The organism is Brachyspira hampsonii, assembly GCF_002214805.1.
GTDB lineage: Bacteria > Spirochaetota > Brachyspiria > Brachyspirales > Brachyspiraceae > Brachyspira > Brachyspira hampsonii.
Genome location: NZ_CP019914.1, coordinates 57672 through 115342, shown reverse-complemented (window position 1 = coordinate 115342; position 57671 = coordinate 57672). Strand labels below are relative to the sequence as shown.

Sequence of the window (57671 nt, the reverse complement as noted above, 5' to 3'; positions counted from 1 at the left end):
CAATTCCTCCTGCTTCCTGAGGAGTTAAATTATATTTTTTATTAGAAGTTTCTTTATTATCTAAAAATACATAAGCATCTTTTAAAGCTTCAAATTCCAATAAACCTCCGCCTATAGTTCCAATATCTTTTTCTTTATTATCTTCTCTATAAGCTATCATAAAAGCATCTAATGTTCTTGGAGCAGATCCTGATATTTTAAGTATTTTTATTAATTCTGTTTCTATATTATTATTTACAAGTTCCAAAGCCTTATCTAATATTTGCTTATTATTCATTTTCATTTCTCATTACAAATAGTTTCAGATAATATTATAATAAATTTTTTGTAATTTTTAAATAAAATTCTAAAAAAAAATTATATTTATATTGAATATTTTATTTTTTTGTATAAACTTCTAAATAATAATATTTTTTTTATTATATAAATTAGAATTACATTATGGAAAAGAAATATTTCAAATTAATTTCATTAAATATATCAAAAGATACAGGTACAATAAAAACTCCTGTAAAAAGCATAACTTTGGTAGAAGATAAAGGTGTTCTTAATGATGCCCATTTTAATAAGATAAAAGACAGACAAGTTTCTTTGCTTGCCATTGAAGATATAGAATACACAAATGATAAAATGCAATCCAATCTCAAACCGGGCGATTTTGCAGAAAATATAACAACAAAAGATATTGAGCTTTATAAACTGCCTATAGGAACAAAAATGTATATAGGAGATACTATAGTGGAAGTTTCTAAAATAGGAAAGGCTTGTCATCATGGATGCGATATAAAACAATTAGTGGGCGACTGCATTATGCCTAAAAAAGGTATATTTGTAAGAGTTGTTAAAGGCGGTGAAATAAAAGTTGAAGATACTTGTTATTACTGTGTCTGATAGAGCTTTCAAAGGCATATATGAAGATAAATCCGGTGCTGTCATAGTAAAAACTCTTGAAGATAATTTGAAAGATAAAATTACAAATATAAAAAAAATAATAGTTCCAGATGAATATGATATAATATTAAAAGCCTTAAATGAAAATAAAAATAACTTTGATATTATAATAACTACAGGAGGCACAGGCTTATCTCAAAGAGATGTAACTCCTGAAGCAACAGAGGCATTTTGTAAAAAAGAAGTAAGAGGAATATCTGATTATTTAAGACAAGAATCAATAAAAGACACAATATTTGCTGCTTTATCAAGAGGATATGCCGGTATTAATGATAATGTATTTGTAGTTAATTTTCCCGGAAGCAAAAAAGGTGCTGAATACTGCACTAATTTACTGATACCTTTACTAGAACATATCATTAGTATGATGAAAGGTGAAGGGCATTAAATATTTTTAATATAAAAAACAAAATTAAAGGTGTTGCTATGAAAAAAATAATATTTATAACTTTATTAATATCTTATTTATTTGTATCATGCGGTTCTTCAAATACTGCACAAACTAATACAGAAAATAAAGAGATATTGGTATTGGCTGCGGCAAGCTTAACTGATGTACTTACAGAATTAGCTGAAAATTATAAAACAGAAACAGGAACAACTGTTACATTCTCATTTGCTTCATCAGGAGCATTACAAACTCAAATAGAAGCAGGAGCACCGGCTGATATTTTCTTTTCGGCAGCACAAAAACAAATGGATGCCTTACAAGAAAAAGATTTAATTGATAAAAATACAATAAAAGATTTGCTTGAAAATAAAATTGTATTAATATCTCCAAGTAATTCAGCTTTAAATATAAAATCATTTACGGATATAACAAATGCCGATATTACTAAAGTAGGATTAGGAGAACCGAAAAGTGTGCCTGTAGGACAGTATTCTGAAGAAATATTAAGTAATTTATCCATATTAGATGATGTTAAGCAAAAGGCAGTTTACGGTTCTGATGTTAGAAATGTACTTTCTTGGGTGGAAACAGGAGAAGTTGACTGTGGTATAGTCTATGCTACTGATGCACAAATAGCAAAAAATATAAATATAATAGCAGAAGCTCCTGAAGGCACTCATAAAAAAGTTATTTACCCTATAGCTATAGTAAAATCTTCAGAGAATAAAGAAGAAGCTAAAAAGTTTATAGATTATATATCTAATGACAAAGCTATAGAAGCATTCAAAAAATACGGTTTTACTGTAATACAATAAATAAACATGGAATATTCTCCATTAATTTTATCTATAAAAACTGCATTATATTCCACAATAATAACTTTTTTTATAGGAATATACGCAGCTCTTATAGTAGTAAAAATTAAAAAATTTTCATCTCTTTTTGATATAATATTTACACTTCCGCTTGTGCTTCCTCCTACAGTTGTGGGATTTTTTCTATTATTATTGTTTGGAAGAAATTCTTTTATAGGAGGCATAGCTGCTAAATTAGGATTTCCTTTTGTATTTACATTAAGAGGTGCAGTATTAGCTTCATTTATAGTATCATTTCCTATAATGTATAGAACTTCAAAAGGTGCATTCGAGCAAATCGATAAAAACATAATAAATGCAGCAAGAACATTAGGAAAATCAGAAAATTGGATATTTTGGAGAGTAATACTTCCAAATACTTGGCATTCTATACTTGGGGGAACTATACTATCATTTACGAGGGCATTGGGAGAGTTTGGGGCTACTATAATGATAGCAGGAAATATACCAAAAAAAACACAGACTATGTCATTGGCCGTATATACAGCTGTTCAGGCTGGGGACAGAGAACTAGCTTTTAAATGGGTTATGATAATTGTGTCAATATCATTTATAAGTATAATGATTATGAATATTATACTGCCTATTTCTGATAGCATAAAAAAAAGATTATGAGGTTTTATATTGAGTTTAATAGTTGATATAAAAAAGAAGCTGTCTAATTTTGATTTAGATTTGCAGTTTGAAGTAAGAAGCGGAGTGTTTTCTATACTCGGAGCATCTGGAAGCGGTAAAAGTATGGCTTTAAAATGTATTGCAGGAATTGAAAAACCTGACAGCGGATATATAGAATTTAATGGAAATATTTTTTATGATTCTAAGAAACATATTAATATAAAACCTCAAAAAAGAAATGTTGGTTTTTTATTTCAAAATTATGCTTTATTTCCAAATATGACAGTTGAAGAAAATATTAAATGCGGTATAAGAGATAAAAAAAATAATATTGACATTAAAAGCATAATGAATAAATTTTTTATATATGATATTAAAAATAAAAAGCCGAGAGAAATATCAGGAGGAGAACAGCAAAGAACTGCATTAGCAAGAATATTTGTATCATCTCCTAGTATATTAATGCTTGATGAACCTTTGAGTGCTTTAGATTATCATATAAAATGGGAACTAGAAAAATTTATTTTATCAGCTATAAAAGAGTTTGACGGCACTACTTTATTTGTATCGCATAATAGAGACGAGGTTTACAGACTATCAGACAATATAGGAATAATAAATAAAGGAAAATTTGATATAATAGATTCTAAATATAATCTATTTGAAAATCCTAAAACATATTTCTCAGCACTTCTTACAGGATATAAAAATTTTTCAAGAATAAAAATATTAGAAAATAGCAAAGTAGAATGCATTGATTGGAATATTAATTTAACTATTGAAAATAATAATTTAAAAAATATAGAAAATGCTAATTATATAGGAATGCGTCCTTATTCTTTTTTTGATTACGATGATAATAAAAAAAATGATATATATATAAGATCCAAGATAATAAATATTACAGAGGATATGTTTTCATATATTATAACTTTAGTACCAATAAACAGCGAAAATCAAATAACTTGGAGGCTGGATAAAAATAAATATAAAAATGATTATAAACTTGGAAAAGAAATAAATTTAGGTTTTGAAAGTAATGACATAATATTTTTAAAATAAATAAAAGCAGCAGGATAAAAAATCCAGCCGCTTTTATAAAAATGCATCATCAATTAATCATCAAATTTTTGTCTCATAATCTGTCCGTTTCCTGTTACCATAAGCTCCATCATATTGTTTAATTTTAGTTTATAGTTTCCCCACTCTTTTTCTGCATCAATTATAGCAGCCTGAGGATATGCATTTCTTACAGCCTGTATAACAGCAGCAGGAAAAGCAGCATCTGGTATAGGAGCATATTCACTGTCTATATTATCCCAATCTCCATTACCTAAAAAGTCTATAGACACACCATTTGATAACTGCACATCAAATTTTCTTCCGTCTCTTTCAACTTTCCAAATTTGAGCTCCCGGAAATACTCTTTGTATAAATGCTGATGCTTGCTGAGGCAATGCTGAAGGCGGAACCACCATATCAGCAAAAAGACTTGAAGCTGATAAAATAAATAATGATGCTAAAAAGATAGATAATTTTTTCATGATTTACTCTCCTTAAATATTAATATATGTAAATTATCTTTACAATTATAAGTATAGCACTTTCAAGATATTTGTCAAGTTTCTTTACAATATTTTTACTATTTTTTTACAATATTTTCTATTTTTTTTATTAATTCTCTTAAATCTTTGGGTAAAGGTGCTTTTACTTTGATTATTTCATCAGTAATTGGGTGATTAAATTTAAGACTATAGGCATGTAGAGCCTGTCTATTGAAAAAACCTTCAGGAATAATACCTTTTTCTATGAAATCATCAAAAACTTTAGGACCATACTTTCCATATATTTTATCACCTATCATAAAAAACCCTTTAGAATATAAATGTACTCTTATCTGATGCATTCTTCCTGTATAAAGTCTTGCCATAACAACAGCATAGTCCCCTATTTTTTTTATGGTTTTGAAAGAAGTTTTTGAATATTTTGAACCTTCGATATTTTCTTTATGAAGTGTTTGAAATCTTCTGTAATATTCATGTCCGCTTTCAAGCATATAGCCTTCAACAGTAAATTTATCTTCTATATCTTTAGCATTTTCTATTACAGCAATATATGTTTTTTTTATTGAATTTCTTTTATACTGTTTTCCATTCACTTTTCTTCCGGCAAGCATAGCACAGAAATTCGATGCTGATTTGCTGCTTCTTGAAAGGACTACGCATCCGCTGGTTTCTCTGTCTATTCTATTAAGCATATTTATATTGCTATTGAGCATGTTTTTTACTATTGTATGAAGTGTATTATGATAATATTTACCCGAAGGTATAACCGGCAAATTAGCTGGCTTATTCGCTACAATTAAATCTCCGTCATCATATACTATGGATACATTTTTATTAACTTCAGGCTCTTTCATTCCTATAATATGATAAGCTATTTCATCTCCTTTTTTTACGGTTCTTGTATATTTTACTTTACTATTATTAAGAAGAACTAAACCCTGACCTATCAAATCCTGCCATTTATTTCTTGAATAATAAGAGAATCTATCTCCCATATATTTATCTAATCTTGTATTTTCTTCTATATCTTCTTCTATGCGGCATTTTCTTATTACAGATTTTTTATACAATTCTTCTATATTCTCATTTAATTTATTTTTTTTCTTTCTCATAGATATGATTATACTAATAGTATAAAAAATTGTCAAAATGTATAGTAAATATTTTTTATTTTTGATTAAGAACAATTTATTATTCAAGTATATATTTATCTGTATATGCCATTAGCATTAATATATAAACAGCACTGCTCATACGATTTAATAATTTTATGAGATCTTCTCTTTCATTCTTCAAAGCATTATAAGCTATTAATTCTGCTTCTCTAACCGCTGTTCTTATCAAATTAAGTTTTATAACAGTATACGGCATATTATAATTAACAAATATATGATCACATCCAAAATACTCTTTAGGGTGATGAGATATATTTCTTATCTCTTCTTCTTTCAAACCGAATATAGTATCAAATTCCAAACTTTTATTAGAAACCTCAGAATATAATATTGCATGAATAAGTTTATGATATTTTTCTAAATATTCTAATAATTTGTATTCATCTCTTTCTTTAAACTCAAATTGTATATCTATTATCAAAGCAAGAAGACTATCTAATTTTCCCCTAAATATTATCCTAGGATGATTTTTTTCTACTAATACATTATTATATAAATGAGTATAATTTTCAGGTTTAGTATCCAATCTCTTATTTGTCTCATAATCTATATAATATACAATATTTTCTATCCCGCTTATACCATAAGATTTAGGACTTGATGTAGAACTTCCAATATTAATATTATTAGATATTATTTTTAGTTTTATTTTTCTTGAAGCCAAATATTTTATAGCAGAAGGTGTAACAAAAACTCCTTCTGCTATAAAATATTCTGATATATCTTTATTGAGTATTTCATCTCTAATCATTTGTTCTGTCAAAACTTTCATAAATAATCCTTATATTGATTTTATAACAAAATAAAAATTATTTCCATTTATTAAAACATTTATTCATATAATCTATTACATTTATATCATAAATATCATTTAACAATCTTATATCAAAATTATCTATACTTCCGAAATATTTAGAACCGCCGTTTTTTAAAATTAATAATTTATCTGCAAAATTCAAAGCAGCATTTATATCATGAAGAACTGCTATAATACATCGTCTTTCATTTTTTACCCACTCTTTCAAATGATAAATTAATTCTATCTGACTATTTAAATCCAAATGATTAGTAGGTTCATCCATAAGTATTATACTAGGATTTTGTACAAAAGTTCTAGCCAAAAATATTCTCTGTAATTCACCGCCTGAAAGTTCTGTTATTAATTTATCTTTTAAATGCATTATCTTTAATTTTTCCATATAATAAATTACAAATTCTTTATCCGCTTTACTTGGTATTGATAATAATTTATCTTTATAGCTTGAATATCTTCCCATCATTATAGTATCATAAGCAGTATATCCAAAATATATAGCAGAAATCTGACTCATAATAGCTATAGTTTTATAACTATCTATTTTTTTTATATTTTCATTATTAATGAGTATCTCTCCTTTATCGATATCTATTATCTTACATAAAGATTTTAGCAAAGTGCTTTTTCCGCATCCATTAGGCCCTATAATACATAAACTTTCATTTGAATTAACATAAAAAGAAATATCTCTTAAGACTTCTTTTTTATTTGTATAACTTAAATATAAATTTTTTACTTCAAACATTTTATTTGTTATTTGCATATCATTCATAATAAATCACATTCCTTTCATATTGCTGCTGGATATAAATACATACAAAAAGAAAGGTGCACCTATAACTGCAGTAACAATACCTATAGGAATATTGGAGCCTTGAACTATAATTCTTGAAAATATATCAGAAACATTCAATATTAATGCCCCAATCAAAGCAGACATAGGAAGTACAATTATATGTTTTGCTCCAAATATTTTTCTTGTTATATGCGGAGATACTAAGTCTATAAAACCTATTATGCCGGTAAATGCTACCAAAACCGCTGTTATAAATGATGAAATTAATATAAAAAATATTCTCATGTTTTTAACATTTATACCAATAGCTAAACTTGTTTCATCTCCAAATGTCATTATGTCTAATACATTTGAGTATTTCATAAGCAGAAGTAATGATATCAAAGTAATAAATATTATTATTAAAATATCCAATTTATTTCTCACAAATAAACTTCCAAGCTGCCAAAGTATTATTTGATTTGAATATTTCGGAAACATATATGACAAAAAACTCATTAAAGAACTTAGAAATAATGATATAACAATTCCTGCAAGTATTATAGAATTATTGCTCATATATTTATCTATTCTGTTTGATATAAATAATATAAATAGTATGGTAATAAAGGCTAATAGCATTGATATGCCTATAAAAATATACTGATTAAAAGATATACCCATAATTATAATAAATGCTGCTCCAAGACCTGCACCTGATGATATTCCCAAATTATATGCAGAGGCTAATGGATTTCTTAGTATTGACTGTATAACAACGCCTGTTATGGATAGTGAAGCTCCTACAAATAATGATAATATAGAATGCTGAAGTCTAATACCTACAATATCAGAATTTATTTTATCTATATTCATAATCTCAAAATTAAAAAACTTATATAGTAATATTGCAAATATTTCCTTTGGATGTATGAATACGCTTCCTATACATATTGACAATACAGCAGAAATAATAACTAAAAGTAAAATTATTATAACTTTTTTAATCATTATATTAATTCCTAATTATTTCAATATCTTTGTATTCATTAGGATAAATATATTTAGCCATCATAATTAAGGCATTTACAATATTATGTGTAGGCAATGAAGCTGAATCTATATAGTACACATCTTTATTTTTTATAGCATTTATATTTTGCCAAGATTTACGGTTTAATATTTCTTCTGAAGGATTATCTATATAGTTAACGCTTGTAAATATTATATCAGGATTAGTAAATAATACATTTTCTTCAGCAGTAGTTATCCAAGAATTTTTATCAGAAAATATATTAGATGCACCTATAATATTTATCATATCGTCTAAATAAACATTAGTTCCGAACGAATATAAATTGGGTAAAGCGGCTATTTCAAAATAAACTTTCTTCTTATTTTCTATGCCTTCACCTATAGCTCTAATATTTTTTATATTTTTGTCCATAATACTTATAATATTAGAAGCTGCATCACTTTTATTCAAAACATTACCTAAAAAAGTTATATCATCTTCTATAGATTTTATAGTATCGCTGTTTGGTATGACGGCAACACATATATCCGAAGCCTTTATAGAATCTAATGAATTTTTTCCTGAAAATACACTAAAATTATTAACAAAAACAATATCAGGCTTCATAGCTATCATTTTTTCAGAATCAGGGTTAAGCATATCGAAAACTGTAATATTAGATGCATCTATATTATTAGTCTGTAAAATTTCTATTGAAGTGGAATCTGAAGCTGTTATTTTATCAGCAAGTCCTAATGCTAATATAACATCTGTAATCGAAGGAGATAAACATGCTATATTTTCTATTTTTTCAGGCAGAACTATATTATTTCCAGCCCTGTCTTTTATAGATAAGTTTTTATTATTTTTATCCGCATTACCGCATGAAAATAATAAAATACTAAAAAAAATAAAAAATATATTGATAGTTTTCATAAAAGACTTCTTTATAAAAAATATTTTAATTGTGGAAGTATAAACTAAAGGAGTGTTATTGTCAATTATTAATTTTTAGTTTAGTATTTAAATACATAGATATTGCAAACTTTAGAAAAAAGATAGTCGAAATTATATTAATATTAGAATATATTTGATTTTTATGCATTTATTTAAAATTCCCTCCCTTTACATTTACAGCTAATTTATAAATCATAATCTAATAATATTTTTTTGTTTTTATTTTAAATATAAAATCAGTCCTAAATCTTTATTAAATTTATAATATCTTTAATCCAAACTTATATAATTAATAAGCTATATATTCATGTATTAATACATGATAAATGCTATTAATTCTCTTGATTTTTTATTATATATATATATATAATAATTAATTATAAATTATATTATTCTCTATAATTAAATTATATGTATATTTTTATTTATGTTTTATTTAAATAAGGATTGTATCATGATAGTTGCTACTATACAAGGTAAAAAAGAAGGCGGTAAACATACAACTGTAATTAATGGAAAATTGGTTACAGGAGATGAGCAGCAGAATGCAATAGATGTATTGTATTCTAAAATATCAGGAATAAAGTTTGATGATAGAAGTTATGGAATAAAAAAGCTTAATTCTAATGAGTTTTTTTGTTATATGGAACATCCTGAAAAAGATATTGCTGGGAGAACTAGGAAAGTTTTAATAGTATTTGATAAAAACACAGAAGAAGAAATTATTAAAAAAACCATAGAAACTATGGAGCTTAATTATGATACATTTTTAAATATTTATAATTCATCTAATGTTAAAATTAATTATAATGTAATATTATTGTGTATAGGTTTATGTATAGGAGCTTTAGCAATAACTATTACATTAAAAAATAAATTATCAAGGAGGTAAAAATGGGATTTTTTAGTGATCTTTTTGAGTCTGAAGAGGATAGAAAAAAAAGGGAAAAAAAAGAGCAGCAGGAAGCTATAGCAACAATTGCTGGTGGAGCTGCATTATTAGGAGGTATTCTTTTTGGTGTAAAAGCATTGTCTGATAATCAAATCAGAGATAAAATATTAATTTTGGGAGAAACGCAAGCGGGTAAAGATACCTTATTTCATATATTGAATAATGAAGGATTTAAAAAAGATACTGTTGCTACAGCAGCTCATAAAGTTAATGATGTAAAATTAAAATCAGACTATAGAATTAATATTATAAATACTAGTGGAAGTGAAAGTACATATTCAGATACAGAAAAAGCTAAAGAATTAGATTTTAATATTTTATGCTATGTATTTAATGCTGAAAATTATAATAAAAATATGAATATTAAATATGGTTTACAAAATGCTATAGAAGAAGCTAAGTTTAAAGGTGCTGAGGCTTTTGCTATAGGTACTAGAGGAAAAAATATTAATAATATATCTGAAATTGAAAATGATATAAATAAATTGGGTATAAAATCTAAAATATTTGAATTGAGTGATAATCCTAGAGAGGAAATAATAAAGTTTTTATTTTCAGGTAAAAAAATATGATAGTTGTTACTATACAAGGTATAGAAGATGGAGGAAAACATATAACTGCTTATGATGGAAAAATAGTTATAGGTGAAGAACAACAAAAAATTATTGATGATCTCTATAAAAGGTTAAAATATTTCAATATAAATGCTGATAAAAAAATTCAAAGAAAGAAAAACTATAATTTCTTTACTATGGAGCATGAAATTAGAGATATAGCTGGCAGAAGAAGAAAAGCATTAATTTTTTGGGATCAATATGCTACAGATTCCATTATAAAAGATACATTTGATATTATCGGTCTAGATTATGAGCAAATTAAATTGAAAATTGAAGAGACTAAAAAATCTGAAGATATGAAGAATAAATTGATAATATCATCAGTTATTACTGGATTAACAAGTTTATTTTCTGGATTTTTATTATATAAAAAATTAATTATAATAAATCTAATATTTTAATTTTAGGAGGTTCAAAAGAATTACTTTTTAATTTTCTTAAAGAAAACAATAAAAAAATTATTGATTCAACTAATGTTAAAAGATTAATAGTTAAACACAATATGAATATTCTTAATTTATTAATTAATAAAACAGAAGATAATGTTAAAGATTTAAAAAATTATATATATACTAAAATATGTTATGTATTTAGTGCCAAAAATGATAATTTAGAGAATGTTTTTAATGATATTGATGAATTGTTGAAACATAATGTTCAATTATCATTTTTATGTATAACTGATAATTCTATAACTGAAGAATATAAGAAATTAATAGAAAGTAAAATTAATAATTATATATTATGTGAATTAAATGAAGATTATAAAATAAAAATATTAGACTTTTTAATAAAATAATTAGGAGATTAAAATGATTGAAAAAGATGGTATATTATTATTGGACGGTCAAACAAAATATAATATAGACCATAATCCAAATAAAACTAGAGAAATTATAAATGGTTTTTCTATGTATAATTTTGGAGATGATATACTTAAAGGTTTAAAGTTAAAATTAGATGCTAAAGAGCCTATGGATTTGTTTCAATATAGAAATGATAAAGCCGTATATTTAGTGAATAGTAAAATATATAATAATGTATATTATACTATAGAATCATTTAATACAAATTATAAGAAGGATTTTAGGAATTTAATTATAAGAATTGCTAGAAAAATGGGTGCAAAACTTATTACTGTGGTTTTTAGCGATGAAGAAGATTATAATTCATCTAATAAATATAATGTTGATGCAGGTGTAAATATTGCAGATTTACCAATCAATTTGGAAACTAATATAAAAGGTGATAGTTCTGAGTATAAAAATCTAAAACGTCATTCTAAATATACAATAATAGATAATGATGCTGAAGGAGTTTCTAAAGAGGATTTTCAAAAATTTTTAGTTGAAGAAAATATTAACAAGCATGCTTTAGATTTCTTAGAATCAGATATAGAAAACTACTTATATAAAGGAAAAGCTAGTGGAACTATAAAATTTACTGATGTATCATTGGGCCATAGTATAAAAACATTCAATAGATATAAATCTTTGATAGCAGGTATAAATAATCTTCCTAATTTTATAAAATTATCTTTTGATATTGAGGTAAATACTTCTGGAAAATATGAATTAAAATGGGCAGATAAGTTTAAGGTAGATATAGAATTTTAATTTATAAATAATATTAATCATTATGAAGTAAATAAATTTTTTAATTAAAATATGTTATAGTTTCTTGAACTATTTTTTATTTATATAATAGTATCATGTATGCTGTATATTTTATAAAAATAATTATTTAATTGATTATTGTTATAATTGTTATATTTATATTTAATGACTTATTTTGTTTTAAATTTCAGTATTCAGCTATATATAGAGACATTTTATTTTTACAGTTTTTATTATGAAAAGTCTTATTAATATTTAATATAATAAAACCTTTTTTTATATAGAATTTATGTTATAATAGTTTAACTTTTTTATTTTTTATTGAGGATAGATTAATGGCTAACAATTCTATAGAAATAAGAGGAGCTAAAGAGCATAACCTTAAAAATATATCACTGTCAATACCGCATAAAACACTAACCACTCTGACAGGAGTATCAGGAAGCGGAAAAAGTTCTCTGGCATTCGACACTATTTTTAAAGAGGGACAGAGAAGATATTTAGAATCATTATCAGCCTATGCAAGACAGTTTTTAGGCGTTATGGCTAAGGCGGATGTTGAACATATAGAAGGACTATCCCCTACTATTTCTATAGACCAAAAAAGCGTTAATAAAAATCCCCGCTCTACTGTAGGTACTGTTACAGAGATTTATGACTTTTTTAGATTATTATTCGCAAGGCTTGGTGTTCCTTACTGCTCTAAATGCGGACATAAAATTTCAAAGCAAAGCGAAGATCAAATAGCTCATAGTGTGTTAAGAGAGTTCGCAGAGAAAAGAATTTTAGTTCTAGCTCCTATTGTAAGGGATAGAAAGGGGGAGTATAGAAAAGAAATTGAGGAAGTAAAACTTGCAGGATATCCTAGAATAAGAATTGATAATATAGTTTATAAATTCGATGAAGATGAAATACCAGAACTTAAAAGATATGAGAAGCATACTTTAGAAATAGTTATTGATAGGATAAAAGTTGAAGATAAATATTTGTCAAGAATCACTGATGATATCGAGAGGGCTATAAGAATAACAAAGGGATTAGTAGCATTTTATGAAGAGCATGAAAAAAGTGAGGAAGTATTAGAAACAGACACTCCAGAAAATGCTGAAGAAGATACAAAAACTAAAAAGAAAAAAATAAAAATGAGTAAGCAGTTTGAAATAGATAAATATTATAAACTCTATACTACAGAAAGGTCTTGTGCTAATTGCGGACACTCTATTGCTGATATTGAGCCTAATTTGTTTTCATTTAATAACCCTATGGGGGCATGTACTGTTTGCGGAGGACTTGGGGTTGAGCATGTATTTACAGAGAAGCATATTATAAGAGATGATAATTTAAATATTTATGATGGGGCTTTATCATGTTTTGTAGACGATCATATCGGTTTTGACATGGAATACGGCATTGATGAACTAGAGGTTATTGCCAAAACTTATAAAATAGATTTAAAAAAACCTTGGAAAGATTTAACTAAAACAGAAAAAAAATATTTACTTTATGGTACCGATAAAGAAATAAAATGGAGAAAAAGATTTTGGTACCATAGTAAACTTGTAGAAGAGAGAGTACCGGGTATTTTGGACAGATTAAAATACGATTATGAAACTTATAAAAATAGTTATTATGCTAATTTTATGGACGAAGTTGAATGTCCTAAATGCAAGGGTAAAAGAATAAATGAAGATGCATTGTCAGTTAAATTTAATGGTAAAACTATAGCTGATTTTTCTTCAATGACTATAGAAGATTTATATGATTATTTTACTAAATTAAAATTAAAGCCTAATGAAGAGATAATAGGTGCTCCTATAGTAAAAGAGATTATTTACAGATTAACATTTTTAGTGAAAGTGGGATTAACATATTTGACGGTAGAGCGTTCCTCCCCTACTCTTTCAGGCGGAGAATCTCAAAGAATAAGGCTTGCATCTCAAATAGGAAGCGGACTTGAAGGTGTATTATATGTATTAGATGAGCCTTCAATAGGACTTCATCAGTCTGATAATAAAAAATTAATAGAGTCATTAAAAACATTAAGAGATAAAAATAACACCGTTATAGTTGTAGAGCATGACAAAGAAACTATGGAGGAGTCTGACTTTTTAATTGATATAGGTCCTAATGCTGGAGTTAATGGAGGAGAGGTTGTAGGCATTGGAGATTATGAAGAGTTTTTAAAGTCTGATAGATCTTATACTGCAAAATATTTACGCGGCGATGATGATATAGAAATACCAAAGACAAGAAGAGATGGAAACGGAAAATTTTTAAAAGTAATAGGTGCTAATCAATTTAATCTTAAAAATATAGATGTAGAGTTTCCTTTGGGATTATTTATTGTAGTTACAGGACTTTCTGGAAGCGGCAAATCTACTTTGGTTGAAAATATTTTAATGCGTGCCCTGCATAATCATTTTTACGGAAAAACTTTAACCGCAGGCAGTCATGAAAGAATAGAAGGACTTGAAAATATTGATAAGGTTATAGAAGTTGATCAGTCGCCTATAGGAAGAACTCCAAGAAGCAATCCGGCAACTTATACAAAAGTTTTATCTCCTATAAGGGATTTATTTGCTGCTACTAAACTTGCAAAAATGAGAGGATATGATAAAGGCAGATTCTCATTTAATGTAAAAACAGGAAGATGTCCTACTTGTGAGGGTGCTGGAGTTATAGAGTTAGAGATGCAGTTTTTATCTAATGTATTAGTGCCTTGTGAGGAATGCGGAGGTAAAAGATTTAATGCAGAAACTTTGGATGTTAAATACAGGGATAAAACTATATATGATATTCTTGAGATGAGTGTATCAGAAGCCATCAAGTTTTTTGACGGTATAACTTCAATAACAAGAATATTAAAAATAATGGAAGATATAGGACTTGGTTATATAAAATTGGGTCAGCCTTCCACTACTTTGTCTGGAGGAGAGGCTCAAAGAATAAAACTAGCAAGCGAACTTCATAAAATATCTACAGGAAACACTTTATATATATTAGATGAACCTACTACAGGACTTCATTTTGAGGATATAAAAAAATTATTAAAAGCATTAGACGGACTTGTTGATAAAGGAAATACTGTTTTAGTTGTAGAGCATAATTTGGATGTTATTAAATGTGCTGATTATATTATAGATATGGGACCTTTAAGCGGAGATAAAGGAGGAAGAGTTGTTGCCAAAGGAAAGCCAGAGGATATTATAAAAGTAAAAGAATCACTAACTGCAAAAGAACTTAAAGAAATATTAAAGCCTTCAAAAAAGAAAAAAGAAATTATAAAAACTGAAGAAACAAAAAAAGAAGAAAATACTTCATTAATAATAAGAGGTGCCAATAAACATAATCTTAAAAATATCAGCTTAACATTACCAAAAAATAAAATTAATGTTATAACAGGAGTATCTGGAAGCGGAAAAACTTCTCTTGCATTTGACACTATATTTAAAGAAGGTCAGAGAAGATTTGTTGAATCACTTTCTACTTATGCAAGAAGATTTTTAGGAAGATTTGAAGATGCTAATGTTGAAAAGATAGAAGGACTTGCTCCTGCCATAGCAATAGATCAAAAAAATGTAAGCAGAAATCCGCGTTCTACTGTTGCAACTGTTACAGAGATTTATGATTATTTCAGACTAATTTTTGCAAGAGTGTCAAAGCCTCATTGTCCTCATTGCAATGATAAAGATACTCTAAAAGCTGAAACTCCTTCAATACTTGCAACTGAAATTATTGATACTATGGACTTACATAAACTTATTATAATTTCTCCTTTATATCATAGTTCATTTAATCATAGATTTACTTTTGATGATAATGATGCAAAAGATATAAAAAAAATTATAGAAAAAACAAGAGAAGCTGGTTATGTGAGAATGCAGATTAATAATAATGATTATGTTATAGATGACATTACAGAAGAAGAAATTGCTTCCTTATCAAAAGAAGAGATATATTCTGTAGGTATAGTTATTGACAGAATAGTTGTTGGAAAGGATAAAAGAGCTAGAATTGCTGATGCTATTGAAAGGGCTATGGATTTGTCAAACGGAGTGGTGCATATAAAGGCTTCACATGGCATAATTATAAAAGAAAGTTTCCATACGAAGTTTCCAGCATGTCTTTTGCATGGTATATTATTTGATTTTGAAGTTACACCAAGACATTTTTCATTTAATTCGCATTGGGGATACTGTGAAGAGTGCAAAGGACTTGGAAGTAAGCCTACATTCAGTATAGATTTGGCAATAAAAGACAGTACAAAGCCTTTATTTGACGGTGCATTAGATACTGCTCTTCATAATATGTTTTCTACTCATGGTAAGCATTATACAGATTCATTATTCAGATTATTAAAAAGAAATGGCATAACAAAAAAAGATTTATATCAAACTCCTTTTAATGAACTTGATAAAAAAGTGATAGATACAGTATTCTTCGGCGGTGATTATGCCATAGGAAATGTTATCACTGCTTGGCATTCTAATAATGATGTTACAAGTGAAGATTATTCAGAGTGGAAAGATAAATCGCTTGGCAAATTTTTTGTTGATGAGGAATGCAGTTCTTGTCATGGCGAAAGGCTTAATGAAGTAATGAGAGCATATACAATACAGGATAAAAATATAAGCCAAGTATGTGCTATGACAGTTGAAGGGGCAATTAATTTCTTTGATGCACTTCCTAAACTTTTAACAGATAGAGAAAATACAATATCAAAAGAAGCAGTAAAAGAAATAAATACAAGGCTTAGCTTTTTGGATAAAGTAGGATTAAATTATTTATCATTAGGCAGAAAATACGCCACACTTTCAGGAGGAGAGGCACAGAGAATAAGGCTTGCTAGTCAGTTGGGTTCTAAACTTACAGGAGTGCTTTATGTATTAGATGAGCCTACTGTAGGACTTCACCCTAGAGATACAAGTCATTTGCTTGATACATTAAAAGAATTAAGAGATTTAAAAAATACTCTTGTAATAGTAGAGCATGACAGAGATACTATGAAAGCTGCAGACAATATTATAGATATGGGACCTTTTGCTGGTGCTTTCGGGGGAGAAGTAGTTTTTGAAGGTAAATATGATGATATATTAAACTCAAATAGTTCACTTACAGGAGATTATTTAAGCGAGAGAAAAAAAGTATTTGAGAAAACTGCTGTAAGAAATGAAGAGACTGAATGCATAAAATTAAAAAATGTTTCTACAAACAATTTAAAAAATATTAGTGTAGATATACCATTAAAAAAAATAGTGGTTGTTACAGGAGTATCTGGAAGCGGTAAATCATCTTTAATAATAGATACACTCTACCCTGCTCTAAAAAAACGCAGACTCAATCAATACTCAAAATTTGAAAGTGCTGAAATACCAAGCATTGTTTCTGACACTATATTAGTTGACCAAATATCAATAGTTGGTTCTATTAGAAGTACATTAGTAAGCTATAGTAAAGTGTTTGATAAAATTAGAAATATATTTGCAAAAACTCCTGCAGCAAAAGCAAAGGCATTCGCACCTGGAAGATTCTCATACAATGGCAAAGAAGGAAGATGCAATATATGTGAGGGTAAAGGCATAAGAAAAATAGCTATGCATTTCTTATCTGACATGGAAATAGTTTGTGAGGCTTGCGGAGGTAAAAGATACAATGATGAAACTTTATCCGTAAGGTTCAAATCTCTAAACATAGCTGAAGTATTAGAACTTACAGTCGATGAGGCAATAGAGTTTTTTGACTTTGACAAATCAATCACTAAAACACTTTCTATAATGAGTGAAGTTGGGCTTGGTTATATAAAATTATCCCAAAGGCTTGATACTTTCTCAGGCGGAGAGTTGCAGCGTTTGAAACTTGCTACAGAACTCGCAAAAAAACAAGGTGATGAGCATATAGTTTACATTTTAGATGAACCTACTACAGGACTTCATTTTGATGATGTTAATAAACTTCTTATAGCTTTAAACAAATTGGTAGAAAAAGGACATAGCATCATCATAATAGAGCATAATCCTGATGTTATTAAAGCCGCTGATTATATAATCGATTTAGGATTAGAAGGAGGCACTAACGGCGGGGAGATAATTGCTAAAGGTACTGTTGAAGATATTTTACAGATGAAAAAAGGATACACTTGGAAGTATATTTAATTAAATAATAGACTTGTTTCAAAACTAAATTTGTTAATATTTATAGTTTGTTAATTTAATATTTTTTTAATTATAGTTGGGGCTTTGCCCCAAACCCCACTTCTTTTGTTGGCACAAAGAAGCAAAAGGACTGCATGCTTATATACTAAAATGATGGTTTATATAACATGTAAAACATTTTATTTATTTGTAATTTTAAAATTAAATAATTTCATACTAAATCTTGTCAGCTAGTTTTGAAACAAGTCTAATATAAAGGTATTAACTAAATAATAATTAATACCTTTATAAAAAATTTAATTAGAACTCATCGCTTCTGAATTGTTTATCAGTTAGCAAATTATTTTCTTTTATGACATTAAATAAACATTCTAATATAGCAGTATAATTTTTATCAATAAACTCTCTTGCTTTTTTAGCATTAATAATTTCTTCATTAACATCGCTTGTTTTTTCATTAACTCTATGGGCTAATGAATCTCTTATTTGATTAATTGCTATCCAGTTTTTATCAGGCAGTCTTCTTAAATTTTTTCCTCTATTATCTTTTACAATATTTCCATTTTCATCTTATATTGCATTACTTGATGAATGAAAATGATAACACAATATATATTTTTTATCCTTATATTTTTCTATATCTATATTTTTTCCTTTCCATTGAACAATTTTATTTGTAATTGTTTCTTTTTTTATAAAGATTTTATTAGCATAGGCATCTGCATTTCTTACATAATCAAATAAACGCATGACTACAAGTTCTTTTCTTGTATTGCTCATAATCTCATAAATATCTATTAATACATTTTTGTTTTTTATTTTGGTATCTTCTTTTAAAACTTTAGATTTGGCACATTCATTTATTAATTTAATAATCAATTTATAATTATTAAAGTCATCTTTTTTAAAAATATCTATTATAGTTTTTGTATTATCTCTATTAAGATAATATAAAGATTGTATTAATAAAGGCTCTAATTTTATTTTATAATCATTTGTATTTATAAATTTACTTATGAAATCTATTATAAATATAATAACATTACAAATTTGATATTCTATATTTTTATTATGCTCTAAATTATAGACTTTATTAAACATGTATTTATCAAATAATCGTCTTAAATATTGATAAAGAGAATTATTTAATTTTATATAATAATTTTTTTCTTTTCTTAAATCACATAAATCATAATAACACCAATACATTATTTGAATATCTTCAATGATTTTATATATTACATCATAATTTGGTATGATTTTAGTATATGTTTCATGCTTAGGCTGAACTGGTTCACCAAGTTTGCATAGACGAATTTTGTTATCTTTTATCCTATTCAAATATTTAATATTTATACTTGTATATACATCCATAATGATTTGAAGTTTTTCATTTGGATATTTATTATTAGACATCATATTAAATATATAAAGAATAGCAAGTCTTTCTTTTTCTAAACTTTCTACTGTGTTTTTATCATTTTTATCAATTCTTTTTACTTCTATACTTTTTTTAGTAAAAATAGATATGGCTTTTTCTATTTCAGAATACTTTGTATATATATTAAACAATGTATTTACAAATGTATAAGCAAATACTTCATATATATCATCGATGGTTAAATTGTTATAATTTTCTATTTTCTTTATATTATACTCAATGATATTTTTAGCCCTAATCTTATCTTTTTCATCATTAGTCCTTTTATATCTATTATAATAAAGTCGAGCTATTCTATTTTTTAAATGTAATTTGTTATTGTATTTGCTTAGTATTTCGTACTCTTCTTTCCAAAAGTATATATACTGCAAATTTTCATCTTTTTTTATATTATATCTATTTTTTAGATATTCACTATAATAATTGTATTTATTTAATGATTTTTTCATTTTCTCAAATTTACTTATTTGGTAACTAAGAGTATAATCAGCGGTTATATAATTTATTAAATTATTATTGCTGTCAAGTTCTTTTATTCTGCTTATTATATCTGATATATATTTATCAATATTATTAAGTACTGATATAATTTCATCTTTTACATCTAAATAATATCTGTAAGAATAATGATTAATAAAGCCTGAGTATACTCTGCTAAATATATCATCATCTTCTTTTATTAAATTGAGATGAAATTTTATAGTTTCAACATATTTATTTAAATAGCATATATTGTATAAATAAACTATCATTTCATAGATATTTATGTCTTCAGTATTTTTTTTCTCCATGCTTTTTTTTATTTTTATTAATAAAAAAAATAGTACAGTGTCATAATATACTTTTTTATGCATAGCAAATTCATATTTTAAATGTTTTTTATACATTATATTTATAATTTGAAGCATAGTTGGAATATCTATTTCATCTTTTTCGTACATATTGAAAGCAATTTTAAGGTCTTCGCATAATCTAATTACATTAGTTTTATAATCACCTATGTAATTTATATCATTTAAGAATTTTTTGTACTTTTCTTCTGTATTTTTTCAATATTTTCTAATATTCCATTTAATTTTTTTTCATTAAATTCATAATATAATTTTTCCATTTTCTTTCTCCTTTTATAAATTATAAACTTAATCCGCTATATTTCAATTAATTAGCTTTTTTGTACCTGTTATAATATTTATCAATACTATAATTCATTTTGAAAAACTCTTCATACAAATCAGCGTCATCTTCTAATAAACTTTTTGAGTAAATATATTTATTATCAATGTTGTTAAAGAATCTTCCTTTAGCATCAAGCATTATATAGGAAGATGTCATATTATCATTGTTTTCTGGATACATTATTTTTTCATTTGCGGCATGAGTATTTAGAAAATAGTTAAACTCTTCATCACTTATTAAAAGTTCTTGGCAGGAATTAAGATTTTCTATAGGAAGTACCTGAAATATTTTCCATTTGTTTGGAAGGGCTTTTGATATGAATGGGTTTAGATTTTCTTTGTAATTGTATCTATTAACAACGGTATTTATCTTTAACTCTTTTGCATTTTCTTTAATTTTGTCAGTTATATATAGATACTCTCCTTTTGTTATAGGTATGCTGTTTTTTATGCTTCTTCCGATTTTTATACAAGTTTCTTTATCTAGTGAATCTATGCTTAAACCAATAACATCACAGCATTCTAAAGTGGCATTTAGTATAGACTTATATTTTAAAAGCATTGAACCATTGCTTACTATACTCAATATATGGTTTTGAGACTTTAGATAATACAATAAAGGAATATAGTTTTTGTATATAGTCGGCTCACCGCCTACTAGATTAATATACTTAAAAGGTTTAAGTATAGATGCTATTTTAAATAGATCTATATTGCAGATATCTTTTGAGGCATAACAAAACTTGCAATGCATATTGCAGTTATTAATGAAATGCCAGTTAAGTTTTAAGCTATTAAAAATACTCATAATAAATACCTCCGAAATTAAACTCGAAACATATTCAAAGATATTTTTTCTTAAGTATTTTAGCTTATGCTTTTAGTATAGTTTATAATTTATTTTAAGTCAAGTATTATACTATAAAAAATAAAAGAGAGTAATTAAATTAATAACTACCCTCTTAATAAACTTTATAAATAAATATTTTTGTTATTCAAATATTGTTTTACTAATAAAATTAATTAAATCTCTTAAGAGTAAAGTTTTCATCTAATGTGAAATTTTTATCTGTAATAGCCTTGCAGCAATTTCACCTAAAACAGGTGCAAATTTGAAGCCATGACTAATACCGCCGAAAAATAATATATCATTATTTAAAAAATCTATTATGAAATCTTCATCAGGACTCATAGGATAACTGCATGATTTACCTTTTATAAATTTTCCTATATAAGGTATAAATTGTCTAGCATGCTCGCCTATTTCATTTTTATCCTCTTCTATCTATCCAAAATCTACCCTCTCTTCTCTTTTGTTGTAATATTGTCCTGTTAAGTTTTTACCTATTTTAAATCCATCTCCCGCATTAGGAAAACCATAATAATGATCTCCATCTATTTCAAATGTAAAAGCAGGAAGTTTATCATAAGTATATACATCGCTTTCCCACCAAGAGAATATTTTTCTTTTTTTGTATACAGGTATGCAAGGTAAAGGCATAATTTTTAATAATAAATTCAATATTTCATCTGAGTAAGTTCCTGCTGATAGAACTATTTTTTTTTGTTTCAAATTCATATTCTTTTGATATTATTATATAAGAGTCATTTATTTTTTTTATATTTTTTATTTCACTTCCGTAAAAGGTTTTTGCTCCGAATTTTACAGCTTCATTACTCGCTGTTATCACTGAATTATCGCTATATACATAGCCTGTATTTCTTTCATAAACGCCTAAAAAATCTTCTGGAACAAAAAAACTATATCTTTTTTCAATCTCTTTTCTATCTATAATTTCACAGTCTAAATTGTAATCTTTGGCACTGCTTAATGTATTAATCATAAATTCAGAATCTTTATGACCTATGTTAATCACTCCAATTCTTTCAAACATTTTTGTATTTGTTTCTGATTCAAATTCCCCCCATAAATCAAATGCTCTATTTAACATAGGGATATATTTTTCACCTTCTCCATAATCTATTCTAAATATTCTAGTATCTCCATGATATGAACCCTGATCATGAGAAGGAGCATATAAATCAATCATTGCTATTTTTATATTTGCCTTCGATAAATAATATGAAGCAAATGAACCTATTGTACCTATTCCAATTACACAAACATCAAATTTTTCCATGTATAACCTCTAAAAGTTTTTTATATATTAAACTATTTTTATAAATAGTAAAGCGGTTTAAATAAAAAAGAGGCAATTAAATTAATAATTACCTCTATTATATTTTAGTATATTAAAACAATTATTATTAAAATATTGTTTTGTACTTGTCTTTTAAATAAGGCTTAATTTCTTCTGCTGAAATTAATACTTTAGTTTCTCCAATAGCATAAGGTCCAATTTCGTATATTCCCCAAGTAAATACTAAACCGTTTGATGTAATATAAAAATTATTGTTTTCTAGTGAAAGTTCATTCAAATCAAAATAAGAGCTTTCATCTCTTCCATCTATTTTTAAGAGTTTATCTTTTATTAAATTGAGTAAGTCTGTATTTTTTAAGTCTGTTATTAAATCTTCTATTTTTAATTTGTTTCCATTTTCTAATGAATAGACACTGTATACTGTAGCGTATGTTCCATGTGCACCGCCTGTGTACTCGTATATAAATCTAATTATTGAAATAAATTTTTCACTTAAATAATTTATGCAATATTGACTAGAATCCTCTGATGTGTTGGCTATATAATCTGAGTTTAGCCATTCATCATAATAGGTATTCATTTTATTGCTTATTACATTTTCATTTTTTAATAGGGAGCCTAAATCATTAAAAGAAGATGCATCAGTTATACCAAACTCTTTATTTATATCTAAATTTATTTTATTTATTACTTCTGAATTATTTTCATTGTTCAATACAAATATGGAGTTTTTATACTCAAATATATTATCACTATTGGTAGAAACATTTGTGTATGAATATTCAATTGTTCTTGCCCCTGTTACTGGACTTTTAACGGACTTAAAAATTATTTCTTTACCGTCTATTTTAGCATTAAAAGGATATGATATGCTTGGCAGATTTCCTTCTAAAGTATTATTATCATAAGAAACTGCTGATATGCTTCCTTCATCAAGCTCACCTATTCTTTCTACATTAAATGTTACTGAATTTTGATTAGGGTATGTATAAACAATTTTACCTAAATTATTTGTATTATATGTTAAAGCAGAACTTATATACTCTCCGTTATCAGACATCAAATATACTACTTCATAATCGTATAATTTTTCATTTTCAGTTAAAGGAATATCAATATTAGATTTTATATTATCTGAGTTCTTATTATTATTTGAATTGCTGCATGAAACTACTAACAATAAACTTAAAATCATAACTTTAAAATTTGTTTTCATTTTTATCCTCTTTTTTCATTTGTAAAATTAATACTTTAAAAAACAAGGAGTTTATTTGATGTGTAAAATATACTTATTTCAAAACGAATTTATTTATTAATTGTGGGTACTAGATCATACTATACATGCTTTTGGCAAACACCACTTTTTTACAAATAGGCACATACCCAGTCTTGACAATACAAAGTACATCTGTGGGGAGAAGCAAAAAGACTGCATATTTATATATTAAAATGATTAATTATCAAAAACATAATTTTAATAGTTAGTAAATTATTAAAATTTTATATATAATCTTGTCAAGTACTTATGAAACAGGTATAATAATTAGTTAATGTGCAAAAATAAACCTATGCTGCAATATAGTATTGCAACATAGGTTGTAATTTATTAATTATTATTATATTATTAAAAAATACATATATGTTTCTTTTACATATTATTTCTGGTCTGGTCTGGTCTGGTCTGGTCTGGTCTGGTCTGGTCTGGTCTGTATTAAATTTATTTCTAAAGTTATCCCTCCATTTTTTTACAGGTATCCACCAAGCTAAAGTATTTACTACATTATGAATAATATTTAAATTTTTATTATTATCTTTTATTTTATTTTCCAATTCTACCATTTTAGCATATATATTTTTAAAATGATTACATTGATTTATAAATGATGAAACAAGAAAATAATCTAAGTTATAATTGTTTTTATTTGATTTATTTTTTTGACATAAGAAACCGTACCCACGTCCATATATATATTCATAATATTTATCTATTATAAACAAATTCAATTTTTTTAATAATTTTAAAAAATTAAATTCTGTGTAATAATATACATGTGCAGATTGGAAATCAAATAAATAATAATTAAAATGATGAGCTATGGATTCTAAAGTAGGTATTTCTATATATATATACCCATTATCTGATACTAATTCCAATATATTGTTTATAAAAATATCAGGTTCAGCTATATGTTCTAATATATGACTTAATATTAACAAATCACATTTACCAAATTTTTTTAACTCATCATAACTACCTGTAACAATATTTATACCATTATTTTTTGCTAATAGTATAAAATTTTCATCATAATCACAACCATATACATCACATCCTTTATTTTGGAATGCTTTTAGTATTCCCCCACTTCCAGAAGCAACTTCAAATACTTTTAAGTTTTTAAAATTTATGTTTATAGAACTAACTATTCGATCTATTATATATTTTCCTCTTACATTGCATATATGATTAAAAGTTTCATTAGAGCAATACTTATCATTTCTATATATTGTAGAATAAAATTCGGAATAAAATATTTTTAAAAAATCTTCAGTATAGTATGGATTCATTCTTATTAATCCACAATTTTTACAAATAACAAAATTACAATCTAAGCCAAATTTATCTTTTGTTGCTATTAATTCATCATTATCTTCCCCACATACGCAGTTATAATGTCTAAATATATTTTTATCTTTGTGAAATTTAATTAATTCAAGTAATTTATCATTGTATTGTTCCATCTTATATTCCTTATTATATTTTTTATATAATTATTATTTTCATTTAAAGTAATATTAAATATTTTTAGGTTTACATTAACAACAGTTAGTTGTGATACATTATCACTTACTATTGTTTAGTATTATAAAAAGACATATATATATAAAATTTATATTATTATTTTGTGGCCTCTACATATAGTGATCTTTTATATTTATTTGCGGTTGATTCGTATTTTCCCTCAAAATTAAAGAAATTATATTGAGATTTTTGAAAAACTGATTCTACAATTTGATTTGGATTAAAACCTACTCTTTTTAACTCCATTACTAATGCTTCAAAATCCCAACCATTTTGGTGGGCAATCCCATATAAATTTTGTGATGATGGTGATATTAATTCTGCCTTCAATGCTTCAAATATGGTATAATCTTCAATTCCTAATAATGATTTAGCAATATATTTATTATCAATAAATGCTTCATGCGAATAATCATTTTCTAAATATTTTTTTATAGCTTTTTTAATATCAGGTATTATTATTCTTAATACACCTCCATCTTTTAATACTCTGTAACATTCTTTGAATACTTTTGGAGCAGCATATATACTCATATGTTCAAATACATGAGATGCATAAATGCATTCAACAGATCCATCTTCAAAAGGTAATTCTTGAATTTCATTGAAATTCATAACAACATCGCCAATATTATTATCCATATCAATATTAATCCAGCTGGGGTCAGGTTTAATAAAGTTAGGTCCTGGTCCAAAATTAAGCTTATAATAATAATTTTTATTTAATTTATAATAAGTATGATGTTTTTTATCGTTAGCATTTTGCAATGTAATATTATTATATAATATACTTTCTATGTTGTTTGATATATTTAGTAAATATTCTCTTAATGCATTTCTTAATTTTTTAAAAGGTATATACCAAACTATATCATCAATTACTTTTTTATTCATTTTATTCTCCTTAAATATTAAAATCATTCAATAAAAAACCTATGCTGCAATATAGTATTGCAACATAGGTTGTAATTTTTTATATTTTGAATTATTATAAAAACATATGTAATCGCTACATATATGAATATTAGGTCTGGTCTGGTCTGGTCTGGTCTGGTCTGGTCTGGTCTGGTCTGGTCCTTTATTTATTATCCTATTATGTTCAAAGTTATCTCCTATATGTATTATTACATCATGAAAATACCCATCTATTTTATCTTTAAATTCATCTCTAACTAACTTTTTTATTCTTTCTACTTTCGTAGATATATCATGATTATTAATATCTTTTTTTCTATATTTAGGAAAAGGTATTTCTATCCAAATAACTTTAACAATTGGTTTATATTTTATAAACATATCAAATTTTATTTCTACAGCTTTTCTACCACCCAAATACTCTAAGGACATTCCACCTATAAAACAATAATCATTTAAAAATATTTTTAATTTATTTTTTACTAAATTTTTTAATTCTTTTTTCCTTTCTTCTGATAACATATATTTATTCTCCAAATTATAAAATATAATTGTCTATAAATTCTCTTACAGCACCTTCTCCGCCTTTTTTAGACATTGTTAATATATTATCTATGTTTTTTATAATTTCTATAGCATCATTAGGACATGCTTTTAAACCAGCAAATTCTAAAATTTCTTTATCATTAATATCATCACCTATATAAGCAAATTCACTTTTATTTATATTAAGTTTTTTTAATAATTCCTTTATTACTTCTAACTTATTTTGTACACCTTGATAAAGATAATCCGCTTTTAATTTTTTTGCTCTATTTTCAACTATTTTTGTATTTTCAGAAGTTATAATTAAAGTTATAATACCAGATTCTTTTAGTAATTTCATACCCATGCCATCTCTAGTATTAAATTTTTTTAATTCGTATCCACTTTCAGTATAATACATTCCTGCATCAGTAAGAGTACCATCAACATCGCATCCAAATAGTTTTATTTTACTTCTCAATATATTTCTCCATTAACTTTTCTAATATATAGAAATCTAATTCCTCATCTAATTCAGTTGCAGTATACTCGGGCATTTCGTATACATATATTTTACCAAATAATCTATTTTTTGATTTTTTGATATTTTCTACAGAACTTATATAACAAGCTCCATTTTCCATCATATAACCATCAAAATCTTGTCTTCTAGGTCTATTCATATAATCATAATTTATTGATTTACCAGATTTTGTCCAATAAAACCTTTTACTCAAAACACAAGATAATGCAGAATCATATTTATTTTTAAACATTTCACTATACATATTATCTATGTCTAAAGATGTCAATAGTGGCGAAGTTGCTTGTATTAAAAAGAAATTATCATCATCTTTAATATTAGAGCATTCTATATATTCTAGCATAACACTTTCTGTAGATGATGTATCTTGAGCATTTTCAGCTAATCTATCGTATACTTCTACTTTATCAAAATTAAATGATAAAACTGTATTTTTTATTTCTATATGATCAGTAGCAACAATTACCTTATCTATTACATTACTATTTTGAGCTGCATTAACAGTCCAATATACTAATGGTTTGCCATAGAGTACTTTTATATTTTTTAATGGTATTGATTTACTACCACCTCTTACAGGAATAAAAGCTATATTAGACATTATCTTATCTCTCTTTTCAATTTTTTTCTTTGAACGGCCTCTATATCTAAGATATCTGATGATTTATATGTCAATGTTTTATTAACATTTCTCAAATCTCTAGCTAGCTTTATAAGTCCTTGAGGCTCCAAACTAGCAGCTTGATCTGTTCCTTTCCAAGTTCTATCTAATGTAAAATGTCTTTCAAAATATTGAGCACCTAATGTCAAAGCCGCTACATCTACAGCTATACCATTATGATGCCCAGAAAAACCTATAGCTTTTACATCTTTACCAAATTCATTTATAAGCCTAGTTATTTCTAGTAAACACACATCTTCAAAAGGCACAGGATATCCAGAAGTACAAGAATATATAACTAGATCTTTTGATCTATTTTTTGATTTAAATAATTCAAGAATTTCCTTTTCTTCATTTTTAGTAGTCATACCAAAAGACATATGAATTTCACCAGAATAGTTATCTAATAAATATTTTAACATAGGGAAATTAAGATTAGAACCTGATGGAATTTTTATTAATTTTGGATTGATAGAAGATATTTCTTTTGCTGAAGTTAAATCCCAAACAGAACATGAATATACTAACCCCTCCTCTTCACACCATTTTTTTAATGTTTTATGCTGTTCTAAACTAAATTCTAAAAACTCTCTATGTTCTCCATAACTAGACCCATAGCTATTTTTTGGTTCTGGGTGAGGTGCGTTATATTGTTCTTCAGTCAATAATTCTTTATTATTTCTTTTTTGAAATTTTACTATATCTATAGAAGAATTTTCATTTATGTATTTCATTGAGCCTAATACTTTAATCATTTTGTGTGCTATATTCATATCACCTTTATGATTACAGCCTATTTCAGCAACTATTATTGGTATTTTTATCATATTTACCACCTCAATCATATATAATATTTAGAATTGCTTCAAAATTAATTTACATATACTATATTAGAGCAATAAAAAACCTATGCTGCAATATAGTATTGCAACATAGGTTGTAATTTTTTATTTTTTGTATTATTATAAAAACATATGTAATCTATACATACTAATTCATGGTCTGGTCTGGTCTGGTCTGGTCTGGTCTGGTCTGGTCTGGTATTTATATTTTTCAAAAAGTTTTTCTATTATAAAAAAATCTAATTCTTCATCTAGTTCAGTAGCAGTATATTCAGGCATACTATATATAGTAATTGGTTCTTTTAATAAATTTTTAGTTGTTTTTAGATTAAAAATAGAATTAATATAACATGCTCCATTTTCCATCATATATCCCTCAAAATCTTGTCTTCTTATACGAACTTTATGGTCATAATTAATTGGTTTACCATCTTTAGTCCAAAAAAATCTTTTGCATTCCACGCAAGTTAAAGCAGATTGTGAATTTTCTTTTAGCATTTTTTTATACATATCATCTATATGAGTTGGTTCTATTAGAGGAGATGTAGCTTGAATTAAAAACATTATATCTTCATCATTTATATTTTTTTTTTCAATATACTCCAATATAACATCCATAGTTGGAGATGTATCTTGGGCATTAATTGGTTCCCTATCATAAACTTCTACTTTATTAAAGCCAAAACTAATAACAGTATTTTTTATGTCTATATGATCAGTTGCTACTACAACTTTATCTATAACTTTACTATGTTGTGCCGCATTTACAGCCCAATAAACTAATGGTTTACCATAAATATTTTTAATATTTTTTAGAGGAACAGATTTGCTGCCTCCTCTTACAGGTATAAATGCAATATTCATAAATGCTCCAATTTTTCCTAACAAATAATTAGGATAAAATATTTATTGTATGAACATATATTAATATGGAAAAGAAAAAAAATCAATATAGAAATTAATAAAATTAGAATAGAACATGTTTTTGTAATTTTAAAGATATATAAAATACTTCTACTCGTTACCAAAATCATTTACAAAAGTTAGAGACTAGATTTTTGATATTAGCTTCAATATATAATTATAAGTTAAAAATGAATCTTGAAACAGGTCTAATCTCTTGTTTAAAAAGTTCATATAATATATAATCATTTATTATATAATATACTTATTTCAAAACTACTTGATAAGATTGTATATAAAAATTTTTGTAATTTATAAAATAATATTTTATATGTTGTACAACAATTATTTTAATATATAGTAATTGAATGGTATTTTTGATAGTTGATAAACGATATACAGTGATACGAAAATATTATCATAAAGTTTTAATACCAAAGAAAAATAAAAAGAAAATAGTATTAAATAGTAATGAATTAAAAAAAATTGGAATTTTAAAGATATATAAAATACTTTATATTCCTTACCGAAATCATTTACAAAAGTTAGATACTAGATTTTTAGTATTAGATTACAATATGTAATTATAAGTTAAAAAATGACTTTCGAAACAAGTCTAATATATAATATATAAAAAAGAGGAAATTATGTTAAAAAGAACAACTATAAATAATATTGTATGGTTTATACCTATAAAAAATTTAAGAGATAAAGCAAGAAATTTTTTAAATCAAAAATATAATATTAATCTTGAACTAGATAATTTAATTTTGAGAATAACAGAACATTGTAATTTATCATGTTATGGATGCAATGCATTTTCTCAATTATCAGAAAGTAAATTTCTTGATTTTGATATAGTAAAGAAAGACTTAAAAAGAATTAACAAAATAATAAAAAAGAAAGTTAATGTTATTACTATAGGAGGAGGAGAACCATTATTGAATCCAAGATGCAAGGATTATATATTATTAGCGAATAAATACGCAAAAAATGTAACAATAGGAACAAATGGAATACTTTTATTAAAACAAAATGATGATTTTTGGAAAGTATTAAGAGATACTAATACAAGATTAGAGGTTACTAGATATCCTATTAAATTGGGAAGAAATTAATGAAAAAGCTAAAAAATATGGTATAACTGTAGAGTCTCCTCTTGATGGAAAAGTTGGTATTAAACATAGTTGGAATAATGCACTTGATTTAGATGGAAATCAAGATATAAATGAAAGTTTTGATAATTGTTGGTATACCAGTTGGTGCCATCATTTACATAATGGAAAAATATATCCTTGTCCAATTATACCTTCAATAGTACATTTCACTAAATTTTTTAATCAAAATTTAGTGGTATCTGAATTAGATTATATAGATATATACAAGTTAAAAAATCTGCAACAAGTAATTGATTTTTTATCAAAGCCTGTCCCTTTTTGTAGATATTGTAAAACAAAAAAATGTGAAAAAATAGGTCCATGGAGACTTTCATCAAAAGATATTTCTGAATATATGGAAATAAAAAGATAATCACATTAATAAAAATAGGCTGTCATATATAACTAAAAAATTTTATATTTACTAAATTATATATAATTTAGCATTGTTTTTAAACTTTTGAATTATTAAATCTTTTTTAAGTGCTATATATAAAAAAGCAATATACTTGTTATAATATTATTGTATATAAAACAAATAAAAGAATACTACTATGATCAAAAAATATCTATATAAATTTAAATTATTTATAGTTCATGAAGCATTAAAAACTAAAAATATTTTATAAATAGATCTACTTTTGGAAATATTGTCAGTTTAAGTACTAAACCCAAAATTTTATAGAACATCCTATAAAAATTATAATAAATTAAATAATTTTCTCAAAAATAATATTTCTTTATTTATTTTATGGTATGTATATAAAGCATGTTCCGCATAAAATGGAGTAAACATATCTTTATAATAATGATAATGATTGCTAGAAAAATCATTATTGATAAAAGAAAATCCATATATATCCTTATGAGAAAAGTTTAAATTATATTTTTCTTTTAAATTAGCAAGATAATATAAAACTATTCCGCCAGTTGTAAATCTAATGTTTCTTCCGGCTAATTTATACAGTCCAAATGATAGAGCATTACTAAAACAAAAAAATTTATTACTATCTATCATAGAATACATATTAATAAGTACATCATCAGTGAATATAGCTCTATCAGGAGATAAAACTAATCCATACATAATATTATTATATTTTTTATAATCACAATTAGATAGATTTGGAAACCATATATCTACTTTAGTTCCGTAATCTTTTTCAATACCAACATTATTAAAATTATTAAACCTTATAACAATATCATGACCGTCTATTTCTTCTCCTTTTCCTTTTCCTAATTCCTGAGGACCATTACCAACAACTGCTATAGTTTTATTTTGCTTTATTATATTTTCAAATACATTATCATTTATAGATTTATTTAAATATTCTAATATAATATTAGAATGCTCTATTTCTTCATTCATCAAATTTAATTCCTTAGAAAACTTGGATACTACTAAGGAACGATGAATATATGATAGTTTATATTTTTCTACATATTTATTAAAAATAAACTCAGCAAAATCAAGATTATTGGATTCATATAATAGTGAAATATATACAAGCCAAAATTCTGGATTCATCTTATCCCATACATGTTCTCTAAGAGAAATGAAATATAAAAGATCTAAAAGATTTTTAGTATCTTCTAGTTGTATCCATAATTTTACTATTTCATAATATATAAAATCAAAATCATCAGAAAATAATAAATCTATCATTTCATAGTCAAAAATGTATTTTTTACTTTCTAATAATATAATTTTTTCTAAATATTTTATTTTTTCCAAATTATTTTTTTCTGATTCATTAATTTTTTCTTGTTTGTTATTTATGGAATCAAGAGTATCTTGCATAATTACACGAAAAGCATGTCTAAGCTTTTTAAAAGGTATCCACCATACTATATCATCAATAAGAGATTTGTAGTCCATTTTATCTCCTTAAATTAATTTAAAATATAAAAAGCCAAAGCATAAATTTATGCTTTGGCTATAAGTATTTTTATAAAGAAATATATTATATTTTGTGTTGTGTTGTGTTGTGTTGTGTTGTGTTGTGTTGTGTTGTGTTGTGTTGTGTTGTGTTGTGTTGTGTTGTTAGCATTTATACCTCGTTAATTTAACATATACTATAACATATATATAAATTTAAATCAAAAAAATTTATGTTACTATTTATAATATATATTCAAATTTTATCTTATATATTCAATATAACTTTATTATATAAAAGTAGTAAAATACCGTTTTAATAATATTATCATAATATAAAAGCACATATTTTATTAGATTTTTTCTTACAAAGACTATTTATGTGTTTTTGTTATTTGAATCGCTTCCTTATCATATAAAAAAACTATATATTTATATATTATCTTTGTCGTATAGTGCTTGAAAAGCTTCATATTCATTATTTTACCAATTATGTTAAAGATATTCATGAAAAATATAACTATACCAACTATAATTATATTACACACATTATCAAAGATAGTTTTTGTATAATTACAATTTTATATTTTTGTAAAAAAATCCTATTGTATCATTTGAATATAGCTTTATCAAATTAATATTATTATTTCTAATAAAAGGAATATTACTATTTAATATAAGTGTATATTTAGTTATAGACTATATAATCAATTAATTTTTTATTCCTTAAATATTATCCTTATATTGAAATTATTCAATAAAAAATATAATCTATGATGCCACTTTATACTTCAGCATAGGTTGTTCATTTTTTATATTATAAAAACATTACCATATATTGAATTTTTTATATTATTTTAACAAACTGTTGTATATGTAGTAATTAGCTATACTATGCTTTTGGCATACATAAAAGTACAGTCTCATATTGTCCTATGTACGGTATCATTTTTATAATATGGAAGTTATAATCTTTACTATATGATTCTATAAAAGGTTTAATTTCAAAATAATCTTCTATACTGTGATAAATACTAATTACCATATATGGTTTTTGTTCTAAAATTGTATTTCTTGCTCCATCCAATAATTTTTTCTCTTCACCTTCTATATCAACTTTAATAAATCCTATATTTAGGTTATTTTCTTGAACGAATGCATCTATAGTTGTTACTTTTATATTTTCTAATATTCCTTCTTCTCTTTTTAATGGATTTGATATTGAAGATGATGTTAAATCTACATTATTTCCATTATTATAAGTTGGTATAAATATTTCTGTTTTTCCAATATAATTGGATATACCCATATTTATGGGTTCTATATTTTTTAATCTTGAATTTAATGATAGGGTTTCAAGTAAAATATTATAAGTTTTTTTGACAGGTTCAAAACTATACACTTTTTTATTAGTTATTTTAGATAAAAATATGGTTATATCTCCATAACATGAGCCTACATCTAAAATATTTTTGGATAAAAAATCTACATCATTTAAGTATTTATCAAAAAGAACTTCATATGAATGTATATTTAAAAAGTTATAATCTTTTATATAAGACATTGGTATTTTATTTGTTAACTTTAATCCAGTGTAGTATTGATAATCATCAAAATCAAGAACCAATCTTCTTTTTTCTTCTATTAATTTTGATAATTCTATTTCACATTCATTCATATATTTTAAACTGTCATCATTATATTTATATAATTTTATTATTCTATTTAAAAAATTGAATATAGTTATTTTACTATCTTTATCCAAATTATTAATTAATTGTTCTAGTTTATATTGAAAATCATTACTTTCAATATAATACATATAGTTCTTAGTATATGCTAGTAATTCTTTTAAATTTAACACATTTTTATCTTTGTTTTCATAGATATAATATTTAATTTTATCATCTATATATTTTCTGTTATTAATATCTATATCAATAAAATATAAAATCAATTCTCTTACAGAATCTCTTAATTTTCTAAAAGGTATCCACCATACTATATTATCAATTATTTTGGTATTCATCTTTTAATCCTTTGAATTAAAATCATTTTAAACATTAAATATTTAATAGAAAGAATGTATATTCATTTGATTTATAAATATAGTCCATGATTTTATTACATATAGTCCTACTAAATATTTAAAATAAAAAACCTATGCTGCAATATAGTATTGCAACATAGGTTGTAATTTTTTATATTTTGAATTATTATAAAAACATATGTAATCGCTACATATATGAATATTAGGTCTGGTCTGGTCTGGTCTGGTCTGGTCTGGTCTGGTCTGGTCTGGTCTGTATTAAATTTATTTCTAAAGTTATCCCTCCATTTTTTTACAGGTATCCACCAAGCTATTTTAGTGATTTTAAGTGTTATTCTTATACATAATATATAAACATATATATAATATTTATTATTATAAATTCCAAATAATCTTATCCAGTTTTTATTTTCTTTTATTTTATTATTTAATTGAATATTTATTTCATCTATCTTGTTATTTAATTGAGTATAATTTTTTTCTATTATACTATTATTTTCTTTATCTTTAATTTTGAAAAATGATATAATACTGTTAAATAGTTCATTAACATTATAATTATAATATTTGCTAAAAATTTTTTTTATGTAAAAGAAATCTTCTTCTGTTGGCATATAACTCCAAGGATTTGTAAGTAGATAAAAATAATCAGTAACTCTATCAAGTATATCATCATCAAGTCTTACAGCCCCTATATTAGTTATACCACAAAATAAATTTCTATCATTATCATATTCTATAGTATATTTTTCACCTTTTAATGAAGAAAATAGCATATTACAAGATGACATAGGATAATAAAAGGGATCAAAATGAGATAATATTACATCATGTAATATAACTGTAGCATTCTTTTTTAAAAACGGTAACACCATTAAAAAATCTAAAATCTCCCCTGGTAATAAATGCATTGTGTCCAATATGCATAAATCTATATTTCCTCCTATCTTTTCTATAAATTTAGCTGCAACTCCACCTGTATATAATTCCCATTTATTTGTTAAGTTATTAAAATGATCATAAACGAAATGTCCACATTCTTTTGTACTATCAGCAAAATAATATTTTGAATAATCTATAGAATATAGTTTCGAATTATCAAAATCTTTAATAGAATTTAATATTAAAGCACTTCCTCCTCCAGCAGCAACTCCGATTTCTAAAATTTTTTTTGGTTTAATAGTTCTAATTATTCCATTTACAAATTTCCTTTCTGCATTAGTCATTAAATTAGCAGGTAATTTTCCAGTTGTTTCATAAGAAAGTTCTTTATTAATTTTTTCTACTATTTCACTTTCAAAATATTCAAATTTTTGTGTTTGATACATAGTTAATTTTCCTCCAATTTATGATTTCATATTATTAAACTGATTTTCATAACTTATGAACATTTATAATTACAGTATTCAATTAAATATAAATTAATGTAAAATACTTTATTGTTTCACCAAAAAAATTGTATATTTTCAGAATAAAAATCTATCATCTAATTTCATTATTAAATCTTGTTATTTAATTTAGTATAATTTTTCTATCTCCTTAAATTAATTTAAAATATAAAAAGCCAAAGCATGAATTTATGCTTTGGCTATAAGTATTTTTATAAAGAAATATATTATATTTTGTGTTGTGTTGTGTTGTGTTGTGTTGTGTTGTGTTGTTAGCATTTATACCTCGTTAATTATAACATATATTATAACATATATATAAATTTAAATCAAAAAATATTAAAGTTCATTTTTGACATAATCCAAAGATAAAAGCTTTTCTTTTACTTGTTCTTTATTTAAACGAGTTGTATTATCTGAATTATATTCATCTTTTGATGCTATTTCTGTATTACCATCTATAAAATATTTATCATAATTTAAATCTCTATTATCTGCAGGTATTTTATAAAAATTTCCCATATCAACAGCTTTAATCATATCTTCTTTATTTATTAATGTCTCATAAGTCTTTTCACCATGTCTAGTACCTATTATTTTTATTTCTACATTGGGATTAAATATTTCCTTAATAGCTAATGCCAAATCCATAATAGTGCAAGCCGGTGCTTTTTGGACAAAAATATCTCCATTTACGGCATTGTTGAAGGCAAATAATACTAAGTCTACCGATTCATCCAATGACATTAAAAACCTTGTCATATTAGGATCTGTAACTGTTATTGGCTTATTTTCTTTACATTGTTTTATAAATAATGGAATAACAGACCCTCTAGAAGCCATAACATTACCATATCTAGTAGCACATAATGTTATATCATCATTATTTTGCAAAGTTCTAGATTTTGAAATCATTAATTTTTCCATAATTGCTTTGGTCATACCCATTGCATTGATGGGATAAACTGCTTTATCTGTTGATAACATAACAAGTTTTTTTACTTTATTTTCAATACAAGCATCTATTACATTACCTGAACCTATTATATTAGTTTGTACAGCCTGCATAGGATAAAACTCACAAGAAGGTACTTGTTTTAAAGCAGCAGCATGAAATACAAAATCAACATTTCTTAAAGCTTCATTGATACTTTTATAATCTTTTACATCACCTATATAATATTTTATTCTATCATCTTTTAATTCTGTACGCATTCTATCTTGTTTTTCTTCATCTCTGGAAAATACTCTTACTTCTTTTATGTTGGTATTGTTTATAAAATATCTAAGCATTTTATTACCAAAAGATCCAGTACCTCCAGTTATTAATAAAATTTTATCCTTAAACATTATAATTACTCCAAATTATTTATTTGTTCTTTTACTGTTGGTATATCTAATTTACTACATAATTCCTTAATAGATGATAAACTTCTATCACATATAGGATTAGTTATATACGGTTTTATTTTTAAATTCAAATCATATTTTTCATTAAAATACTCTAACATTTGATATTTGCTTACTATATCTTTAGAATGTATATGAAATAAATCTTCTTGATAAAGATTATTTTCTATTATATTTTCACAAATTATTGCATATTGCTTTGTTGTAATACCATTCCAAAAATGATTCAAAAATCCGTTTACAGATTTACCTCTTTGTGATTTAGCCCAAGAAATTAAACTAGCATTTTTATGTATCTCTTCACCTATTATACTTGTACGCAATATCATACATTTTCCTCTAGGTTCACCTAAAGATTTTGATTTTCCATATTCATCTAATGCATTATGTTCATCAAGTTCATTGTATTTACCTTTGAGTCCGTCAAATACACAGTCTGTAGTTATATGAATAAATTTAATATTATTAGTTTTACACCAATTGGCTGCATTCCAAGGAAAAATTGAATTTATAAAAATAGAATCTCTCATATTATTGAACATAAAAGGTTTTATAATACCAATACAATTTATAACATAATCAAAATCCGTATTTAAATTATTTATATCATCAGTAAGAGAATCAAATTTAATTGCTTTATTTTTATCAAAATTATCAAAAGCTACTTTTTCATTTCTATATGTAAAATGAACATCATAATTTTTGTTGTTAATAAAATGCTTAACAACTGTATTGCCAAGCATTCCTGTTCCTCCTAATATTAGAATTTTTTTCATTTTTCTACCTTATTCTTTTTAATAGTAATTTTTATACCTAAAATGCCAATAATAAAATATTTCTCATCATTGCTAATATATATTCCAAATGTAAAATCTTTCTTAACCTTTTTGTCATCATCAGATTCATCATTAACATTTATAGTATTATAATATTTATTTAATTGTTCTAAAATTGGTTGGTATTCAATATCAACTTTATGTTCCTTAATAACATTATTATATACATCTATAATTCTATTTACATATAGATTTTTATTGTAATTTTCTTCAGCAAATTTTAAAGAAAGCTCACCTCTTCTTTTTACCTCATCTAAATTGTTTATTAAATACTGTAATTTATCAGCATATTCATTTTTTTTACATACTATACCGCACTCAGGAGCATTAATAACATCAGTTAAAGCAGTTCCTTCTAAAGCTAGAACCATTTTTCCGCAGCTCATAGCTTCTATAGCCATCATTCCAAAAGCTTCCTGTTTTGACGGCATTAAAAATATATCGCAAGCTTGGTATAATTTAGAAAGCATTAAGTCATCTTTTATCCAACCATATTCTAATATATTAAAATCATTTTTAAATTCTTTCAATAAACCTTTTTTTACAACTGTTATTAAAGTTATTTTATTTTTAGATTTTATTTTATTTAATGCATCTTTTATAATATGCAAACATTTAAATACATTATCTTCAGATCTAAACATTAAAACAATAGAATTTTCATCTATTGAGAGTTCTTTCTTGGCTTCTATAATATCTCTAGGTCTAAATATGTTTTGATCTATACCAAAAGGTATTCTATATATTTTCTTTCCTTTCCAAATAGGAGATTCTTTTACTTTATCCTCCATCCATTTTGATGCCACAATAACTGATAAATTTGAATCTTGTATAAATTTTTTCTTAATCTCAAATTGAAATGCTGTATCATCTTTTTTTATAATAAAAGGCTTATCCAAATATTCACAATCATAACAATGTTCATGCCATTTTTTACAATCAAAATGATGTACGCAATGACCTCCTAAATAATAGGCATCATGCAAAGTAATGACTGCTGGTTTTAATCTAGTTATAATCGGTAAATATTTTATATCAAATTTTGCATTATGTATTAAATGAAAATGTAATATATCAGAATCTAAAAATAATGAATTTTTAATTAAGCTTTCTGTAATATTATTAGAAGCATAATTATATGCATAAGTATATTCATCGTCAGATTCTTTATAATTAACTATATGATTTGATGCTATTTTGTTTTCACGCAGATATATTCCTAAATTATGTCCATTGAATTTATTACCTACTAAATCATTATCACCTATTTGTAAACATGTAAATTTAATTAATCCTAACTCCTTTTTTAAATATCTTTTAATTTTATCTTTTATAGTTTTTGGAAAATTATAAAGTGTTAATAAAGATTCTGCATAGATTACTACTCTATTTGCAACTATGTCTTTAAGATTAAAAACTTCATTAGGTATATTAGATTTATAAAAATATTCTTTAAACCAATCTGCTATTTCATAAATAGAGTCTGGTCTATTTACTGAAAGTTGTCCCTTGTGTTTTCTCCAGCTTACTAATGTTTTTGGAACATGTATAAAATCTCCATATAAAGCCATATTCCAATACATTTCTATATCATTAATATATAAATATTTATCTGTTCTTATATTAGTCCAATTTACAAATTTGCTTCTTTTTATAAAAGTTCCGACCATAGCAGCATAGCATGAAAAATCGGATAAAGCTTCTAAAAAATTCCAATCCGGACTTTTTACAGATTCTATTACATTATTTTTTTCATCTATTATTTTATAATCACAATAAGCAACAACAGCATTATCATCATTATCTAATACCTTAATCATTTCTTCAAATAAAGTTTTATCTACTATATCATCAGAATTTATTTGTGTAAAATATTCTCCTTTAGCTAATGACCAACCCCAATTTACTGTTTCTGGTTCTCCAGAATTTTCATGGTATAAATATTTTACCCTATTATCTTTTAGGTAAGGTTTTACCACTTCTTTAGTATTGTCAGTAGAACCATCATCTAATATATAATATTCAAAATTAGTATAAGTTTGATTTAATATACTTTCTATTGTTTTAGGTAAAAAATCAGCTCTATTATAAGTTGGAGTTATAACAGTAATTTTCACACTAAAATCAAGTATTTTTAATATATCAACAGGTATATAATCTTTTTCTGTAAAATTACCATCCCAAGATAAAATACCTTTAGTCTGTTCAGCTGGTTTAACTACTTTTCTATTTAAAGGATTGAGACCATTACATATTTTACAAAATTCTGTATAACCTTTTTTGTTATATTTCAATCTAAATTCTATTAATTCTTTTTTATTTACATTTCCTTTTAAATCAAAAAGAGAATCTTCATCATAATTCACTATACCTGCTGTTTCTGCAAAACTATGATAGCAGCATCCTGATATAGTTCCATTTCTTATTTCAGAAAATATAGAACCGCAATAATCATATCTTTTACTATTTTCTTCATCAGATAATTTAGAATAATCATACCTAGGCGGATATGCCTGTGCCCAATTCCAAAATTCACCAGCTGGTATAATCTCTGATTTTACATTATATTTTTCTAATTTTTCTAAGTTTTTTTTATATATATTTTCAAATTCTGGTACAGCATTCAAATAATTATCTACTTGAATTGTTATATTAGATTCTTTAACAATTTCCAATAATTCATCTGGTATTTCTCTAACACCATTTGTAGGCATTACTAAATCTATAATTTTATTACTATAATTATTATTAATATACTTTAATAATTTTATTATATCCGGATATAAAGAAGGTTCACCACCTGTAATATGCATAAAACCAATCATATCTACATTTTTAAAATATATATCTATATCATTTTTCAATCTTTCTAGATCACTATGTTGTTTTCTATTTATATAAGGATTAAAATTTAAGCATGATGTACAATTTAAATTACAAACTGTTGTTGTAATAATATTATTACTTGAAATATATACTTTATCATATGCATACACTGCAAATATTGATAAATATTTCATTATAAAATTACTTTCATAATTATAGAAATATGGAGAATAAAAATTATATATCACAAAATAATTAACATCTTTTATTAAATTTTTAGAAATAAGAAATCGTTCTATATTAGGATAATCTCCAAATATTAGAATAGTTTTTCCTAAAATATCTATATCTAGAGAATCCATAGCCTCTTTTGTAGGAATTAAGATATTAGCATTTAAAAAACTTAAGCATTCTTTCATCTTTAATGCTTTATCTATATCTCCTAATAATAATAAATCTTTATTTTTTTTGAAAATGTTTCCTATTTCATCAAATTCATGCCCTTTATTTTGCCATTTCATATTTTCCTCCAAATGTTTTCATTAATGTATTCTGTATAACCAAGTATTATTCTAACTACTTTCATAGATAAGTTATCAACATCATAATCTTCTACAGTTTTTGGTATCATATTATTTTTATATTGTTCTGTAACGACCTCAACAGCTTTTAATACTCTATCTTTTTTGTATCCGCACATTATTAATGTACCCTCGTCATTGCCTTCAGGTCTTTCATGAGCATTTCTTATAGTTACTGAAGGAAATTTCAATATAGAACTTTCTTCTGTTATAGTACCGCTGTCTGAAAGAGTACAGAAAGAATTTTTTTGTAATGCTATATAATCAAAAAATCCAAATGGCTTAGAAAAAATAATATTATTGTGAACTTTAATGTTTCCTAATTTATCTAAAAGTCTTCTAGTTCTGGGATGAGTTGAAAATATTATTTTATAATCATATTTTTCAGACAATGCATTTAATGATTCTATTAAAGACCTTAAATTAGATTCTATATCAACAACTTCTTCTCTATGCGAACTAACTACAAAATATTTATTTTTCTCTAATGATAATTTATCCAATATATTTGAATTATTAATTTTATCTTTATATATTTCAAATATTTCTTTCATAGAAGAACCAATCTTTATAATTCTTTCAGAAGCTATACCTTCTCTTTGTAAATAGTGTCTAGCCTGTTCAGTAATTACTAAATTAATATCTGCCAAATGATCTACTATTTTTCTATTTATTTCTTCAGGAACTCTTTCATCAAAACATCTGTTACCAGCCTCCATATGAAATACAGGTATTTTTCTTCTTTTTGCCGGTATTATAGAAAGACAGGAGTTAGTATCACCATATAAAAGTAATGCATCAGGTTTTTCTTTTTCCATAACTTCATCAGAATTTGATATAATGTTACCTATAGTTTTTGATAATGTTTCACCAGCAACATTAAGAAAATAATCCGGTTTTCTTAATTCTAAATCATTAAAAAATACTTCATTAAGTTCATAATCAAAATTTTGTCCGGTATGAACTAATATATGCTCAGTATATTTATCTAATTCTTTTATAACCTGAGTAAGTTTTATTATTTCAGGTCTGGTTCCAAGTATAGTCATTACTTTCATTTGTTTTTCCTATTTTTATTTAACATATATAAGAATAAAAATACCCTATAAGAAAATTTTCTGCTTCTTTTTAAAGCTATTCTTATATTGAATATATATATGTATAAATAACTTACATTAAATTCTATTTTGAATATTACGCACTTTTTTTTATCTAAATTTTTTAGAGAATAGTCTTTCAAGAAATTACTTCTATATAAATAGAAATTATCTAATAATATATAATCTTTGAATCTATCTAAAATGTATTTATTATTATTAATTTCATTTTCCACTTGAGTATAATAATTTTTGTTTTTGATATTATCTATGCAATAAAAAAAGTATCTATTTATAAATTTCATTTTTCCATAAAATGATAACTGCATAATAATATTATAATCATTGTTATATACCATATTTATTTTTTCAAATACTTTTCTTTTTATAAGCATGCTGCATAATGGTATATATATTGGATTATTCCAAAAATAAAGCATATCCTCAAATTGTTTATCTTCATTAAAACTTAATGAGTCCAATTTTGGATATATTTTATTGTTATCTTCATTAAAATAATAATTTGAATATGATATATCTATGGATGGATCTTCTATAAATTCATTAAATTGTGAATGTAGTTTATCTTTAAGTAAAATTTCATTATTATTTATAAATTGTATAAAATTCCCCTCTATTATATTCAAAATATTATTATCTCTCTCAGGGTTAAAAATTTTATACTCTATATTAGAATTAATATTTAATTTATGATTTGTTATAAATATGATTTCTATATTATCATAATTTTGCTCTATAATAGAATCAATAATAAAATTAAGATTATCATAATTTCTATTATAAATGTTAATAATAACAGAAATTTTATTATTACTAGAATAATATTGCTTATTATTTTCTTTATATATTTCAAGTTCAGTATTTATAAACTCTATCAATTTGTCATAAACAGAATTTTTCATTCTATTTCTTATTTTATTAAGAACATTATATTTGTTAAAAAATATACTTTGATATTCATCATCATTTATATTTTTTAACATATTAATCCATAATTTATTTCCCTCATTTCTTAGAAAATCTTTTTTAGAATTACTATCTTGTTTTTCATGCATTCTATATTGTAATAGAACTTTTGGTATATATTTTACTTTATATCCATATTTAAACATTCTAAACCAAAAATCATAATCCTGCACACATGAAAGATTCTCATCAAAGAAACCAACATTAGAAAAAACATCTTTAGGAATCAGTAATGTGCATCCGCCAATATCAGAAAGTAATATAGAATAAAAATTATTGTTTAATCTTCTATATTCTGTTTTAGATGAATTTTCAAATGCTGTTATAAGTTCTAGTTTTTCATTAACAAATTCAAAACCTGAATATATCACTGTCTTGTCATCTATATTTTTTAATTCATTTACTTCTTCTTCTATTTTATTAGGATAATAAATATCATCATGTGATAACCAAGATATGTAATCTCCTTTTGCTGCTTTTATTGCACAATTTAATGCACTGGCTACTCCGCCATTCTCTTTATAAATATAAGTTACTTTATTTGAAAAGTCATTGATAATATTTGCTGTATTATCTTTAGAACCATCATCAACTACTATTACTTCTATATTTCTATAAGTTTGATTAAGAGCACTATTTATAGCATCTTTTATATAATTTTCACCATTATAAACAGGTATTATTATTGATATTAAAGGATTAGATTTCATCATAATATTATCCCCGTTTTTCAATTACAAAATTAAATCCTAAAAGATTTATTTTTGTATTTTTGTTTGAAAATTGTATAGAAAACAGAATTCTCAATATATTACTAAAAGTTATAATCACAGGGGTAGTATAATTTTTATTATTCTTAATATTTATATTAATACCAAATATTCTAATATTTGTGTAAAATCCATCTAATATTATAGAGAAAAAATAAGGTAATAATTTATTATTTATAACTTTTAATTTTTCTTCTGTTTTTAAATAATAATCATAATGATATTTATATTTATTGTATTCTTCTAAAAAATCTTTATCAAAGTATTTATTTAATATATGCATGTATTCATTATTATTATTAATCTTATATAATAAAAATTTATATTGATTGTATGCTAATTTCATATAATCATATTTATATAAAATATTATCATTCATTTTTATCAAAAAATTATAAAACTCATCTAATGATTTTTTAGAATCCAAGCACATTTTATTAAATCTATCTTTTGTAAGAGATTCTGCATTTTTATTGCTATAGCTTAAATCACAATGATATATATATAATTCATCATAAATAGCTTTATATGTTTTAACAAAATAGAAAAAGATTAAACATTGCAGCATATCTTCAGCAAATGTTATATGATCATCAGGTATATAGATAACAGACTTTTTTACTATGGAAGATTTAAAAAATTTTGCCCATATATTATGAGATATTTTTTCATTTAGAATTTCATTTAGTAAATAGTTATTATCTATATTGCTTCTCTTAGTTGAAAGATACCAAGAAACTCTTTTTTCTTCTTTTAATTTTTCTTTTTTATTTGGATTTGACGATACAGATTTGACACTAAATTGAATCACATCATAATCATTATCTTTTATAGTATTAAAGACCTTTTCTAAGGCATTTAATTTTAATTCATCATCCGGATCTATATATGTTATATAATCACCTTTAGCCTCTATACTTCCAGTTTTTCTGGATGATAATGTACCTTTATTTTGTTCATGCTTTATATATATTATTCTATTATCATTATATGAATTTATAATTTCTTTACAATTACCATTAGAACAATCATCAACTATTATTATTTCAAATTCAGTAAATGTCTGATTGATAATACTATTTATACATCTTTTTAAATATCTTTCCGTATTATATACAGGTATAATTATTGAAAAGAAACAATTAATTTTACACATATAAACCTTAAATTAATATAATTATAATTAGCAGAATTATAATTATTAAAAATTCAACTAATTAAATAATTATACCCTATAAAACCTAAATGTCAATAAGCAAGCAATATATTTTATTATTTAGGATAAACATATAATGCATTATATTTAATTATAAACAATATAAATCAATATCATTTTTTTATAATTCAAAACTATCTAAAATATATTATAAATCAAAACTATAATATTAAAAACTTGTTATATTTACTTTTTTATATTAAAATAGATGAAATGTATTTTTTATATAAAAATTGGAGCATATAATGAGCAATATCAAAGAAAGACTAAAAGAACTAATAAAAGAACAATATTTAATAATAGACGGTGCCACAGGTACAGAACTCCAAAAAAAAGATATAAAAAAAGAAGCTTGGATTATAAACGGCAATAATATTGAAGGCTGCAATGAGATACTGAATATAACAGCTCCATATATAATGAAAGAAATACATATAGATTATTTAAATGCCAATGCTGATATCACAAAGACAAACAGTTTCGGAGCTATACCTTGGGTATTAAGTGAATATGATATTGCAGATAAAGCTTATGAACTAGCAAAAAAAGCTGCATTAATAGCTAATGAAGCTAGAGAAGAATATTTAAAAAATCCTAATTCTAAAGGCGATTTAAACAGAGAGATTTTTATTGCAGGAAGTTTGGGACCGGGTGTAAAACTTCCTAGTCTTGGACAAATAACTTTTGATGAAATGTATAACGGCTACACTGAAGCTGCAAGAGGATTAATAGACGGAGGAACTGATATAATACTTCTTGAAACAGCTCAAGATGTACTGCAATTAAAGGCTGCTATACTTGCAGTTAATGATATAGCAAAAAATCTAAATAAAGAAATACCAATAATGGTTTCTGTAACTATAGAAAAAGAAGGTACAATGCTTTTGGGTACAGATATAGAGACAGCATATACAATACTTTCAAATTTGGATATATTCTCTATAGGTATGAACTGCGGAACAGGTCCTGATATGGCAATGCGTCATATAAAAAGACTTTCAGAAATATCATGCTTACCTATATCAATACACAGCAATGCAGGACTTCCAGAAAACAGAGACGGAAAAGCATATTACAGTATGACTCCTGAAGAATTTGCTAATATTAATAGTAAGTTTTTTGAATTAGACGGACTTTCATTTATAGGAGGCTGCTGCGGTACTACTCCTTTGCATATAGAAGCATTGGCTAAAAAAGTAAAAGGAGAAAAACCCAAAAAACCTGCATTAGAAAAACCAAGACCTTATATAGCTAGTTTATTTAATACTGTAAGTATAAAACAAAATCCTGCACCTTTAATGATAGGAGAGAGAAGTAATGCTACAGGAAGTAAAATATTCAGAGAGCTTATGATTGCAGGCGATATGGACGGTATGCTTGATGTTGGAATAAAACAGGTTAAGGCTGGAAGCCATGCTATAGATGTTAATGCCGCTTGGGCTGGACGAGATGAAGTGGAAGATATTACGAAAATTATTTCTGCTTATGTCAAACAAATTTCTCTGCCATTAGTTATTGATGCAATAAAACCTAATGTAATAGAGGCCGCTTTAAAAGTATACGGAGGAAAACCTATAATAAACTCCGCTAATATGGAGCAGGGAGAAGAGAAATTTGATGCAATATGTTCTCTTGCTAAAAAATACGGAGCTTCTATTATGCTTCTTACAATAGATGAAAAAGCTATGGCATTAACTTGCGAAGATAAATTAAGAATGGCAGATAGAATGTATGAACGTGCTGTTAATGTACATAAAATACTTCCTCATGATATAATATTTGATCCCCTCACATTTACGCTTGCAAGCGGTGATGAAAAAAGCTTTTTAGCTGGAGTTGAAACACTCAATGCTATAAAAGAACTTTCAATAAGATATCCGGAAAGCTCTATAAGTTTGGGAGTATCAAATATATCTTTCGGGCTTAAAGAAGAAGCTAGAAAAATAATGAACTCTGTATTTTTATATGAAGCTATTAATCATGGACTTACTACTGCTATTGTTAATGTTGCTCAAATACTTCCATTATCAAAAATAGATGAAAAAGAAATAGAACTAGCAAAAGAATTGATATATAATAAAAGTAATACTAAAGAGCCTCTTATAAATTATATAAATCATTTCTCTGACAAAAAAGAAAAGAAAGAATTAAATGCTGAAGAAAATATAAAAAAGCCTATAAGAGAAGCCATAAGAGATGCTATGCTTGACGGCGAGTGGAAAGATATGCAGGTGTTGCTTAATGAAGTAAAAGAAAATAGTGAGGAGTTTGGAGGAGAAAAATTATTTGCTCAGGCTATAATAGATGAAATACTTCTTCCTACTATGGCTGATATCGGAGTAAAATTTGGAGAAGGTACTATACAGCTTCCTTTTGTTTTGGGTTCTGCAGAAGTTATGAAAAAAAGTGTTGATTTTTTATCTGAGTTTTTAGAGAAAAAGAAACAAGAGAAAACTGCTAAAATAATACTTGGTACTGTGGCAGGAGATGTGCATGATGTTGGTAAAAATCTAGTTGAAATCATTATAAAAAATAATGGATTTGAAACTGTTAATCTTGGTACTAAAGTTCCTATAGAAAAATTTTTAGAAGCGTATCAAGAACATAATGCGGACTGCATAGGTATGTCTGGACTTTTAGTGAAATCTACTGAAGTTATGAAAGATAATCTTGCATACATTAGAGATAAAGGATTAAAGATACCTATTTTACTTGGAGGAGCAGCTTTAACTAAAGACTTTGTTGAAAACACTTGCAAAAAAGTTTATGGGGATACTGCTAAAATATTTTACTGCAAAGACGGTTTTGATGATATATTAGCAATAAAAGAAATAATAGATGACAGAGATAAAGAAAAATAATTTATTACTAGTTTATAGTTTTAATAGTTAATTATATCATTAATATTTTATTAGTAATAATAAAGAGAAAGATAAGTATAGTTATTAAGTTTATTCTCTAGCTTATTACAGGCTAAGATGAACAAGTAGGCAATAACAATAAACAAAAGCGAGAACGAGCCTTCAAGAAAATTTATTTGCTTGAAACTTTCGGCGAGCACCCTTACGGGTGACATAACAACAATAAGGAAGAATTATGCCAGAAATAAATCATAAAAATCATCAGCATTATATAAATAAACCTCCTTTCTATGGAAGAAAAGTTTTTGAGTTTAATAAAGAGATAGAAAAAGAAGCTTTTGATATGATTAATAAAGTTAGGCTTTTCAGAGTTGGTTTCGGATATTCTGCTAAAAATCAGGATATGGAAAAATATAATGAAATGATTAAAACTAAAGTAGAACCTAAATACGAAGAGATGAAAAATAATATTATAGAAAATAATTTAATAGAACCTGTAATGATTTATGGATTTTATAAGACGGTTACAGAAAATGATAAATTACATATATATGATGTTGACTATGAAACTAGTAAATTAAAAAATGAAAAAATAGAAATACCTTTAGAGCGTATGGAAAAAGAACCTTATAATTCTATAGTTGATTTCTTTGATAAAGAAGAAGATACTATAGGATTTACTCTTGTAAGTCTTGGAAAGAAGTTTGCGGGATTTTTAAAAGGGCTTTATGATAATGATGATTATAAAGATTATTATTTTTATAATGCAATAGGTACAAATATCATAGAAAACTATGTTGATATACTTCAAAGTAATATGGATAATTTGCTTAATTTAAAAAATAATGGTAAAAGAAAACATGTGGGATGTAGATATTCTTTCGGATATAAAGCACTTACTAATATGTACGGCAACAGGATAATATTTAATCAATTAAAGCCTGAAGAGTTCAATGTTACTCTAACAGAAAGTTATATGATGGATCCTGAACTTAGTACTTGTGCTATAGTTTCATTCTGTGAGGATTCTTATTATTTTGCTAATTAATAGCATATTTAATTTTTAAATACTTTTAAGAAGCTCTACAACAAAATCATAGTTATTCATACTCATTATATGCATTTTTTTATGTTTTTTAATCATGCTTTTAAATAGGTTAGTTGATAATTCTACTGCAGCTTTTTTCTCCTCTTCAGGGGATTTATCACTAGCCTCTTTCAATTTATTAAGCCAAGTTTCTGGTATATAAGCACCCGGAAGTTTATAATATATAAAATATGCAGTTTTGTAGCTAAGTACAGGAAAGAATCCGGGTACTAGTATAGGTTTTTCTTTTAAAGGAAGTTCATCTATCCATTTCAAGAAAAGCTCTAATCTTTCAGCTTCATATATAGGCTGAGTAAATATAGCTTTAACTCCTGAATTTGCTTTCTTAGCCAATCTTAATTTTAATGTATCATTATTTTTAGCATAACTATTTATTACACAAAAAGGATATATATGTTTTAATGGTTCTTTAAAAGCAAACTCTCCTAAACTTTTTCCTTTATTTAAATCCTTTATTATATTTATTAATAATTCAGAATTACCCTCAAATACAGCTTTCGCCTGCTTTTGATTGCCATTAGCTATAGCATCTCCTGTAACTGCAAGCACCATTCTTATATCAAAATAATTTGCACCTATTAAATCATTTTGTAATGCTATTGAATTTCTATCTCTCATAGTTTGAGTTGTTATGAATGGTTTATTATTATTTAATCTTTGCTGCAATTGAAGTGCTGCTAGTATTGAAGATATTTTTAAATTGGCAAAAGGCGAATCAGTAACTACAAATGCATCTATATAATCAGAAATTGCAGAATTATCTATTTTATCCTTTATATAAGCTAAGTCATATTTAGCCTGCGGAGATATTTCTAATGTAAAAGCACATTCATCTTTATTTTCTAACTTTGTTATAAAATTTTCTACATTATTGTTCATTGTATATATCCTAAATATTATGTTAATATCCTACTAGAAAAACAAAAAAAGTCAAATAAAAAATCATATTGAAATTATATAAAAAAGTTATATACTATTAAGAATTATAATTTTTAGGACATATTATGAATGTATCTGATGATGCCGCATTAAAAGAAGCCGAAAGACAAAATAAAAAATTTAAAGAATTAACCGAATCAAAAATTGAATTTTTAGTTATAAAAATGGGCATTCCCACAATTATAAGCATGCTTACAACTTCATTCTATAATATGGCGGATACTTTTTTTGTTAGTAAAATAAATACTCAATCAACTGCAGCAGTAGGAATAGTATTTTCCATGATGGCAATAATACAGGCTATAGGCTTTTTCTTTGGGCATGGCTCTGGCAACTATATATCAATTAAGTTAGGGGCAAAGGAAACTGAAGAAGCTTCAAAAATGGCTGTTACAGGTTTTTTATCTGCTATGATAGCAGGTTTTATTATATTGATATTTGGAATAATTTTTATTAAACCTCTAGCCTATTTATTAGGTTCTACAGAAACAATACTTCCATACTCTATAAGTTATATGAAATATATTTTGATAGGTGCTCCGTATATGACGGCTTCATTAGTTTTGAACAATCAGTTAAGACTTCAGGGCAATGCACTATTTGCTATGATAGGTTTAATAACAGGAGCAATTTTAAATATAATATTAGACCCTATTTTAATATTCCATTTTTCTATGGGTGTAAAAGGTGCGGCTATAGCAACTATAATAAGTCAATTTTTTGGTTTCTGCGTACTTTTGATTGGTACTAATGTATGGGGTACTTTGCCTATAAAATTACGGGATTTCTCCCCTAGTATTCAAAAATATAAAGCTATCATAGTAGGAGGGCTTCCTAGTCTATGCAGGCAAAGTATATCAAGTTTTGCTACTGCATTTTTGAATATAGCTTCCGGACAATTTGGAGATGCGGCTATAGCTGCTATGTCTATAGTTAATAGAGTTTCAATATTTGCTAATTCTGCTATAATAGGGTTCGGTCAGGGATTTCAGCCTGTATGCGGATTTAATTATGGAGCTAAAAAATATGACAGAGTTATAAAAGCATTTTATTTCTGCATTAAGGTATCAACATTAGTGCTTTTTATTTTTGCTGCTATTATATTCATAAAATCATCTCAAATAGTTCATTTATTTAATGATAAAGATGCTTCATTATTTGACATAGCTAATAATGCTTTACATTATCAGGCATTAAGTCTTCCTTTATGGGGCGTTATAACATTATCTAGTATGATGCTTCAAACAACTAGAAAAACTATAAGAGCTTCTATCTTAGCTTTAGCAAAACAGGGAATATTTTTTATACCGATAGTATATATATTTCCTAAAGTATTTGGTATAACAGGTATAGAAATGGCACAGCCTTTTTCTGATTTTCTTACATTTTTATTGGCAATACCACTTGGATACAGTATTATAAAAGAAATGAAATCAGAATTACAAAGAGAAAAAAGTTTATAGTTTATGTATAAAAAAATAAAAAAAGTTAAAAATCGAAGTATTTTGTATGTAAAAATGAAAAATTTTTAAAAAATATGATTTTAAAGTGTGATAACTTTATACAAAAAAGAGAAGTTATATATCAATAAGTTATTATATATAGAAATATCATCTAATTATTAATAAAAAAATATATTTTATGTATTGCAAAAAAATATAAAATATATTATATTAGTTAATGTTCTTTGACAGTTTTATGTAACTTACATATTAATGTGAAAAGAATATAAAGGCTAAAAAAAGCCAGTCTCGATACCCTACTACGCTCTGCGTGCCTAGATAAAAAATTGTGAGTGCCTGACATTCGAGAGAATGGCAGGGCTTATTAACGAGCGATTTTTTATTGATAATGGAAATGTAGGAAAGAGGGATTATATTCTTGTTCAGAAATACTTCCAGCTTGTCTCGATACCCTATTACGCTCTGCGTGCCTAGATAAAAAATTGTGAGTGCCTGACATTCGAGAGAATGGCAGGGATTATTAACGAGCAATTTTTTATTGATAATGGAAATATAGGAAAGCGGGATCTAAAGAACAAGCTATGGATTTGTAAGGATTTCTCGATACCCTACTCAAAACATTTGTCTTGGCTGTAAAAAATCGAGCTGCTGATAACTTTAGTTGTCAGCACCTTAAGGCGAGATTTTTTATTAGTGATATAAAAGCGGGATTTATTTTATTATTTTTGATATATGGCTGTATAATGCTAACTCTTATTCAATAAAAAAATTATATTCAAAAATATTTATGTATGTAACATAAAACTTCAATGAAAAATAATATTCAATAATATTCATTATGCTTTGTATAAATATAGATTAATTTAACATAATATATTTATTAAATTAATACTTGCAGTTTTCTATTATAAGTATATAATGTATGATATGGAAATAAAAGATTCTACAAGAAGTGCTTTAGTCAGAAAAGGTAATGAGCTTTTTAATCAGAAAGATATAGAAGGTGCTTACAGATGTTATCTTACAGCTTCTTATTATGGAGGCATAGAAAAAGTTGCAGATTATTATAATTTTGAAAAGAAAAATATAATAAAGGCTATGCAGCTTTATAAATTCATCATTAAAGAAGACTCTAATCTTGGCGGAAATGTAAGGGCTAAACAGAAATTAGATAAATTGGCAGAATCTGTGGCTAAAGTGCTTAGAAAATGGCTGAAAGAAGATGAAACTTTTAATGCCGATAAGAAAAATGATAAATTAGAATTAGATAGTAAAAATGCAGCTCTTCCAAATAATTATAAAAAAAATAGTTTAGAAGATATTTTAAAAGCAAAAGAAAATATAGATTCTAAAAATAATAATTCACAAGTTAGTGATAAAATTGTAAATTCTGATTTCTACTCTAAAACTGCCAATATAAAAAAACCTGTATTTGAACAAATATATACAAATAAACAAAATAAAAAATAAACATTATAATTAGGAGTTACCTATGGAAAAAAATGTAGTTGAAATTGAGAATGCTCTTGCTTCATTATCATCTAAGTTTTCAAAAAATGACACATTAGTGATAATCTTAGCTGCTGGTCATGGTAAAAGAATAAGAAGTTCTACATCTAAAATGCTTCATACTATATGGGGAGTTCCTAGTATAGAAAGAGTTAGACTTGCTGTAAAAAATGGTATGCCTAAGAGTAATATTACTATAGTAGTAGGTATAAAAGCTCTTGATGTTGCTAATGCTGTTGGAAAACAGGCTAATACAAATTTTGCTTATCAGGAAGAGCAAAGAGGCACAGGACATGCTGTAAAAGTAGGACTTGATAAGAGTGATTTAAAGAATATAAAATACTGCTATGTAATATATGCTGATATGGGACTTATTGACTCTGAAACTATGAAAGAGTTTCATGAAGAATTTTTGAAATCTAAAACTGATATGATAGTTATGACTGCTAAGTATGACGGACCTAAGGGAAGCAACTATTATGGAAGAATACTTAGAAGCAGAGGTCTTACATGTGATGGTAAAAAAAGCAAATACAGACAAGGCTCTCAGGGTAATGTTATAGGAGTTATTGAATATAAAGATATACTTGCAATGAGTGATGATGAAAAACTGTATAAAGTTTATAAAGATGAAAAATTCTCTTATGAAAAAGATGAGCTATTAGATAACTTTAACGAATATGTTGCCGGTATTTATGGATTTAAAATGAAGCCTTTGGAAGAGCTTATACAAAAGTTAGAATCTAATAATGCTCAAAATGAACTATATCTTACTGATTTAATAGAGATTTTTGTAAATAATAATTTGTCTATATCTACTTATATGCCTAAAGACAGCAGAGTTGTTTTAGGATTTAATGATAAAACAGTTCTTAAAGAAATGGAATCTATAGCTAGATCCAATGTTTATAATAAGCTTAAAAATATAATTACTATATATGACGGAGAGGACTTTTTTATAGATGATACTGTAGTAGAACAGATACTTGAGAGAGATAAAGATGAAAAACCTTTAGACATATATGTAGGCAAAGGTGCTTATATAGGAAAGAATGTTACGCTCAATTATGGGGTTACTATATCGCATGGTGCCAAAATAGAAGGAAATGTGCATTTAGGTGAAAATGCCTACATTGGAGATAATGTTCTTTTATCATGTTTGGAAAATCAGAAACTTATATTAGATGATAATGTCAAAATATATTCCGGAAATCAGATTAAAGGTAATGTATATATTGGAAAAAATACTACATTAGAGAGAGGTGTTAATGTTACAGGAAGCGATAATCACCCTGTAAATATAGGCTCTAATGTACTTATTAAAGGAGTTAGTTATCTTTACGGCTCTATTGTTGATGATAACGCATATATAGAACACTGTATATTCTATTATTCTTATATAAAAGCATTACTTGACGATAAAGGAAATGTAATAAAATGCAGATTTATAAGACCTAAAGAGGAAGGGCTTGAATCTGTTAGTAAAATAGAAAATGTTAAAAAAACTAAAAAAAAGTAGTGTATTAATATTCGCTGCAATAGTATTATTATTTGCAAGTTTAAATGCACAATATCAAAAAGAAATAAAAAAAGATGCTCCTCCTCTTACAGAGCATTATGTAAGAATGAGCGGCTTTGAATCATTGTATACTTGGTCTGTAGCTTCTTTAAGAGAAGAGCCGTACATTAGTGAATTATTTGTAGATGGATATAACAATGTACATTTTGCATATTACGATAATATTCTTAATACAGCGGTATATGTTACAGGAAAAGACGGCAATTTTACAAGAACTATATTAGATAATAATAGAGAGCTTGGTAACTTTATAAGTATAGCATTAAATAATAGAAATGTACATGTATCATATAATAAAGCAAATAAAATATTATATGCTAACAATAATTCCGGTACTTTTAATAATTATACTATGGATATAAGACAAAATAGAAAAATCAATGATTTAAAACTAGTTATGTCGGCATTCAATTATCCTACATTATTTTTTGTAGATAATAGAGGTATATTATCTGTATCTAGATTTTATAGAGACAATTTTTTTTCAGATTTTATTTATACTAACAAAATAGTAGACAATGTTTATCCTGTTGCTGAAAAAGACGGATATGCACTTTATTTGCATGAATATCAAACAGGCAACATATTATATGGTTCTAGGAAAACTAATACTGCTTTTCAATTTTTTGATGACAGGGCTATAGTAACCAATTCTAGTATTTATTCAGTTTCTTATGAAGAGCATAATAGATTTAATATAGTTTATCTCACAAAAGACAATCCTAATACTATTAATTACACAAGATTTTATGACGGAGTATTTACTAATGGTACAATAGTTGCTGAAGATGAAAATATAATTTCTTTAGATTCTGCTTTGGATTATGCATCACAAATAATGGTTTTATACACAAAAGAGAATGGAAATAAGTACTTATTTATGGATAATAGAGTGATAGATTTATCAGTATTAGGAACAAGTTCAGGTAATATAAGATTAAAATCGGCACAATATCCATATTTTTATATATTATATTATAATAATATATTTAATGAACTTAGAATTACAAAGCTAAATATAAGTGATATTGAAAAATTAAAATAAACCGATAATTGATTTAACATTTTTATATTATAAATGTTATAGAAATAAGTATATAATAGGATTTTTTATGAGTGATGAACAACCAAAAGTATCGTTTATAGAGAAAAACCCAAGAACATGTCCTGTATGTAATGGAGAATTTTATCATGAAATGCTTCTTACAGGAGGAGGAAGACTAATTGCCGGAAAATTAAGGAATGACTTAAGAAGAACTTATGAAAAAAGTAAAAAATATGGTACAGTTTATCCTTTAATATATGTTGTAGTAGTATGTCCTCATTGTTTATATGCTGCTTTTCAAGAGGATTTTAATTTGATAGATCATAAAAAAATAGATGAAGCTGCAGATACATCAAGACAAAGAGCTTCATATATGAAAGAATTTTTTGGAAATGATGTAGATTTTACAAAAAATAGAACACTTTTAGAAGGTGCTGCTAGTTATTTTTTAGCTTTAGACGGATATCGTTATATTGGAAAAGACAGTGCCCCTACTTTAAAAAAGGCTTTATGTTCTTTGAGA

49 protein-coding genes (2 of these 49 cut by a window edge) are annotated in these 57671 nt (G+C 25.4%); 19 read left to right on the top strand and 30 right to left on the bottom strand.

Features of this window, described 5'->3' with window-relative positions:
• Positions 1-277, bottom strand: the 5' end (the start) of a protein-coding gene (locus BHAMNSH16_RS00460; RefSeq protein ID WP_069731992.1) for an XdhC family protein. 584 nt of this gene lie to the left of the window's left edge; the window shows 277 of its 861 coding nt (coding positions 1-277); its start codon is at positions 275-277; its stop codon lies off the left edge, out of view.
• Between the two features lie 164 nt (positions 278-441).
• Here BHAMNSH16_RS00460 and BHAMNSH16_RS00455 point away from each other — a divergent pair, with 164 nt between their 5' ends.
• From BHAMNSH16_RS00455 to BHAMNSH16_RS00435, 5 genes are read left to right on the top strand one after another with little or no spacing between them, the layout of a single operon-like run.
• Complete coding sequence (locus BHAMNSH16_RS00455; protein WP_008728247.1) at positions 442-891, top strand: MOSC domain-containing protein; 450 nt, start codon at positions 442-444, stop codon at positions 889-891.
• Positions 863-1339, top strand: a complete 477-nt coding sequence (locus BHAMNSH16_RS00450) for a MogA/MoaB family molybdenum cofactor biosynthesis protein (protein WP_008728249.1) — start codon at positions 863-865, stop codon at positions 1337-1339. Before BHAMNSH16_RS00455 ends, BHAMNSH16_RS00450 begins: the two co-directional genes overlap by 29 nt.
• Positions 1340-1377: 38 nt before the next feature.
• Positions 1378-2157 carry a molybdate ABC transporter substrate-binding protein gene (gene modA, locus BHAMNSH16_RS00445; RefSeq protein ID WP_008728251.1) on the top strand — a complete coding sequence of 260 codons (780 nt, stop codon included), beginning with the start codon at positions 1378-1380 and terminating at the stop codon, positions 2155-2157.
• 6 nt (positions 2158-2163) lie between these two features.
• The gene (gene modB / locus BHAMNSH16_RS00440; protein ID WP_008728254.1) at positions 2164-2832 is read left to right on the top strand and encodes a molybdate ABC transporter permease subunit; all 669 of its coding nucleotides are present in this window, start codon (positions 2164-2166) and stop codon (positions 2830-2832) included.
• Positions 2833-2841: 9 nt separating this feature from the next.
• Positions 2842-3894 (top strand): sulfate/molybdate ABC transporter ATP-binding protein, encoded by a 1053-nt coding sequence (locus BHAMNSH16_RS00435; RefSeq protein ID WP_069731991.1) that lies wholly within the window; start codon positions 2842-2844, stop codon positions 3892-3894.
• Positions 3895-3947: 53 nt separating this feature from the next.
• Here the strand turns inward: BHAMNSH16_RS00435 and BHAMNSH16_RS00430 are convergent, their stop codons facing one another.
• The 6 genes from BHAMNSH16_RS00430 to BHAMNSH16_RS00405 all read right to left on the bottom strand — a co-directional run bounded on the left by BHAMNSH16_RS00430 (position 3948) and on the right by BHAMNSH16_RS00405 (position 9115).
• Positions 3948-4376, bottom strand: coding sequence for a PepSY-like domain-containing protein (locus BHAMNSH16_RS00430; protein WP_008725448.1), 429 nt, complete (start codon positions 4374-4376; stop codon positions 3948-3950).
• 98 nt (positions 4377-4474) lie between these two features.
• Positions 4475-5509, bottom strand: a complete 1035-nt coding sequence (locus BHAMNSH16_RS00425; protein ID WP_069731990.1) for an RluA family pseudouridine synthase — start codon at positions 5507-5509, stop codon at positions 4475-4477.
• Between the two features lie 79 nt (positions 5510-5588).
• On the bottom strand, positions 5589-6344 hold the full coding sequence (locus BHAMNSH16_RS00420) for an ethanolamine utilization protein (protein ID WP_069731989.1): 756 nt from the start codon (positions 6342-6344) through the stop codon (positions 5589-5591).
• 37 nt (positions 6345-6381) lie between these two features.
• Positions 6382-7161: an ABC transporter ATP-binding protein gene (locus BHAMNSH16_RS00415; RefSeq protein ID WP_069731988.1), complete on the bottom strand. Its 780-nt coding sequence runs from the start codon at positions 7159-7161 to the stop codon at positions 6382-6384.
• Positions 7162-7167: 6 nt separating this feature from the next.
• Complete coding sequence (locus tag BHAMNSH16_RS00410) at positions 7168-8175, bottom strand: FecCD family ABC transporter permease (protein WP_008728589.1); 1008 nt, start codon at positions 8173-8175, stop codon at positions 7168-7170.
• 4 nt (positions 8176-8179) lie between these two features.
• Positions 8180-9115 carry an ABC transporter substrate-binding protein gene (locus tag BHAMNSH16_RS00405; protein ID WP_069731987.1) on the bottom strand — a complete coding sequence of 312 codons (936 nt, stop codon included), beginning with the start codon at positions 9113-9115 and terminating at the stop codon, positions 8180-8182.
• A 475-nt stretch (positions 9116-9590) separates the two neighbouring features.
• Here BHAMNSH16_RS00405 and BHAMNSH16_RS00400 point away from each other — a divergent pair, with 475 nt between their 5' ends.
• The 6 genes from BHAMNSH16_RS00400 to uvrA all read left to right on the top strand — a co-directional run bounded on the left by BHAMNSH16_RS00400 (position 9591) and on the right by uvrA (position 18473).
• A complete protein-coding gene (locus BHAMNSH16_RS00400) occupies positions 9591-10028 on the top strand; it encodes a hypothetical protein (RefSeq protein ID WP_069731986.1) in 438 nt (145 codons plus the stop codon).
• Between the two features lie 2 nt (positions 10029-10030).
• Positions 10031-10660, top strand: a complete 630-nt coding sequence (locus BHAMNSH16_RS00395; RefSeq protein ID WP_008728517.1) for a P-loop NTPase family protein — start codon at positions 10031-10033, stop codon at positions 10658-10660.
• On the top strand, positions 10657-11106 hold the full coding sequence (locus BHAMNSH16_RS00390; protein ID WP_088859725.1) for a hypothetical protein: 450 nt from the start codon (positions 10657-10659) through the stop codon (positions 11104-11106). The genes BHAMNSH16_RS00395 and BHAMNSH16_RS00390 overlap by 4 nt, the downstream gene beginning before the upstream one ends.
• A 101-nt stretch (positions 11107-11207) precedes the next feature.
• The gene (locus BHAMNSH16_RS00385; RefSeq protein ID WP_088859724.1) at positions 11208-11504 is read left to right on the top strand and encodes a hypothetical protein; all 297 of its coding nucleotides are present in this window, start codon (positions 11208-11210) and stop codon (positions 11502-11504) included.
• A 13-nt stretch (positions 11505-11517) separates the two neighbouring features.
• Positions 11518-12321, top strand: coding sequence for a hypothetical protein (locus BHAMNSH16_RS00380; RefSeq protein ID WP_069731984.1), 804 nt, complete (start codon positions 11518-11520; stop codon positions 12319-12321).
• A gap of 335 nt (positions 12322-12656) precedes the next feature.
• Positions 12657-18473: an excinuclease ABC subunit UvrA gene (uvrA, locus tag BHAMNSH16_RS00375; protein WP_008726451.1), complete on the top strand. Its 5817-nt coding sequence runs from the start codon at positions 12657-12659 to the stop codon at positions 18471-18473.
• A gap of 570 nt (positions 18474-19043) precedes the next feature.
• Here uvrA and BHAMNSH16_RS00370 read toward each other — a convergent pair.
• From BHAMNSH16_RS00370 to BHAMNSH16_RS00320, 13 genes are all read right to left on the bottom strand, one after another.
• Positions 19044-20855: a ligand-binding sensor domain-containing protein gene (locus BHAMNSH16_RS00370; protein ID WP_069731983.1), complete on the bottom strand. Its 1812-nt coding sequence runs from the start codon at positions 20853-20855 to the stop codon at positions 19044-19046.
• A 217-nt stretch (positions 20856-21072) separates the two neighbouring features.
• The gene (locus BHAMNSH16_RS00365) at positions 21073-21897 is read right to left on the bottom strand and encodes a viperin family antiviral radical SAM protein (RefSeq protein WP_069731982.1); all 825 of its coding nucleotides are present in this window, start codon (positions 21895-21897) and stop codon (positions 21073-21075) included.
• A gap of 243 nt (positions 21898-22140) precedes the next feature.
• On the bottom strand, positions 22141-22320 hold the full coding sequence (locus BHAMNSH16_RS14200; RefSeq protein WP_241033680.1) for a hypothetical protein: 180 nt from the start codon (positions 22318-22320) through the stop codon (positions 22141-22143).
• A gap of 54 nt (positions 22321-22374) precedes the next feature.
• On the bottom strand, positions 22375-22662 hold the full coding sequence (locus tag BHAMNSH16_RS00360) for an N-methyl-L-tryptophan oxidase family protein (RefSeq protein WP_083250071.1): 288 nt from the start codon (positions 22660-22662) through the stop codon (positions 22375-22377).
• Positions 22616-23230, bottom strand: coding sequence for an FAD-dependent oxidoreductase (locus BHAMNSH16_RS00355; protein ID WP_083250070.1), 615 nt, complete (start codon positions 23228-23230; stop codon positions 22616-22618). Before BHAMNSH16_RS00355 ends, BHAMNSH16_RS00360 begins: the two co-directional genes overlap by 47 nt.
• Positions 23231-23357: 127 nt before the next feature.
• Positions 23358-24467 (bottom strand): DUF3298 and DUF4163 domain-containing protein, encoded by a 1110-nt coding sequence (locus BHAMNSH16_RS00350; protein WP_069731981.1) that lies wholly within the window; start codon positions 24465-24467, stop codon positions 23358-23360.
• 350 nt (positions 24468-24817) lie between these two features.
• Entirely contained in the window at positions 24818-25993 is a 1176-nt protein-coding gene (locus BHAMNSH16_RS00345; protein WP_069731980.1) for a class I SAM-dependent methyltransferase, read from the bottom strand.
• A 157-nt stretch (positions 25994-26150) separates the two neighbouring features.
• Complete coding sequence (locus tag BHAMNSH16_RS00340; RefSeq protein WP_008732100.1) at positions 26151-26948, bottom strand: class I SAM-dependent methyltransferase; 798 nt, start codon at positions 26946-26948, stop codon at positions 26151-26153.
• A gap of 39 nt (positions 26949-26987) precedes the next feature.
• On the bottom strand, positions 26988-27491 hold the full coding sequence (locus tag BHAMNSH16_RS14420) for a hypothetical protein (RefSeq protein WP_069731979.1): 504 nt from the start codon (positions 27489-27491) through the stop codon (positions 26988-26990).
• Positions 27492-27507: 16 nt separating this feature from the next.
• A complete protein-coding gene (locus BHAMNSH16_RS14380) occupies positions 27508-27975 on the bottom strand; it encodes a KdsC family phosphatase (protein WP_206193859.1) in 468 nt (155 codons plus the stop codon).
• Positions 27965-28639, bottom strand: a complete 675-nt coding sequence (locus BHAMNSH16_RS14375) for an acylneuraminate cytidylyltransferase family protein (protein ID WP_206193858.1) — start codon at positions 28637-28639, stop codon at positions 27965-27967. The genes BHAMNSH16_RS14380 and BHAMNSH16_RS14375 overlap by 11 nt, the downstream gene beginning before the upstream one ends.
• The gene (locus BHAMNSH16_RS00325; RefSeq protein WP_008727906.1) at positions 28639-29526 is read right to left on the bottom strand and encodes an N-acetylneuraminate synthase family protein; all 888 of its coding nucleotides are present in this window, start codon (positions 29524-29526) and stop codon (positions 28639-28641) included. The genes BHAMNSH16_RS14375 and BHAMNSH16_RS00325 overlap by 1 nt, the downstream gene beginning before the upstream one ends.
• A 168-nt stretch (positions 29527-29694) precedes the next feature.
• Positions 29695-30405 (bottom strand): acylneuraminate cytidylyltransferase family protein, encoded by a 711-nt coding sequence (locus BHAMNSH16_RS00320; protein WP_069731978.1) that lies wholly within the window; start codon positions 30403-30405, stop codon positions 29695-29697.
• Positions 30406-31091: 686 nt separating this feature from the next.
• Here BHAMNSH16_RS00320 and BHAMNSH16_RS00315 point away from each other — a divergent pair.
• Positions 31092-31562 carry a radical SAM protein gene (locus BHAMNSH16_RS00315; RefSeq protein ID WP_069731410.1) on the top strand — a complete coding sequence of 157 codons (471 nt, stop codon included), beginning with the start codon at positions 31092-31094 and terminating at the stop codon, positions 31560-31562.
• A gap of 739 nt (positions 31563-32301) precedes the next feature.
• On the opposite strand, the gene BHAMNSH16_RS00310 is transcribed toward BHAMNSH16_RS00315, so the two are convergent.
• The 9 genes from BHAMNSH16_RS00310 to BHAMNSH16_RS00270 form a co-directional block, all read right to left on the bottom strand.
• Positions 32302-33483, bottom strand: coding sequence for a glycosyltransferase family 29 protein (locus BHAMNSH16_RS00310; protein ID WP_069731409.1), 1182 nt, complete (start codon positions 33481-33483; stop codon positions 32302-32304).
• Positions 33484-34375: 892 nt separating this feature from the next.
• On the bottom strand, positions 34376-35512 hold the full coding sequence (locus BHAMNSH16_RS00305; RefSeq protein ID WP_088859723.1) for an FkbM family methyltransferase: 1137 nt from the start codon (positions 35510-35512) through the stop codon (positions 34376-34378).
• Positions 35513-35622: 110 nt separating this feature from the next.
• The gene (locus BHAMNSH16_RS14415; RefSeq protein WP_241033627.1) at positions 35623-36861 is read right to left on the bottom strand and encodes a class I SAM-dependent methyltransferase; all 1239 of its coding nucleotides are present in this window, start codon (positions 36859-36861) and stop codon (positions 35623-35625) included.
• A gap of 399 nt (positions 36862-37260) precedes the next feature.
• The gene (locus BHAMNSH16_RS00295) at positions 37261-38271 is read right to left on the bottom strand and encodes a polysaccharide biosynthesis protein (RefSeq protein WP_069732093.1); all 1011 of its coding nucleotides are present in this window, start codon (positions 38269-38271) and stop codon (positions 37261-37263) included.
• 5 nt (positions 38272-38276) lie between these two features.
• Positions 38277-39107, bottom strand: coding sequence for a sugar nucleotide-binding protein (locus BHAMNSH16_RS00290; RefSeq protein ID WP_069732094.1), 831 nt, complete (start codon positions 39105-39107; stop codon positions 38277-38279).
• The gene (locus BHAMNSH16_RS00285) at positions 39104-42514 is read right to left on the bottom strand and encodes a glycosyltransferase (RefSeq protein WP_069732095.1); all 3411 of its coding nucleotides are present in this window, start codon (positions 42512-42514) and stop codon (positions 39104-39106) included. Before BHAMNSH16_RS00285 ends, BHAMNSH16_RS00290 begins: the two co-directional genes overlap by 4 nt.
• Entirely contained in the window at positions 42511-43632 is a 1122-nt protein-coding gene (gene wecB / locus BHAMNSH16_RS00280; protein WP_069732096.1) for a non-hydrolyzing UDP-N-acetylglucosamine 2-epimerase, read from the bottom strand. Before wecB ends, BHAMNSH16_RS00285 begins: the two co-directional genes overlap by 4 nt.
• Positions 43629-45371 (bottom strand): glycosyltransferase, encoded by a 1743-nt coding sequence (locus tag BHAMNSH16_RS00275; protein ID WP_069732097.1) that lies wholly within the window; start codon positions 45369-45371, stop codon positions 43629-43631. The genes wecB and BHAMNSH16_RS00275 overlap by 4 nt, the downstream gene beginning before the upstream one ends.
• Positions 45372-45375: 4 nt before the next feature.
• Positions 45376-46584, bottom strand: coding sequence for a glycosyltransferase family 2 protein (locus BHAMNSH16_RS00270; RefSeq protein WP_069732098.1), 1209 nt, complete (start codon positions 46582-46584; stop codon positions 45376-45378).
• Positions 46585-46889: 305 nt separating this feature from the next.
• Here BHAMNSH16_RS00270 and BHAMNSH16_RS00265 point away from each other — a divergent pair, with 305 nt between their 5' ends.
• On the top strand, positions 46890-49505 hold the full coding sequence (locus BHAMNSH16_RS00265; protein WP_008731177.1) for a homocysteine S-methyltransferase family protein: 2616 nt from the start codon (positions 46890-46892) through the stop codon (positions 49503-49505).
• Between the two features lie 235 nt (positions 49506-49740).
• Positions 49741-50553, top strand: a complete 813-nt coding sequence (locus BHAMNSH16_RS00260) for a vitamin B12 dependent-methionine synthase activation domain-containing protein (protein ID WP_008731179.1) — start codon at positions 49741-49743, stop codon at positions 50551-50553.
• Between the two features lie 15 nt (positions 50554-50568).
• Here the strand turns inward: BHAMNSH16_RS00260 and BHAMNSH16_RS00255 are convergent, their stop codons facing one another.
• Positions 50569-51492, bottom strand: a complete 924-nt coding sequence (locus BHAMNSH16_RS00255; RefSeq protein WP_008731180.1) for a methylenetetrahydrofolate reductase — start codon at positions 51490-51492, stop codon at positions 50569-50571.
• A gap of 125 nt (positions 51493-51617) precedes the next feature.
• Here BHAMNSH16_RS00255 and BHAMNSH16_RS00250 point away from each other — a divergent pair, with 125 nt between their 5' ends.
• The 5 genes from BHAMNSH16_RS00250 to BHAMNSH16_RS00230 all read left to right on the top strand — a co-directional run.
• The gene (locus BHAMNSH16_RS00250) at positions 51618-53015 is read left to right on the top strand and encodes an MATE family efflux transporter (RefSeq protein WP_008731181.1); all 1398 of its coding nucleotides are present in this window, start codon (positions 51618-51620) and stop codon (positions 53013-53015) included.
• A 927-nt stretch (positions 53016-53942) separates the two neighbouring features.
• Positions 53943-54485 (top strand): hypothetical protein, encoded by a 543-nt coding sequence (locus tag BHAMNSH16_RS00245; protein ID WP_039953887.1) that lies wholly within the window; start codon positions 53943-53945, stop codon positions 54483-54485.
• A 22-nt stretch (positions 54486-54507) separates the two neighbouring features.
• Positions 54508-56043, top strand: coding sequence for an NTP transferase domain-containing protein (locus BHAMNSH16_RS00240; RefSeq protein WP_069732099.1), 1536 nt, complete (start codon positions 54508-54510; stop codon positions 56041-56043).
• Positions 56018-57148 carry a hypothetical protein gene (locus tag BHAMNSH16_RS00235; RefSeq protein ID WP_069732100.1) on the top strand — a complete coding sequence of 377 codons (1131 nt, stop codon included), beginning with the start codon at positions 56018-56020 and terminating at the stop codon, positions 57146-57148. The genes BHAMNSH16_RS00240 and BHAMNSH16_RS00235 overlap by 26 nt, the downstream gene beginning before the upstream one ends.
• A gap of 67 nt (positions 57149-57215) precedes the next feature.
• Positions 57216-57671, top strand: partial view of a DUF2225 domain-containing protein gene (locus tag BHAMNSH16_RS00230; RefSeq protein WP_008727206.1) — the 5' portion only. 426 nt of this gene lie beyond the right edge of the window; the window shows 456 of its 882 coding nt (coding positions 1-456); the start codon lies at positions 57216-57218; the stop codon falls past the right edge of the window.

Coding starts and splice junctions, on each gene's coding strand:
- BHAMNSH16_RS00430 (WP_008725448.1), bottom strand. CDS start 4,376: ATGAAAAAATTATCTATCTTTTTAGCATCATTATTTATTTTATCAGCT.
- BHAMNSH16_RS00425 (WP_069731990.1), bottom strand. CDS start 5,509: ATGAGAAAGAAAAAAAATAAATTAAATGAGAATATAGAAGAATTGTAT.
- BHAMNSH16_RS00320 (WP_069731978.1), bottom strand. CDS start 30,405: ATGAATATTGCATTTATACCTGTAAGAGGAGGCAGCAAATCTGTTCCT.
- BHAMNSH16_RS00420 (WP_069731989.1), bottom strand. CDS start 6,344: ATGAAAGTTTTGACAGAACAAATGATTAGAGATGAAATACTCAATAAA.
- BHAMNSH16_RS00405 (WP_069731987.1), bottom strand. CDS start 9,115: ATGAAAACTATCAATATATTTTTTATTTTTTTTAGTATTTTATTATTT.
- BHAMNSH16_RS00410 (WP_008728589.1), bottom strand. CDS start 8,175: ATGATTAAAAAAGTTATAATAATTTTACTTTTAGTTATTATTTCTGCT.
- BHAMNSH16_RS00395 (WP_008728517.1), top strand. CDS start 10,031: ATGGGATTTTTTAGTGATCTTTTTGAGTCTGAAGAGGATAGAAAAAAA.
- BHAMNSH16_RS00390 (WP_088859725.1), top strand. CDS start 10,657: ATGATAGTTGTTACTATACAAGGTATAGAAGATGGAGGAAAACATATA.
- BHAMNSH16_RS00290 (WP_069732094.1), bottom strand. CDS start 39,107: ATGAAAAAAATTCTAATATTAGGAGGAACAGGAATGCTTGGCAATACA.
- BHAMNSH16_RS00370 (WP_069731983.1), bottom strand. CDS start 20,855: ATGTACGAAAAAGATGAAATAGATATTCCAACTATGCTTCAAATTATA.
- uvrA (WP_008726451.1), top strand. CDS start 12,657: ATGGCTAACAATTCTATAGAAATAAGAGGAGCTAAAGAGCATAACCTT.
- BHAMNSH16_RS00340 (WP_008732100.1), bottom strand. CDS start 26,948: ATGAATAAAAAAGTAATTGATGATATAGTTTGGTATATACCTTTTAAA.
- BHAMNSH16_RS00275 (WP_069732097.1), bottom strand. CDS start 45,371: ATGATGAAATCTAATCCTTTAATATCAATAATAATACCTGTTTATAAT.
- BHAMNSH16_RS00355 (WP_083250070.1), bottom strand. CDS start 23,230: ATGGAAAAATTTGATGTTTGTGTAATTGGAATAGGTACAATAGGTTCA.
- BHAMNSH16_RS00260 (WP_008731179.1), top strand. CDS start 49,741: ATGCCAGAAATAAATCATAAAAATCATCAGCATTATATAAATAAACCT.
- BHAMNSH16_RS00235 (WP_069732100.1), top strand. CDS start 56,018: ATGTTAAAAAAACTAAAAAAAAGTAGTGTATTAATATTCGCTGCAATA.
- BHAMNSH16_RS00415 (WP_069731988.1), bottom strand. CDS start 7,161: ATGAATGATATGCAAATAACAAATAAAATGTTTGAAGTAAAAAATTTA.
- BHAMNSH16_RS00305 (WP_088859723.1), bottom strand. CDS start 35,512: ATGAATACCAAAATAATTGATAATATAGTATGGTGGATACCTTTTAGA.
- BHAMNSH16_RS00295 (WP_069732093.1), bottom strand. CDS start 38,271: ATGTTTAAGGATAAAATTTTATTAATAACTGGAGGTACTGGATCTTTT.
- BHAMNSH16_RS14420 (WP_069731979.1), bottom strand. CDS start 27,491: ATGTTATCAGAAGAAAGGAAAAAAGAATTAAAAAATTTAGTAAAAAAT.
- BHAMNSH16_RS00250 (WP_008731181.1), top strand. CDS start 51,618: ATGAATGTATCTGATGATGCCGCATTAAAAGAAGCCGAAAGACAAAAT.
- BHAMNSH16_RS00240 (WP_069732099.1), top strand. CDS start 54,508: ATGGAAAAAAATGTAGTTGAAATTGAGAATGCTCTTGCTTCATTATCA.
- BHAMNSH16_RS14415 (WP_241033627.1), bottom strand. CDS start 36,861: ATGTATCAAACACAAAAATTTGAATATTTTGAAAGTGAAATAGTAGAA.
- BHAMNSH16_RS00245 (WP_039953887.1), top strand. CDS start 53,943: ATGGAAATAAAAGATTCTACAAGAAGTGCTTTAGTCAGAAAAGGTAAT.
- BHAMNSH16_RS00310 (WP_069731409.1), bottom strand. CDS start 33,483: ATGGACTACAAATCTCTTATTGATGATATAGTATGGTGGATACCTTTT.
- BHAMNSH16_RS00285 (WP_069732095.1), bottom strand. CDS start 42,514: ATGAAATGGCAAAATAAAGGGCATGAATTTGATGAAATAGGAAACATT.
- BHAMNSH16_RS00400 (WP_069731986.1), top strand. CDS start 9,591: ATGATAGTTGCTACTATACAAGGTAAAAAAGAAGGCGGTAAACATACA.
- BHAMNSH16_RS00455 (WP_008728247.1), top strand. CDS start 442: ATGGAAAAGAAATATTTCAAATTAATTTCATTAAATATATCAAAAGAT.
- BHAMNSH16_RS14375 (WP_206193858.1), bottom strand. CDS start 28,639: ATGTCTAATATAGCTTTTATTCCTGTAAGAGGTGGTAGTAAATCAATA.
- BHAMNSH16_RS00380 (WP_069731984.1), top strand. CDS start 11,518: ATGATTGAAAAAGATGGTATATTATTATTGGACGGTCAAACAAAATAT.
- BHAMNSH16_RS00255 (WP_008731180.1), bottom strand. CDS start 51,492: ATGAACAATAATGTAGAAAATTTTATAACAAAGTTAGAAAATAAAGAT.
- modA (WP_008728251.1), top strand. CDS start 1,378: ATGAAAAAAATAATATTTATAACTTTATTAATATCTTATTTATTTGTA.
- BHAMNSH16_RS00315 (WP_069731410.1), top strand. CDS start 31,092: ATGTTAAAAAGAACAACTATAAATAATATTGTATGGTTTATACCTATA.
- BHAMNSH16_RS00265 (WP_008731177.1), top strand. CDS start 46,890: ATGAGCAATATCAAAGAAAGACTAAAAGAACTAATAAAAGAACAATAT.
- BHAMNSH16_RS00385 (WP_088859724.1), top strand. CDS start 11,208: ATGAATATTCTTAATTTATTAATTAATAAAACAGAAGATAATGTTAAA.
- BHAMNSH16_RS00270 (WP_069732098.1), bottom strand. CDS start 46,584: ATGTGTAAAATTAATTGTTTCTTTTCAATAATTATACCTGTATATAAT.
- wecB (WP_069732096.1), bottom strand. CDS start 43,632: ATGAAAGTAATGACTATACTTGGAACCAGACCTGAAATAATAAAACTT.
- modB (WP_008728254.1), top strand. CDS start 2,164: ATGGAATATTCTCCATTAATTTTATCTATAAAAACTGCATTATATTCC.
- BHAMNSH16_RS00345 (WP_069731980.1), bottom strand. CDS start 25,993: ATGGAACAATACAATGATAAATTACTTGAATTAATTAAATTTCACAAA.
- BHAMNSH16_RS00365 (WP_069731982.1), bottom strand. CDS start 21,897: ATGAGTATTTTTAATAGCTTAAAACTTAACTGGCATTTCATTAATAAC.
- BHAMNSH16_RS00325 (WP_008727906.1), bottom strand. CDS start 29,526: ATGATAAAAATACCAATAATAGTTGCTGAAATAGGCTGTAATCATAAA.
- BHAMNSH16_RS00350 (WP_069731981.1), bottom strand. CDS start 24,467: ATGAAAACAAATTTTAAAGTTATGATTTTAAGTTTATTGTTAGTAGTT.